The sequence below is a fragment of the Selenomonas sp. WCT3 genome (assembly GCA_900100835.1).
In the GTDB taxonomy this organism is placed as follows: Bacteria; Bacillota; Negativicutes; order Selenomonadales; family Selenomonadaceae; genus Selenomonas_A; species Selenomonas_A ruminantium_E.
This window is the reverse complement of sequence record FNCM01000012.1, coordinates 1-57,671: the sequence shown is the minus strand read 5'-3', so window position 1 is coordinate 57,671 and position 57,671 is coordinate 1. Positions and strand designations below refer to the sequence as shown.

The following is a 57,671-nucleotide window of genomic DNA, read 5'->3' as shown; positions in this document are numbered from 1 at the left end:
ACCGCCCACAAAGCCCAGAACTACTCCTTCCAACACAAAGGGCCAGCGGATAAACCAGTCCGTTGCCCCCACGTATTTCATGATGGCAATTTCCTTCCGGCGGGCAAATACCGTGAGACGGATCGTATTGGAAATGATAAAGAGGGTGGCACCTGCCAACAGCACCATCAGCGCCAAGCCAAACAAGCGGATAAGCCGCGTGATGTCAAAGAGGTGCTGAACCACGTCCTGTCCGTACTTAGCAGACTCAACACCATCCATCTTTTCGATGACCTTGGCCGCAGTCTCAACCATATCGGGATGGGATACCGTAAGCTCAAAGGCATTGGGCAATGGATTTTTATCCCCCAACGCCTCCAGCAGATATTTCTGGTCACCAAGGCGCTCAGACAAGCGCTCCTTGGCCTCTTCCCGGCTCACATATTTCACCGATTCAATGCCTTGCATCTTCTCGATGTCCTGCTTGATTTCCTCACGCTGGCTCGGCATGACCTTGTCTTCGAGATAAACGCTGATTTGTACCTCGGACTCCAAGGTTGCCGCCAGGCGATTCATATTGAGCACCAAGGTCAAAAAGACGCCGAGCACAAACAAGGACACCGCCACGGTACCAATGGAGGCAAAGGACATCCAGTTGTTGCGCTTCAACGAGCGGGCAACCTCTTGGATGTAATATTCCCCGTTTCTAAGCTTCATAGCCATAGCCTCCTCTCAGCTGGTCCCGGACAATTTGGCCGTTTTCGATGGCAATGACGCGCTTTTTCATGGTGTCGACAATGGCGCGGTCATGGGTTGCCATGACAATGGTAGTGCCAGCCTTGTTGATGCGCTTGAAGATATCCATGATATCCCAGCTCGTATCGGGGTCGAGATTGCCTGTCGGCTCATCGGCGATGACAATCGCTGGGTCATTGACGATGGCCCGGGCAATCGCCACCCGCTGCTGCTCACCACCGGAAAGCTGGGAGGGGAAGCATTTATACTTATCCCGCAGGCCTACCACATCCAGCACCGAGTTGACACTTCGCTGCATCAGACGACGCGGTGCCTCGATAACCTGCATGGCAAAGGCCACATTCTCAAACACCGTCTTATCCGGCAGCAGGCGGTAATCCTGAAAGATAACGCCGAGCTCGCGGCGCAGATAGGGCACCTCCCGATGCTCCATATGCACCACATCGTGCCCGTTGACCATCAGCTTGCCGCTGGTGGGCAGTTCCTCCCGGAACAGCATCTTGATAAAGGTGGATTTGCCGGCACCACTGGCACCGACGATAAAGACGAATTCGCCCTTCTTGATATCGACATTGACATGGTCTAAGGCTACCGTGCCGGTGTCGTATTGTTTACAAATATTGCGCATATGTATCATGAAAATTTCATCCTTTACATACTTATACTGCCTAAAAAACACCATCTTTTATTTTACCATACAAATCTTAAAATTAGCAAAAAAGCCCTCCTAATAGAGGAAGGCTTTTTATTATTTATGGGCCAAATTCAACGCAAGTTCCGCGTTGCTTGCCGCTTGGTCGCGGAGCTTCACCAGCAGTTCTGCATTCTGCTGGCGGAAGGTCTGCTTGTCGTTCCACTTCCGGCGAATCTCCGCCATCAGTTCATCGGCTGTCACATCGCGCAAATTGCCAACAGGCTCTTCGCCGATTGACTGCAGGAAGCGGTCAATTTTGGGGTCATAGGATATTCCAATCATCGGGACTCCCATTACACCGGCAAAAATCAACGCATGCAGGCGAATCCCCAGCATGAGATCCATATTGCCCACAATCGACAGAAACTCGCTGGTGGTATATTCATCTTTGAGGACGGTACAAGGTTCCTTCGTCCTGGCCGCAATAGCCTGCGCTGCCCGAACATCATCGGGGAACTGCATCGGGACAAATACTACCCGGGCACCTAGTTCCCGAACCACCCGGTCCGAAACCTCTGCCAGCACCTCTTTGTAGTGGGTCCAGCCCAGCCATTCACGAACGGAGATGCCCACCACCGGCTTGGCCCCATCGGCATGATAGGCCTTAAAAATAGCACGCCCCGCTTCACGGTCCACCGGATGGATGGCTAGCACCGGATCAGCGGTGCAATGAATCGGTGGCTTATGAATCCCAAGCCGGGAAAGTTCCGCTAAGGAGCCCTGGTCACGAACGGTTATAAGGTCCACCCGATTGCCAATCCACTTCATGGCAAAAGCAGCTACCCGGCCTAAAATGGGGCCAATCCCCTGGGCGTAAAGCATCACTTTCGTGCCTAGGAAGCGCGCCAAGAAAATAATAGCCAGATAATAGTAGAGACTGCGCCGGCTGGTGACATTTTGCAGCAAACTGCCACCACCGCTGATCAAAAGATCCGCCTGGCGCAGTTCGCGAACGATGGCGGGAAGCCCCAGCCAGGAAATCGCCTCAACGCCATGACGTCTACGCGTATCTTCGGGATTTGCAGAAATCACCGTAATATGAAGTTTTGGGTCGAGATCTCCGAGGACCTCCAGCATTGCGGCCAGCATTGCCTCGTCACCGGCATTCTTCGAGCCGTAATATCCCGATACGACGATCCTGCTCATGAATCTGCCCTACTCCCCTTTGCTTTTGCCAAAATAACCTGCCAAAGTTCCACCAAAACCATGGCACAAGCACCGATACCAGCGCCCATAACAATACCGCCAATACCGCGCATGAACGACATATAGATTGGCGTGCGCATATGCGCAAACGTCTCAACCATGGACCCCTGACCAATCGTAGCCACGAGAACCAAGGCAAAGAATACCATCGTCGGCCACTTCCGCAGAACAGCCATAGCCGCCAGCATAAAGGCCGGATGTCCAATCAAGAGCTCCTTCGTCCGCGGACGGGCATAGAAGGCCTGCTCCAGGAACGCCCGGAAACGAAGTTCCGACTGTGCCACCGGCATACCAGAAGTATGACCGCTGCGGGCCACAAAAATGACACCAGCCACCAGCACGAAGAACAGCACCAAAAGCGTCTTGACACGAACCGGCATATCGAGAATCTTCTTGAGCTGATTCAGCACGCCATCCGTATCATCCATCTTGCCATCGAAAATGTCAAACCGCTGCAGGAAGGCAATGCCTACCAGAATCAGCGGCATGACAAAGGTCAGCTTGATGCCGCGGAAAATCTGGAATTCCAGCAGATATTCCGTATCCGCCAAGGAACCAGAGAGATAAGCCGCACCGACGTAGGACATAGCCCCCGTGACAAAGAGAGCCAGTGCCGCCGTGACAATCAGACGCGGCATGGCGATTGTCCCCTTGTTCTTGAAGGCACGAATGCGGTCAAGCTGGAAGATAACCGCCAGGGCGGGGAAAACATTGGCACTGGCCAGTGCTGCCAGCACGCGGATTTTCGTACCATTTCCCATTACCATCGGTACTGCTGCCGCCAGTGCAAACAGGGCAAACAGCAGGTACGCGTATTTCGGGCGTCCATTGAGCCAAGGAATAACCAGTGTCAAATACAGGACAACCGCAGCGGCCACCCCTACCATAACCAGGGCACGAAGCACCTTGCTCGGATAGAAGGACGCAAAGGTGGCAGCTGGTCCGATGGTATAACCATGGGCTGTCAATTTGTCATGGGTATCCCGGAAGTATTTCATATTCGTCTCCAGAAGCGTCATATTCGGAGACGGTGTGTCATAGATGCGCATGAGGTCAATGCGGATATTGCGTTCTTCATCCGTATTGGACCAACGCTCGACAATTGCATCAATCTTGAGTTTCGGCTGCTCATCCTTCGGAACCGAATAGAGGCGGGCTACCTTATCATAGCCAAGCCCTTTGGCGACTTCCTCTATACCATTCTGCTTGAAGAACTGCAGCTGGGTCGTTGCCTCGATAAGGCCAAAGGTCAGATTGCGGTCCTTCATCTCATCGATAGTAGTCTGCAACGCCTTCGGGGCACCAAGTACCTGTTTGCCGGAGAATACGACTTCCGAAATCTTATAGCCATCCAGACGGTCAAAGACCGCCTTGACATCCTCTGGCTTGCAGTCATCGTAGTTACTTGGCCGTGCCAAGACATAGAATCCAGCATCATTTACTGCCTTGAGTTCATCGGTGGGCATGCCGATATTCATCTTCAGGAAGGATTCGTAATGGGCCTTTACCGCCATGACTTCTTCATTGCCAACGGTGAACAGCTCCACTCGGTCATTTCCCAAGCGGCGCGGAAGATCCTCTTTGAGTTCCTTCCAAGTCTGTGCATCATGACCGACCACATAGACCTCATTGCCCTTAATCTTGCCAGCAGCAATGAGATTTTGCCAGAGCGGGTCTGCTAAACGGCCACTGTGATAATCGGCAAGAAGCTGGCTGCCGGCAATTGCCGTGGCTTTGCCATTCTCATTGAACTTCTTAAACGTCGTTTCGTATACAGCCAGCGACGTAATGCCGGCTTCCTTGGCCTGACGCAGGACTTCTTCTGCGGGCAGGCCTTCGCGATCAGCCAGCTCCAAGAGCCCCTCATAGTCAATTGCCATATCCACCTGGCGGGTTTGCTGTTCCACGCCATGGCGCTGAAAACCGATAGCGAGCGCAGCCACAAGGCCGATAACTATAAACAGTATCAGCCATCGGTTGTACTTGAATACCTTCATTATTTTTCCACCTTATTCCTTGTTATCCCGGCTGGCAGTAAGGATTACTGCCCCATCGGTCTGCTCCACCTGACGGATTTTCATGCCAAAGGGCAGTTTATTCGGTGCCGTCAGCTGAATATTGCCAAACATGTCGCCGAGCTTGGCTGTACCGATACGGGTATTTTTCATATCAAGCCTCGTCATAAAGAAATACAACGAGCCACTGTCTTCGAGAATCTTTCCCTCCATCTCGATATCGGCCACGCGGCCAAAGACCTTCGCATTTGCCGTCACCAGAATCCGTTCCCGGTTGATATCGACCTGGACATTCTCGATTTTGTCAATCTTGCGCTGGAGGACCTCCCGCAGATTCTCTTCATCCACGATCCCTTTTAAGGTAAGTTCCTCCGCATCGCGCACCTGAATTCCTTCCTCGCGGAATAAGGCCGGCATATCCAGCTGGACATTGCGCCCCTTGAGGGTAAGTTCCTTCAGGTAAACCTGTCCCACCTTGGCCTGATGCAGTACCGCATCCAGATTTTGAATCCGCCCTAAGGCCAATAAGGCCGACGGACTTGAACCAAGGGTAACCTGGACATCTTGAGCAGCCGTCCGCTGTGCAAGCTTTGTCCGGAAGGTTGACTGTGCCAGAAACGGCAGTACCGTTTCGCTTGACACGATTAATATTATGAATAACAAGCCCAGAATAGTCAAGCTTTTTCGCAAATCAAATCCCTCACAATGGAACAAGGAGCCAGGAACTACCATCCTGACTCCTCAAAAATCAAAATTCGTGATTGGCCTTGGCATTTAAGAAGGCGCGGATGAACGGGTCAATTTCACCATCCATAACGGCCTGAACATTGCCGGTTTCATGATTCGTGCGATGGTCCTTAACCATAGTGTACGGCTGGAATACATACGAACGAATCTGGCTGCCCCACTCGATATTCTGCTGGTCGCCTTCGAGTTTGGCCAGCTCTGCTTCCTTCTTCTCGAGTTCGAGTTCGAAGAGTTTCGCACGGAGCATCTTGAGGCACTGCTCGCGGTTCTGGAGCTGCGAGCGTTCATTCTGACACTGAACAACGATGCCCGTCGGCTCATGAGTCATGCGAACTGCCGAAGAAGTCTTGTTGATGTGCTGACCACCGGCACCGGATGCACGGTAGGTATCGACGCGAACATCCGACATGTTGATGTCAACTTCAACGGCATCGTCGATTTCCGGCATGATATCGCAGGCCGAAAAGGACGTATGACGGCGGGCATTGGCATCAAAAGGCGAAATGCGCACGAGACGATGAACACCCTTTTCCGACTTCAAGAAGCCATAGGCATTATGGCCCTTGATGAAGAGCGTTGCGGACTTAACGCCAGCTTCATCGCCTGGCAGCAGGTCGGCCGTCTCCACGGTAAAGCCATGGCGCTCAGCCCAGCGGCCGTACATGCGTAAAAGCATCTGGGTCCAGTCCTGGGCCTCCGTTCCGCCGGCACCAGCGTGCAGCGTAAGGATCGCATTATTGGCATCATAGGGGCCGGAGAGCAATACCTCCAGCTGGAGAGCTTCCAGGCCTTCAGCTACCGCATCGAGCTCCGCCTTGATTTCCTCTTCCATGCTCTGGTCATCTTCTTCCATGCCCATCTCGAACATGGTCTCAGCATCTTCATACTTGCTCAACAGACTCTTATACTTGTCGACACTGATTTTGACATCGTTAAGTTCCTGATTGATTTTCTGTGCCTGTTCGGCATCGTCCCAGAAAGTCGGCTCGCCCATCTTATACTCAAGTTCGGCGATTTTCTCTTCCTTAGCCGGAACTTCCAGGGATACTTCCATCTGGGAAAGCTTTCCCTTGAGCTCCCCCAGTTGTGGTTTTAAATCTTCTAACATGGTTCCACCTTTACTTTAACGCAAATCACTGCTGGCTTATTCGTTTCTGCCGCAGCAGTTCTTATACTTCTTGCCACTGCCACAAGGACACGGGTCATTGCGGCCGACTTTCTGGCCATCATTCGTCACCGGCTTCTTCTTAGCACCGGCAGCGCTGACTTCGTCACCATGGGAAGCCTGCGCATTCTGCAGATGGTCGGAAAGCTGGGAACGCTGCTGCTCAATAGTCTTCTCGAGCTTCTGTTTCTGCGTCTCATTGGCAGTTGGTGCTTCGCCCTCCTGCTGTGCTTCCATTGCCTGCTGCTGATCCGGCGTAATGATGCTTACATGATACATCATCGAAGCAATCTGATCCTGGATAGCTGCTTCCATCTCCTCGAACATGTCGAGGGCTTCGATTTTATACTCAACCAGCGGGTTGCGCTGACCATAGGCCCGGAGGTTGATACCCTCACGCAGCATGTCCATGTGGTCGAGATGCTCCATCCACTTGTTATCAACGACGCGGAGCATAACGACTTTCTCCAGCTCGCGCATGTTCTCTTCCCCGAAGAGGAGTTCACGCTGATGATAGCCCTCTTCGGCGACTTTCTCCAGCTCTTCTTTGAGGTCATCGCGGCTCATAGCGGAAAGTTCTTCCTTCTTGAGGCGTCCCACCGGAGCGTAAATCTTCTCGGCATCCTCGATGAGTCCATCGAGCTGCCACTCCTCCGGATACAACTGCTCATTGGCATACTGGTTCATCTCGTCTTTAATGATGTGCTTGACCATGCCCATGATGTTCTCCCGCAGGTTATCCCCCGTGAGAATCTTGCGGCGCTCGCCATACATAACTTCACGCTGCTGGTTCATGACATCGTCATACTCCAGGACATGTTTACGAATGTCAAAGTTGCGAGCCTCGACCTTCTTCTGGGCATGTTCAATGGAATTGGTGATGAGCTTATGCTCGATTGGCTCATCTTCCTCCATACCCAGCTTATCCATCATGCCGGAGATGCGATCCGAAGCGAAGAGACGCAACAAATCATCTTCCAAAGACAGGAAGAAGCGGGACTCACCCGGGTCACCCTGACGGCCCGAGCGGCCGCGCAGCTGATTATCGATGCGGCGGGACTCGTGGCGCTCCGTACCGACGATAAAAAGGCCGCCGAGTTCGGCTACGCCCTCACCCAATTTGATATCCGTACCACGGCCGGCCATGTTGGTGGCGATGGTAACGGCTCCACGCTGACCTGCATCCGCGATGATTTCTGCCTCTTTCTCATGGAACTTCGCATTGAGCACGTTGTGCGGAATGCCGCGTTTATGAAGCACGGCGCTGAGTTCCTCCGACTGGGTAATGGAAGTGGTACCGATAAGCACCGGCTGTCCCTTCTTATGAAGTTCCTCCACCAGCTTGCCCACGGCCTTGTACTTCGCCTTTTTCGTCTTATAGATGAGATCCGGATGGTCAATTCGCTGTACCGGACGGTTGGTCGGTACCACGATAACCGGCAGATTGTAAATCTTTAAGAACTCGTCTTCCTCAGTCTTGGCCGTACCAGTCATGCCGCCCAGCTTATTATACATGCGGAAGTAGTTCTGGAACGTAATCGTAGCCAGGGTCTGGGATTCGCGCTGGATCTTGACGCCTTCCTTTGCCTCGATGGCCTGATGGAGGCCATCGGAATAACGGCGGCCTTCCATGAGGCGCCCCGTAAACTCATCGACGATGATGACCTCATCCCCGCGAACCACATAGTCGCGATCGCGCTTCATCAAAGCCTTGGCTCGGAGTGCTGCCGTAAAGCAGTGGGACAGCTCGATGTTCTCCGGAGCATAAAGGTTATTGATGCCAAGGATCTTCTCGATTTTCGGCACCACGCTGTCCGCCGGAGCAACGGTCTTCTGCTTCTCATCCACCGTATAATCCGTTCCCTCTTTGAGGCCAGCAACGGCACGGGCCATAACGGCATACATATCCGTGGATTTTGCACCAGGACCGGAAATGATAAGCGGCGTACGCGCCTCATCGATAAGGATGGAGTCAACCTCATCGACGATGGCGAAGTTAAGCTCGCGCTGAACCATCTGGTCCGGATAGATAACCATGTTGTCGCGCAGGTAATCGAAACCAAACTCGTTATTCGTACCGAAGGTAACATCACAGCCGTAGGCGTACTTGCGCTCAGGGAAATCCATGTCATGGACAACCAGACCAACCGTAAGACCAAGATAACGGTAGAGCTTACCCATCTCTTCGCTGTCGCGGCGGGCCAGGTAATCATTGACCGTAATCATGTGAACACCTTTGCCTGCCAGTGCGTTGAGGTAAACCGGCAGCGTTGCCACCAGGGTTTTACCCTCACCAGTGCGCATCTCGGCGATTTTGCCCTCATGCAGACACATACCACCGATGAGCTGAACATCGAAGTGACGCATGCCAAGCACACGGCGGGATGCCTCGCGGACAACCGCAAACGCCTCCGGCAGAAGGTCATCCATCGTTTCGCCAGCAGCCAGACGCTCTTTGAACTTATTCGTATAGCCAGTCAGTTTATCATCCGTCAGATTCTGCATCTGCGGCTCGAGTGCGTTGATTTTCTCGACGACCTCGCGATAACGGGCTATCTCTTTATCGTTATTGTCACCTAAGAATCTTTTGAGAAATCCCAGCAAACAAAATCACTCCACTTCATTAATAGTCTTACCTTACAATATTAACAAACTGCTTGCTATAAGTCAATTAACACGAGATTATTATCCAACTCTTTTCCTATATATAATAAGGAAAGGCATCAAAAAAGACCTTCCCCGCAGGGAAGGTCCGAATTTTCCATATCAGTTACCGGATTCAATCAGGCCATAATTGCCATCCGTACGCTTGTAGACGACGTTGACTTCCTCCGTTTCCGAATCACGAAATACGAAGAAGTTGTGATTCAGGAGATTCATCTGCATGACAGCTTCCTGAACATCCATCGGTTTGACGACGAAGCGTTTCGTCTTCACGACCTTGTACTCCTCATCCTCCTGTTTCTCCGGGATAACCGAAGACTGCAGCGCCTCTGCCTTAAATCCGCCACCACGGAAACGACGAGCCAGTTTCGTTTTCTGTTTGTGAATCTGACGCTCCAGTTTTTCTACGACCAGATCAATCGACGTGTACATGTCCATCGTGGCTTCCTCGCCGCGAAGCAGGATTCCGCCCTGGACCGGCACCGTAACCTCCACAATATGGCGGCCTTTGGATACCGTGAGAAGCACGGAAATGTCACCGACATTTTCAAAGTACTTCGTGACTTTGCCAACGCGTTTCTCTACGTACTCACGCAGGGAAGGAGTGATTTCGATGTTCTTGCCTCTTACAGTGAATGTTGCCATAAGACACATCCCCTTTCTTATGATGGACCACAGCTTTTGCCATGGCTCTAATCGTATTAACCTGCCTCTCGGAAGGTTTATACTCATAGTATTCGCCACAATAGCCACAATCCCTTCTTTTCCTGCCAAGAAAAATCTGAAATTTCTATGAAAGGATTCATGGTTTCGGTCAGCCTATCAAAAAATCCCAGTTCTGCGAACTGGGATTCATCGTCGTTCATTAGGCAGTCTTTACGACATTCGAAGCCTGCGGGCCACGTGCACCTTCTACGATGTCAAACTCTACAGCCTGACCCTCGTTCAGCGTCTTGAACCCTTCGTCCTGAATTGCCGAAAAATGTACAAATACATCATCGCCGTCTTCGCGAGCAATGAAGCCATAGCCTTTTTCTGCACTAAACCATTTAACTTTGCCAACCATTGAGATTCCTCCTAAGTAGAAACTACCTTTTCCACATTTTTCTTGTGGTCACTCTCAATTATAATTGTTAGTAATTAAACTGTCAATATTTCTTATATCTGTTAAGAGACTTTTGAACGATATTTTGTCTTTATACAACACACAAATTCCAATCAAAGTACTTTAGATAAGAACAATTTTGTCCGTTCCTGCTGTGGATTTTCGAATACCTCTTTCGGATCTCCCTGCTCGATGATGCGGCCTTCATCCACAAACAGCAGCCGGTCGCCCACCTCCCGGGCAAAGCCCATCTCGTGGGTGACAATGACCATCGTCATGCCGGCCTTTGCCAGCTTCCGCATAACATCCAGTACCTCGCCGACCATTTCCGGGTCAAGGGCCGAAGTCGGTTCATCAAACAGCATGACCTTTGGCTTCATTGCCAGCGCCCGGGCAATCGCCACGCGCTGCTGCTGACCGCCGGAAAGCTGCGTCGGATAATTGTCAGCCTTATCGGCCACCCCAACCCGGGCCAGCAGCTCTCTCGCTTCCTTCTCAGCGGCCTCCTTGGAAACCTTCCGCACCTTCATCGGTGCCAGCATAATGTTCTCCAGAACCGTCATATGCGGGAACAAGTTGAACCGCTGGAAAACCATCCCCACTTCTTCACGAACCTTGTTGATATTGGCTTCCCCATCCAGCAGAATGCCATCCACCGTGACCTTTCCCTTGGTGGGAACTTCCAAATAGTTCATGCAGCGCAAAAGCGTACTCTTGCCCGAACCGGAAGGTCCGATGATGACAACGACTTCTTTTTCTTTTATGTTCAGGTCAACGCCCTTCAAGACATGGACGTCACCATAGGATTTATACAGGTTCTCAATGTTTATCATCAGTCTTGAACCTCCATTCCAGATAAGCGACAAAACGGGAAATCGACAGCGTCATAATCAAATAGATAATGGCAACGCAGGTCCAGATTTCCACCGAAGCATAGGTCTTCGCAATAATCAGTTGACCGCGGCGGGTGAGCTCCTCAAAGCCGATAACCGATACCAGCGAGGAATCTTTGAGCAGTGCGATAAACTCATTGCCCAGCTGCGGAATAACCCGCTTGAATGCCTGAGGGATAATGATATAACGCATCGTTTGTACCCAGGTCATGCCCAGCGAGCGGCCTGCCTCCATCTGCCCCTTGTCGATGGACTGAATACCCGAACGGAAAATCTCAGCGACATAAGCACCGGAATTTAAACCACAAGCGCTGATGGCAGCTACATACGGGTCACTGCGCTGACCGGTCAAAAGCGGCAAGGCGAAGTAAACGAGGAAAATCTGGATTAAGAGCGGTGTTCCCCGGAAAAAATCCACATAAATTGCCGCTAAAATGCGGAATATGCGAATGCGGACAATGCGGGCAATGCCCATAAACAAACCGATAATGATACCGACAGCCACGGAAAGGGCCGTAATCTTAATGGTAATTCCTGCCCCCAACAACAAGAGAGGGAAGGAATCCTGCACCAGCTGGAAATTAAAATCCATAATACTTCACCTAATTCCTCTAATTTCTCTATTCTTTAATAAATATTCAACCAACTGTAAACCTATAAACTTATTATATTTCAATGTCCTCTGCCTGTCAACATCGAGCTTCTTTGTCTTTTCGGCAAAAAAAATCATCGGTGAAAGCTATCACCGATGATTTTTTATACAACTTTTATGATTATTTTTTCTCGCCGAACCATTTTGCGAAAATCTTGTCGTATTCGCCGTTCTCTTTGAGTTTCTTCAAAGCGGCATTGATTTTCTCCTGCAGTTCTTTGTTATCTTTGCCAATAGCGATACCATAATCCTCAGCCGTCAACTTCTCCTCGAGGGCCTTGACGCCCTGAGCGCCATTCTTCGTGATGAAGTAGTCGTTAACCGGACGGTCATTTACCACCGCATCAACGCCGCCAGCTTTGAGCTCCATGAAGCAGTCAGCCGGCGTATTGAGAACTTTGACCTCAACGCCCTCAATCTTCTTGACTTCAGCCTCGCTGGTCGTGCCAATCTGAACGGCTACTTTCTTGCCCTTGAGGTCAGCAAACTTCGTGATAGCCTTCTCATCACTGCGAACCACCATCGTCAGACCGGACTGATAATACGGGTCAGAGAAGAGTACATTCTGTTTGCGCTCATCGTTGATGGTCATACCGGAGATAATGACATCGATGTTCTTGCCCTGCAAAGCCGGAATCAAACCATCAAAGCCCAGGTTCTGAATATCCACTTCATACCCCATCTCTTTGGCGATTGCCCGGATCAAATCCATATCGAAGCCCTGATATTCCTTCTGGCTCTCATCCTGGAACTCGAACGGAGCAAAGTCGATAGAAGCACCAACTTTGAGCACCTTCGCTCCCGAGCCGCTGCCCGACGACGTATTGCTGCTGCCACCGCATCCAGCCAGAGCAAATACCGCAAATGCGCAGACAGCGATACTTGCCAGTACCTTCTTCATTTTCATGAAAATCCCTACTTTCTCAAATTATTATACATTTACATTGAAACAAATAAAGCCCGAGCGTTTCGCCCGGGCTCCATTGCTCACGCACATTTATTATTATAGCACACACTGAGCAAACTTCAAGAGATTACTCTCTTTCCGCTCTTTTTTTGTTAAAGCAGTCACGGCAGTATACCGGACGGTCATTTTTCGGCTCAAACGGAACTTCCGTCTCTTTGCCACATTCTGCACAAGTTACCTTGAACATCTGGCGCTGCTCGCCACCCTCACGAGTGCGGCGGCGTTTGTCACGGCAGTCACGGCAGCGTGCCGGTTCGTTCTCGAAACCTTTCTCAGCGTAGAATTCCTGCTCACCAGCGGTGAACGTGAACTCCTTACCACAGTCTTTGCATACGAGTGTCTTGTCTTCGAAAGCCATAAGATAATCCCCTTACTAGAAAAAATAAAATAAAACTAAGATGTCCCCACTTCTCAAAGTGTTATAAAACGCTAAGAATCAAGAACGTCCCATACGATATTATACTTGACTACTGTCAAAAATGCAAGTTTTTTTATTATAGTTTAATTTGTGCAAAAATTCTTCCATATCTGACGATAGCCATTTTGCAGCTCATGCATATATTTTTTACTATCCATGAGCGGCGATTTGAGCAAGTTAGCCCGCAAGCCGGAATGATAAGCCCCCACCAATTCGGGGGATTTCCCCAGCTGAACTGCACGGCGTACATAGTTCAAATCGTTTTCCACCACGAGCTCCCGCACCCCGGCATTGGTGAGAATCGACGCGCCAAATCGTGCCCCGTGGCTGCGTCCCCGCAGGCTTACCACCGGCACTCCCATATAAAGTGCCTCACAAGTCGTAAGGCCGCCATTATAGGGCATCGCATCCAGCGCGATATCAATGTCCCGATACTGTTCCAAATAATCGGGGCTGTAGGGGCGAAGTTCAATCCGCGCCATATTCACCCCCAGACGGGCCAGACGTTCCTTCACAATAGCCTGCCCAGAAGGAATGCTGCAGATTTTCCCCTTGATGACCAAGCGGGAATCAGGCACCTGATCCAGGATGCTGCGCCACATGAGCAAGGTTTCATCCGTCACCTTGGCAAAGTTATTGAAGCTGCCAAAGGTAACATACCCATTGCGCAAACATGGCGCCTCAGTACCAGCTGATGGTATCTCCCGGGCAAATCCCGGACGGTAACAAAGATGGGAATCAGGAAGGCGCAGGATCTTCTCGACGAACCCCTCCGCCGTCGCTTCTCCAGTAGGCAGACATACCTCATCGGATAAGAAATAGTCCACCGTCGACAACCCTGTCGTATTCATATAGCCAATCCCTGCCATCTGGACCGGAGCCGGCCGGTAAGCCATAATAGGTAGACAGCTCCCCTGGGTATGCCCGGATAAATCCATCAAGATGTCAATCTGATCCTCGGCAATGAGACGGGCCGCAGTCCGCGGGCTGCGCCCTCGAAGGTCCCGCCAGTGAATATGGCAGGCCCGTATCTTCTTCGTGACATGGTCAGAACGCCCTGTCGAATAGCAATAAACGGAAAAATGTTCCCCATCATAATCTTTTAAGAGCGGTTCCAAAAAGGATGCCACCGCGTGTTCGCGAAAATCTGGCGACAAATAACCGATACGAAGCTTTTTCTCAGGCAGTTTCTTCACATCCTCATGAAGATATGGCGTAATGGAAAGCATCGGTTCATACGCCTCTGCCGCCCCCCGGCTCTCATAAATGGACTGCTCCCGGTAATTGCGCATAAAGAGGTACTTGCTGTACATCTCCGCCTTCTCCAGCGGCTCCTCACAGATTTCACTGCGAGCCAGAAGCTCTTTAGCCGCATTATCCGGGCGTGCTGCCAGATACTCCGCATCGGCCAGCCAGCCACGAGTTTTCTTCAGGATATGCGTCAATACCCCAAAGTAGGCATCATCTGGTTCCAAAGCATTCCGCTTGCGCTGCACTTCCGCCACAATCTCCCGCAGCAGTGGGATTTCCTCATCCAAGCGGAACTCCACTGCAGCCAAACCGGCTTTTACCATACGCCCCCGCAAATGCTTTGGTTTCTTGGCCAGGATTTCCTCCACCAGTGCCTGCGCTTCTTCGCGCTCACCGGAATACAGGGCGGCTTCGGCCATAACAGCCGCACCGTCCATGCTATCCGCATCCATATCCCACAACTCTTTTGCACAGGCACGCATCCCCCGCGGGTCGCCCTCTGCCGCAAACTTGTCTGCCAAGCTAAGCCAATTCAAAGCATCGTGATCCATTCCAAAAGAACTCCTAATTTGTCTCATAGTTTCGCATATTTTCCTATATTCTACAAAGTTGAATGATTTCCTGCTTCTTATTACAAAAAAAGCCCTTCCAATTAGGAAAGGCCCTCTCTTACACTTCCGGATTCAATTCCCCACCGTATTCCTTTACAAATATCTTCTGATATCCTTTATACTCCTTCGCTAGCGGTTTTTCCTTCGGACAATGGATGCACCAGAAATCTTTTTCCTGATTGGGGACAACCACCTTGAGTCCCCGGCGCTGCATTTCCTTGCACAGCGACGTGTCGTAGAGATGGAACCCCGTAAAGAGATCTTCCCGCCAGGGAATATCATACTGGGTTGCAATGAACAGGCCATCGACAGCCTCCACCTCCTGGCAAAGCCCCTCTGGCTCCCGGCACTGGGAATCCACAACGCTCTCGGGCTCGCAGGCATGCAGCACGCGGCCATAAGTCCGCAGGCCATCCCACCAGACACCGCTTCGCGGCAGGCTCCGGCAGCCAATCACCCCCACGGCACCAACCGAATCATCCCGGAACAACTGCCGCAAATCTGCCACCAGATTCTTATTGACCACCAAGGTATCCTGATGGAGATAAACCTTATACTTCGCATCGGACTGATGCATGCCGATGTTGTAGCCTGCACACATCGAAGCTGCGCCTCGCACGGGAATAAACTCGGCGGTCATCCCCGCCGGAATCTTGAGACTCTCCAAGTACAGGCGGCATTCGCTGTACCAATCCTCGCTATTGACGCAGGTAATGAAGGCTACCTTCGTATCATCCAAATCTTTTTTTATCGTCAAATCCATTCTCAACCCTCATTTCATCCCCTGCAGCTCCTGCTCCAATTCCTCAATCCAGCAAAGCTCCTCCCGCGAAGTAGCATTTTCCCTCGTGCATTCCAGCAGCGCCAAAATCTCATCCAGCTCCCGGCGAGAATACTTCATCAACCGCCGATAAAACCGTTCCGGGTGGAACACCGCCTGCCGGATAAAGTTGGCCACATAATCGGAAAAAAGCGCCGTCTGTTCATAAAACGCCCAGAATAAACGGCACTGATTTTCCGCGTCCACATCATACTCAATGCGGTGCAGATAATCCGAAAGCTCCTTGCGCTGCTCTTTCGTATACATCGACTTCAAAAGTGCCATCTCCGGCATGGAACGGTCAGCCCGAACCAGCCAGAACTCCGTATCCAGATCCTCATGGATGTTTTCAAAGCCAGCTGCCACCAGCCGCTCCACGATATCATCTTCAGCCCGGCGAACCTGCGGCCGCACGCGGACATTCTTATAATACGACGCATAAAGCAGCCGCTCAAACTCCGTCTTGGCATATAACCTGGTCACCAAATGATAGAAATGTCCTTCCATCATCTCCTCCAGGACCGACCAATGACGGATGTTGCGGAAACTCGTCAAGAATGCCCCGGTCTGTTTCAGATACAGCGAAAATCCCGCCGCAATATCCTGCGGATTCGCCACTGCCTCCAACGTCAAATCCGAAATGATGTAATCAAAAAACTCTCGTTCATAGGGCAGCCGCTCCGACAGATAGTCCACCACACGGAAATCCACCTGACAATCACCATACGGCTCGATGGCCTCCTCCTCAGCCGCCACCGCAAAAATCTCCGCCTGCGGAAACATCTGCCTAAGCTCCGGCAGATAATAAAGGCTTTCCACCACCAAAATCCGATACGGCAGTCCCCCCGCCTGCAAAAATCCCAAAAGTTCCGGCTTTATCTTCTCCGCCATCACAATCCCCCATCAGTCAAACCGTCTATTCACAACCTGGCCGCTTCGCTTTTTACTGCGGCCAATGCCGTCTCGATAACTTTATCCATATCATAATACTTATACATTGCCAGCCTGCCACCGAGAATCAGCTTATCTTCCTTCGCCGCCAGTTCTGCATACTTTTCATAGAGCTGCTGATTCCGTTCATTATTGACCGGATAGTAGGCCTCCTCGCCCGGTTTCCATTCCTGCGGATACTCACGAGTCACATAGGTCACCGGCTGCGTACCAAATTCAAAATGCTTATGCTCGATGATGCGCGTATACGGTACCTCGGCCGCCGTATAGTTCATGACCGCCACGCCTTGATAATTCTCCTGCTCCAACCGCTCGGTCTCAAACTTCAGCCCACGATACTCCAGCCGCCCGAGCTGATAGGCAAAATATTCATCGAGTGCTCCTGTATAGACCACCTTATGGGCTGCGCCTTCATACTCAGCACGCAAAGCATTATAATCTACACCAGTCCGCACCTCAATACCTTCCAGTAAGCCAGCAACAATCTTATTATAGCCGCCGATAGGAATGCCCTGATAGTGCGCATTGAAGTAGTTGTTATCATACGTATAGCGCACGGGAAGCCGTTTGATGATAAACGCCGGCAGCTCCGTACACTTGCGGCCCCACTGTTTTTCCGTATAGCCCTGAATCAGCTTTTCGTAGATGTCGCGGCCAACCAACGAAATTGCCTGCTCCTCGAGATTCTGGGGCTCGCCCTTTATCTCCGCCCGCTGTGCGGCAATCTTTGCCGTCGCCTCAGCCGGCGTCGTCACGCCCCACATGGCATAAAACGTATTCATATTGAAGGGCAGATTGTAAAGTTCCCCACGGAAATTGGCCACCGGCGAATTCACATACTGATTGAAGTCCGCAAACTGATTCACATACTGCCATACTTCCTTATTATTCGTATGGAAGATATGCGCGCCATATACATGCACATGGATGCCATCACGTTCTTCGCAGCGGATATTGCCACCAACTGCCTCACGCTTCTCCAGCACCAGACACTTCTTCCCCCGCTTCGTCATCTCATGCGCAAATACTGCGCCAAACAGGCCCGAGCCGACAATCAAATAATCGTATTTTGCCACAAACATCTACTCCTATCCTCAATCCTGCCAGCTAAGCCCATGATTATCAAAACTCTTAGTATATTCCCGAATAATCGCAGAAAAAAATGCACGCAATTCTGGTGAGTCTACCTTCTTTTTCTTGTTCCCTCGGCAATAAATTTCATATGTTGCCGTATCCATATTCACTGTCCCATCCGTTGTCAGTACATCTTCTGTCACCAACTGACATTCATAGTCTTTCGTCCGCACTGCCATCTTGAAGGTCTGCCCGGGGTACATAGTATTGCTGATTACATACTCTCGTTCTTGACCGCCCAATGCCGCGGGCAAATTGCCATCAACATAATCGGGAACTTTAAAACCAGCCAGTTTCCCTAACGCCGGATATATATCGAGCGCACTAGTAAGCTCATCCACAATCCCCCGTTCAGGTATCCCTGCACCTCGCATCATATAGGCAGCCCCCACATGATGATCTGACAGCAGATAGGGTTCATCATCATAAACAGAACAGCCATGATCCGAATATAATTGGACGATATACTCATCATCTGCATAATGATCTTCCAAATAACGGAACAACGTGCCCAAAGCTCTGTCCACATTGCGCACCCCGTCAATGTTAGCCTGCTCATAAAGTGGTGTTTTTTGAATATATACACTAGGGCGGCTTTCATCATAGCCTGACACGCGACCAGAAAGTGATAATCCCGTCTGCGTGGTGAGTGGCACTTGAAAAGCCTTCGCCCGCCAAGGGTGGACATCCATAACATGCAGAAGCAGGAACTGATCGCATTCGCCAAATGCCTCCAAATGGCGAATGGTACGCTCAACGCCCTCATAAGCCGGCGTATTATAGGTAGTTGTCAGCAGGCGATCATATCCCCGGGTAGTGCGATTGGTAATACCATCACCACCTCCCATCAAATTGACACAATAATAGCCCAACTGTTTCATCTGCTCAGACATAGTCACATAGCAGGTGTCCAGACTCACTGCTGCCTGCTCATTGAACAACTGCGAATGATGCGGAGTCAAGCCAGACTCAATTGTAGCAAATGACGGATAAGTATACTCTCCCACCGAAAAATGGTTATTGAATATGATACCCCGCTTGAAAAAGCGCATGATATTGGGCACATCCTGGTAATTCCGTTCTTTTTGTGCCGCCCAGCTCATGGCATCCACTAATATATTCAAGACTACTTTTTTGCGCCTAGGACTGTGCCCCAACGGGACAAATTTCCCTACTACCATCTCATCCTTCGAAGAAATCACCGTTGGTTTATCCATACGGAAATACTGGAACATCCATTTCGAAAGCTGGGCTTCCATAACATTATCCCCACAACGAAACTCGATAGCTTGCGCATCTTCTGTCCCCGCTATGGCCAATAAGCCACGCTTGCTTTCCACAGCTATCTCTTTGCTTTTAGTCAGCTCAGCCCGTTGGATATCGAAAACGAAATCCGCTCCGCAGCGCAGAGCAAACTCACTATTATAGCGCATCGTTTCCAATAGCCAATTTTTGCCATTCATGCTTTCCTGTTCCGCATAGGCACCGACCCAATACGAATCCTGCTCTAAACTAGGCAGATACTCCCCAGCAAACACCGCTGCTTGCTGTTCTATCTTGCCATCTTTGATGAACATGCGCTGCGCAGCAAATGGCGCATAATTGCCAACCCCCATCGCTAATGACAATAAATCAAGACTTTGCTCATCCTTGATATCCAACGACAGAGGAACCTGATAAAACTTTCGCCGCAATCCTTGAAAATAAGCCACCGCCCGGGAATCCCCTAGCTTTTCGTAGCAAAGCACCAGCAATTGCAGTACCTTATCATTCAAACGCCGCTTGCCAAAAGCAATCTCCGCCTGTTCTAATGCCACCTCTACATTGCCATGAGCCAATGCATAGAAACCATAACAGATTTCAAAACCTGCTGACTCCGGATATACCTCACGAAACTTTATCGCATACAGTAAAAACTCATCGTCAAACTGCTGACAACGAAGTTTTTCCTTCAACGTTGTAAATAACTCTCGTACTTCCATTTTCCTCAATCCAGCATCCTAAAACACATATGATGATAAATTTTTCTTCAACCTTCGGTAGCGACCATCTGCATATTTCTGCATATACTCGCCCTCATAAGGTACCCGTGTCAATCCCCAAAGAAACCATAAATAATCCACATAAACCTTCCCTGCAACGAAATGCTGCCGCTCCTCTTTTTGAGCTTCACGCAAGTAATACGCTGCTAGAAGTGCTTTTTCTTCTACTTCCGTGTAATTGCATTCCAAAGATACACACGCTAAATCCCATATGTAATCATTCATCCCCGCATATTCCCAATCGATAAGCCAAAGTTTCTCTTGATCATCCAGAATCCAATTTCCCGGCAAAGGATCGTTATGACAAGGTACTATCGCCCCTATTCCTATTTTATCTTCATTCGCTTTCACCGCCATAACCTGTGCTTTGACCTTATCATAATCCGGATAGAGCTTTACTCTGTTTTCCATTATGATGTTTTCATAAATCGCAGCCATAGCAAAAACTTCGAACAAAACTCCTGTATCAACACCACTGGTATGCAACCGACGAAAAACTTCCGCCACCTTATGTATCATCATCGTCTCCCGCATAAGTGCCTCATTCACACTGCGATTACTTTCGATGAATTGCATCACCTTATTTCCTTCGTGATCAAAATAAAACATCGAAGTGTCCAAACCTAACTCACAAGCTAGCTCATTGCTCTTCTTCTCATCACTACGATTTATCATCTGCTCAGTGCCTTCACCAGGAATACGCAATACATAGGCCGTTCCATCCTCTCGCGTTATCTTATAGGAGCGATTAGTCATTCCTGTCAAACGCTTCATATCTACATAAGCTTCATTGCCAAACGTTACTTGCAGCAACGCTTTTATTCTCGGTACATCTTCAGCAACAATCTTACGTACTAATTCCGCCATTTCCTTTGCTCCTTTTCATCTATCCTCAGACAACGACGACGATTGCGGATCAAACAAAGCTAATTCCTGCAGGGAATCAAACTCGTAAATAACGCCCTCCGGATAACGCCGCCTATAAAGTACCAGCTCGTCTAAATGCTTTCGATATAAGTCTTCCCATAACCGTTCACGCACTTGAAGATTTTCATACCTATCCTCTAAAATCTGCACCAATCTTCGACTGAACGCCTCATCAAAATAAACATGCCCCAACATGACCCAAGCATTATTGCCTCCTATTGTCACCGCCGTAATGCGTTCCTGTTCATCAACAGTCAAACAGTATTCTGCCGTTTCCCCTTCTGCATAAACCGCTGCATAATAAGGACGATATACATAAGGCTCAAAAGGATTTTCTGTAAAGTAATTATCCGATGAACAGATATAGCTATTCGCTAGTACATTTCGTACACACATCAGCGATGAGGTATTATTGTAGCGATCATAATCTTCATTTACAACAACATGCACCCCGAATTTTTCAGCCAAATACATAAGCTGTTCTTTCTTATAGCCGACTACCAAATAGATATCTTCTATCCCTGCTGTTTGCAACTGTCGTATCTGCCGCTCTATCAGTATTTCACCACGAACCTCTGCTAACGCCTTTGGTTTTATCAAAGAAAACGGAGCAAACCGTGTACTCTTCCCCGCCGCCAGAATAATAGCATTCTGTACCCGATAAGGCTCCAGACTCGCTAATACCTTTGCCTCAATATGCCCATTTTCCCGCTGAGCATTATACTGTTCCAGACATTGCGAAAATTCCTTATTCGATAACCCCACAAACACTACATCCTTTCAGTCGGTTCTACGTTCATCCTATCACTATTTTTCCCCAACACCTTAGTACACCCATATAAAAAAACTCATAAGTCGAACGACCACCTTACCTATATCGCCTCTACTTGACCAGACAACGCCTTAAAAAACTCTGCCCCCCAAAGCTGCAATTTCTCTTCTGTTTTGATAAAGCTTCTCACATCTAACTTCGCCTGTTCATAATCGATAGAATCAAATCTCTCAATCAGCATATTTCTTAAGTCCTGAATAGTCAAAGTTTCTTTCTTACCCCAATGCCCAGTCTGCTCCAGGCGTTTTTGTAAATGAAACAGGTTGACCTTTGTCCTATTGGTAATATACCAAACAAAGTCATAAAGATCACGCCCCTTCACTCTATTTCGCCAATTTCGGCAAAGTACAGCATGTAATTTACCGGCAAACAAAGATGACTCATCATACAAACGAACCATGTAAGGAACAGGACGCAGACCGTATTTAATGTTATACGTAGCTCCTGCTGGAGGGTTCGTATCAATCTCCATCTTAATCTTTATTACTTCGTGTGGTGAAATCCCTGGAAAGCCACGCTCCTCCTTGTCCCATATCGTAATTAATTGGATTATGGTCTCTCCCTTGATAAAAGCAGATTGAACATCGTTAGGATTAGCCTTGATCTTTTTGGAAACCGACATTTCCAAACCATGACTAGCTAATGCCTCTTCCACATAGGAAAAATATTTTTCCAACGAAAAATCTGCATTGGGTTCAGCCAGTGAAAAATCCATATCTTCAGAAAAACGATCTAACCCATAAAAAATACGTAGTGATGTCCCACCATAAAAAGCCGCTTTCTGGAAAAAATCACTGCGACTCAGCCCATATAACGCTATTTCCTGGACAATCTCCTTTAACGCATTCCGATAGTCATCGGCTGTCTGCGGCTCATAGAATTTCATATAGTCATTCAATAACGTATCCACCAGCTCACCGCCCCTTGCTTAATAATTCCCCTAACAAATTCAAGTTGCGTCGTCTATAACGTGGCACCAGCTGCTGCAGCTCTTGCCGATCCAACTGCGAAAAAACGTCCTCATCAATACGTAAATCCACAAACAACAATTCCCTCAACGCTTTGTGACTATATACCGGTGGCTGAACATACAACATATCGCATAACGCCTTTTCGGGAGACGCTATTGCATAAAACATCTTCTTCTCTTCCTCACACTTGACACCAAGTGGAAAAGCAGCCGCAGGGATATCACGATATGTAAAAACCCCCAAATCATTTTTATATGTCTTGGAACGATTCTTACGAAAAGTAGCCGATGTACAAGCGTAAACACGCTCCGGAATCAAGCCATATCTTGAAAGCGCTGTCTCAAACGAAATATACGACGGACCATATATAGTCCCCGCTACTAGATATGGGGAAATTTTTGTGGTTGTTACATATAATCCTCTTCGCAAACGAAAAAGTTTCTCCTCCTGAACCATCCGCTTGATTTTCATATCAGGATTGGCATATCCAGAAAAAGAATCTAATAAATCATATGTCGTTCTAATCATAGCATTTTCCTCCACTAACTACAATTATATGATAGTTAGTGGAGGAAATCAAGGTATCTTCAAATCTTCTATACGTATTAACCAGAGATCCACGTAGCAAATTACAAATTCCATAAGATGATTTGCCTAAGTAACTGCGCTAAAACATAAAAGTTAATCCTATAAGCCTACACATACAAATCTTATTCAATCAATAACTATTCAGTCGTATCATCTAAAATCAGCCAAATTTTCATACACAATCCTTTTCCTCTTGTCTAGCAATCAATAGCTAAACCACATCAATCTCTCTAGACATGGCCGAAATTAAATTGTATCCATCCCAAATTAACGAAAAGTCCAAAGTTCTCCCCATTGGCACAATCCTATCTCCTCCACGACAGCCACTATCTTTGACAACGCTCAAAATATCTTCCTTAACGACACCATAATAACTAATCGTTTGGCATCGCTCAGTAAGAACGGGCTTAATATCAGTCAATTCATCTGCTTCGTATTCAATAAAGAAACCACTATTACCAGTATATTCTATAAGTTTTCTTGTTAATGATTTCACTTCAACTCTAGTTAGTAAATTATTTGCTGTATCTTGAAGTTTGCATTCACATTCCGCCCCCAAAAGACAGGTCTTTACCAACTTATCTACGGCCTGCACAGGCCCCAGCTCATAATGATTATCCAGTAGGTCTTGCAGCTGCTGCCAAAACTTGACTCTTGCTTGAACTTTGTTTCTTCCCAACCAAATGACAAAGCGAGGAGAGTTGCACGCATTCTGATCGCTTAGATAAGTGTCATTAAAAAAATCTTGAGCAATTCTTTCTGGATTGTCTGATCGTAGATAGTCATCGCCATCAATCACAGCCAGTCCAAATCTATCCGCAAAAACAATTTCATTAGCCCTTATCCCCAAGGGAAAGTTTCTTATTTCTCTAATAGTTTTATCCCCACCCCAGATGACTCTAGTTGAACAAAGAGCTGATAATGCCGTATTTACATCTTCGTCATGACCGTAACGCAGAAAATAAATATAAGGAACCAATTCCGGCATATCAGCCAGAACCTGACGAACCGCCTTGCAAATAATCTCCACTTGCGGAAACGACTTCGACGGCAAGCGTACAACACTAGCATCCCCCGCCAAAAGTGCCGCTACCCAAGAATAAGCAAAATTCATGGCCACATTGGACGGAGCAATATGAAAAACCAAGCCCCGTCCCAGTCTCTCACCAGTTCCTGCAAATTTTTGCGCTAACTGCCTAATATGGCTACGACGACAAAAAAAAGCAAATGTGATCACATCAGGATAACCTTTTGCTAATAAGTCAGTCATAAGGCATGCAGATAATTTTTGCAAAAAAGATTCTACCAAAGACGAAAAGACTGGCAAAGCTGGCAAAACCTGCCCATCATCTTTCTGAAGCATGCATAACCGTTCCATGCTTCCTACCTCAAAAGTCACTTTATTTTCCCACTGCATAGGTATCACTGCACCCTCTCAGCTCGGCATTTGCTAAACGTCCCATAATCTTAAAATATTTTCCCTTGCGTCCACATGGACAATCATCAACGCCCAATAATACGCCTTCATCCTCGGTCAGCAATGAATGTCCCGGATATGACTGTGGCATAGGAGTCAATACCTGCACAATTCCTGGTTCCCCAATATCACACGGAGAAAAATCCCTGCTTCGACGCATAATAATATCGGAACAGTTGCTAACATGTAAATGTCCCGCCTCACATTCCATACATATGGGTCCTGTTTGTTCGACCATACCGTAATAACTATGCACATACTTAAGTCCGCAGATTTTAGCCAACTCCTGTCGAAACTGTTCGTTGGAAACAGATTCCTGAGCTAATTTTTTCCACCCACCGCCATGCAACAAAAAACCGTTACTCAAGTCGAAAAACAAATTCCTATCTTTTACAGCTTGTAGAAAATACTTCCACACCATGAAAGTAAAGCCAAACAATAAGATATCTTCGCCCTTATGTTCTTGTAGAAAATCTCGTACCACCTCATACTGTAAATCCATATTATCATCCAACGCATAAATACTCTTACGACCAAACATGGAAAATCCTAGTATACCAGCTCCTCTAGCTGAAAAACTATGTCTATTTTTCAATACAGATGGACAATCCAAAATAATCATGGGAAGTCTGCTCGTCCCTATAAAAGAAGAAACGATTTTCGCCAATGTTTTTTGTTGCCAAGAAGCAGTTTCCTTGTCAAGATATATCTTAGAAACCTGCTGCCCTGAAGTCCCCGAAGATGTCATCATCTTAAAAATATTTTCTTTTGGAATACTCATTAAATCCAGATGCTTAAATAAGCGGACTGGCAGGAATGGAATATCTTGTACAGTTTGAAATTCTTTCCTATCATAACCTAACGTGCGTATAATATCAGCATAACAGTATGACATTTGCCGATGTTTTTCTGTTAATGCTCCCAACAATTCAACAAACAATTCATTCTTACGAACTTGTGATAAGCTGTAAGGTTCCAACGACAACAACTCTTCATAAGTCATAATATTGCTCCAGTTCTCTATATAAAGTCTTGCCAGCAGCATTTTTAGGTAAATCCGGAATAGACAGGACACGCAGTGCTGATGGATGAATGGCAATTTTTTCAACAAGAAAACTTTTTATTTTCTCATCCATATCGCCCCCTACAAAAAAAATAAACAAGTAATCATCCCGGCCGGTGCAAGCAAATTCAGATTCTTTGAAATGTTGACGCAAGATATGCTCCACTTCCGCTAAATTTATACGTTTGCCAAAAATTTTTAAAAATCTTTTCTTGCGTCCCACTACAGTATAAAATCCATCTTGATCACGCTGGGCAATATCACCTGTCGCCAAACGACCATGTTGTTCATCGCCATTAGCCAATTCTTCCTTGTTTTCTGCATACCCTAGACTAACATTAGGTCCATAATAAATAAGTTCTCCCGGGGTATCCGCTAAATCGATAATATTATCATTATCATCTGATAATTCAAACCGTCCTCCCGGAATAGCAATTCCCATTGCCCCAGCTTTAGCCAAAGAATATTCCGCAGGCAAATACCCCATTCTTGCCGTAGCTTCTGCTGCTCCATACATAACTACAAATTTTTTGCCTCTCTCCATAGCATAACGGGCAAACTTCTCGTGCAATTCCGGATCCAGTTTACCGCCTGCCTGCGTGAGCGTATGCAAAGATGGCAAATTCATGCGAAAGAAACGCAATTTTTCCAACATAGTATATGTATAGGGAACACCACTGAAACTAGTTACTGCCTGTGTTTTTACCATATCCCAAAATTCCCGCTGAAACATAGTCTTTTCTGTAACCACTAAAGAAGCACCTGCATAAAGATGCGTATTGATTACAGACAGTCCATACACATAGTGCATAGGCAGGCTGGTAATCGCCCGTTCCCCAGCGTCAATATTGAGGTAAGATACAATAGACTCCGTATTTGAACGGATATTATCGTAACTAAGACGTACAAGCTTTGGACTTCCCGTGGAGCCAGAGGTAGTCATAAGTAAAGCTAAATCTTCATACAATGAAACTGGTTCTTCATAGCAAGTTTTTAGTAATTCATAACCATCATCCCCAAAAACACATTTCATTCCTGAAAAATGATGCCTACCGCTTTTAGGCAACCACAAGTAATCTGGTTTATAAGTATTCAACAACTCATTCAATAAAGAATTATCTAATTTATAATCCAGCAATAAAGGAACAATATTATTATTTATAGTACCAACATAACCATAAATAGACGCCGGAGTATTAGTGCACAATATGAAGACTAAGCAACGATTACCAATAGCCTTTGCTATTGCATTTGATTTATGAATCAACATTTCATATGTAACACAATGCTCTCCATCGATAAGTGAAACATCACCTTTATACGCGCTTAAATTAAACATCATCAAAGCCCACTCCATGAAGTTATCCATAATAGTTGACAGTTTAAAAATATCTTATACTACTTATGGATAGTTATCAGGCATTAAAATTTTATGCCGTATGCATTTTTAGATAATATTTCTTTTCCTTTTTCAAAACTACTTAATTCGATAATGTCATCTGTATCCAACATTATATCAAACGCTTCTTCCAATGCAGAAATCAAACTCATATGTCCTACGGAATCCCATAATTCTATTCCTTGATATTCTAATTTTTCAACCTCTGACTCGTTTACATCAAATGTTTCTGCAAAAACCTTAGTATATTTTTCTAAATCAGTCATAATAAACACTCCTTAATTATATTAATTGATCAAATGTAATCATTGTGTCTGTTTTTATATCCATTTTAGCTTTTCTCCCAATTATTTTATCAATTTCATTAGGTGGTATACCATTTCCTGGACGTTTAGCATATATATCATTCTCTTTTATTATATCACCCTTTTTTATATCTCTGATTGAAATCAAACTACGACGCATCTTGGTACGTTGCTCAATTTCTTCCGCTACTAAAATTCTTTTCTTATCTCCCATAGCAATTTGAATAGCTCTACACTTATCCACCATCTTAGAAAATTCATCTGGTTCAGTAGCCATCCCATTATCCATGCCAACTATCTTCCTATCCAAGGTAAAATGTTTCTCTATCAAACCAGCCCCTAAAGCTACCGATGCAATAGCTGCCGCATCACCTTCTGTATGATCAGAAAATCCAATTGGGAAATCATGAAATAATTCACGCAAACCAATAATATTATTCAAATTAACGTTATCCAATATTGTAGGGTAAATCGAAACACAATGTAGAATAACCATTTGATTTACGCCTGCTTTTTTTAATACGCCAACAGCTTCAATTATTTCATCTGTTGTTGCCATCCCTGTTGATAAGACTACTGGCACATGTTTATTTCCTATATATTTCAAAAAACTTAAATTATTTATTTCCATAGAAGCTATCTTTACAAACGGAACATTGCATTCATCCACTAAAAAATCAACTTCATCCTCTGAATATGGTGTAGATGAAAAAGCTATCCCAGTCTTCTTACAATACTTTGATAGTTCCTTTATCGCTAACTCATTTAACGAAAATTTTTTTACAAATCTCTCTGCGATAGGATTAGATTCATAATATGTCCTAGAGTAAAGGGATTTAGTAGTCCACGATTGAAACTTAACACAATTACACCCTATCTCTACAGCCTTATCAATCATCTCTCTAGCAACATTTATGTCTCCTCTATGACTACTATTTACTTCAGCTACAATATAAGGTCTGCCATAATCTGATATAACTGTCCCATCAAGGAACCTACATTCAGCCATAACTATTCCTCCATTAGAGGCACCAGCATTTCCGCTTTGATTACAGAACGCGGCAAAAAAGGTGCCATATCTTCTATCGGCCGATGAACAAGCTTCTTTTTTTCATTAAATGCATATGATTCATGAATATATATTTGTTCAGGCACACTGATCACTTCAACAAGCTCAAGCTGGTCTGCAGCCATGTCATTCAAGTATTCAATAAGTTCTGATCTATATTCTATATGCCTATATTTGATGTCAAAGCAGAAAGCTATTCTTGAAAAATCAGCTGTAGGCACACCATCACTAGGGTCATTTCCGATTGTCCTTTGCCTAAATAAATCTTGTTGTCTCTTTCTTATAACAGCATACATATTATTATTGACAACTACGATTTTTGCTGGTATTTTCATTTTTGATATTATTTGCAACTCCTGCATATTCATCAAGATAGATCCATCACCAACAATACATATAATATTTTTGCGGCCAGCAGCATACGCTCCAATAATTGCAGGAATTGCATATCCCATCGCTCCTTGTGCCGCTGGAAATAAGCATCGTTGATTCTCCCTAAATCTACCAGCAGATGGAACAATCAATTCTTCAAACCCAGCATCCGTAATTATAGTAGCATTGGAAGAGACTATCTCAAAAATCGAATCTACTAATGTATATATATCTATTTTATTTTTATCTATCAAATCTTGTACAAACTGCTCTTTATGAATCGCAAATAGCTTTTTCCAATGCAAACATTTATGAAGCCATTCTTCATGACGTTTCTTCAATCCGCATTCCAATAATTTTCTTAAAAATATCTTGGCATCACAAACAATTAATTTATCTACAATTTCCGACTTGGTATGCTCAATTTCATCTACGTCAACAACTACCACCTTAGCATGTCGTCCAAAATTTTCTCTAACGCCTGTAAGCTGCGAAGACAATCTAGAACCTAGCACCAAGATATAATCACTATTTTGCACAGCAAAATTTCCACTTCTCGAACCACCAATACTTCCCACTGTCCCTATAGAAAACTTGTACCCGCTCCCATAAATATCACATCCCGCCGGAGAAGATACACACGGAATATTGTATTGGGTAACCAATTTCTCCAATTCTCTCTTTGCATTCCTCGCACCTCCACCTATAAGCAATATAGGATGATTTGCTTTATTTAGCTCGCCTGTTACTTCATTAATTGATGCATCTATACTACAGCAATTATCATTATCACATACATTGCGATATTTTACCTGATAGCAATTTTCATTCATATGCATATTTTGCACATCAAGAGGGACATCTATCCACACTGGACCTTTTCGACCTTCTCTAGCTAAATAAAGCGCTTTCTCTACCTCATAAACCACCGTATTAACATCTTCCAACATTACAGCATATTTGGTAATTGGTCGGACGATATTAATAATATCCGCTTCTTGCGAGCCATATGTTCTTATCTTTATTCCTGTATAACGTACGTTTTCTTTTAGCGGATTATTCCCCGATATAAAAATCATAGGAATACTATCTTGATACGCACATAGACAAGCAGTAACAGCATTTGTTGCCGCACAACCTGTTGAAACTAAGCACGCACCTAGATTGTTATTAGAACTCGAATAAGCCATCGCTGCATAAGAAGCTCCCTGTTCATGATAAGTTGCAATCGGAATAACATTCTTATTTTTAGCCAAAGCATCTGTTAAATACAATATTCCTCTACCTGCTATAAAAAAAACATGATTGATTCCAGCTTCATTTATTTTTCTTATAATGTAATCTGACACACGTTCCATTTTACTACTTTCCTCTTTTTGGAATATAACGTTTCATCACTTCAGGTACTGCTATTTCCAATTGTATCGAACAAACTTCATGCTCATTTACATATCCTATTGCCCTTCCTTTTGCAAATCCTCTTGAAAAAGCCTCTAATACAGCTTCAATATCTAAGCGTTCACCTGGAAGTATCGGCTTTTTAAATCTTGCATTTTTTACAGATACAAAACCTGTTTTTTTTCCCTTATATTCAGGTATCGTTAAAAATGTCATTAAAAATACCTGGGTCAAGGATTCTATTTGTATAAATCCAGGAACATTGGGTTCATCTTTGAAATGTGCGGGAAAAAACCATTCATTATATGTAAAGTTTTTAAACCCATTTGCGTATTGTCCTGGACAAGCTTCCGTTATCATATCTACAAATAATAAAGGATATCTATTTTGTTGGTATTCCTGTATATCAATTGCATTTAAATTATACAATTTATCCATAAACTGCCCCCCCTACTGTGATTCCCAAGCAAACAACATCAACATTCACTCACATTACAAAAATGCGTATTGCTAAAATCTGCAGTCATAACAGCTCCAGACATACCAGTCCCAAAGCTGCCTATAACTGTCTTCCCCCACGAATTACGATTTTTCCGCTCCAAACACATAGCTAAAAGCACTGATGCGCCACCTATATTGCCATAACCATCCACATTTATGATCACTTTTTTTATATCTAGCTGCATAGACCTTACAAGACTTTTTATCATAAACTCATTTGCTTGATGAAAAACATATGTATCAACGTCCTCCTTACTCCAAGCTCTTTTTTGCAAAGCTTCCTCTAATTGCTGTGGAATCTCATCCAATACAAAACGCATAACTTCAAGCCCATTCATATATTCATCTTGTAAGCTGCGAACATTTCCCTCGGCATCAGTCGATTCTATATCCGTCACCCCCGGCTTTATGGGCATTCGCTCTCCGCCGGCAGGAGTGTAAAGGTACTTGAGACCACTGCCGTCATGGACAAAAGAATATTTCATGGGAAGTTTGCCACCACCTGTAACCAGCAGTGCCGAGCCTCCATCTCCCGCCACCATTTTCAAGGCCCTGTCCCTGGGATTCATATGCTTGGTAGCTGTATCACCGCAACAAACCAATACCTTCTGGCACTGACCGCTTTCCACCAGCAAAGAAGCTACAAAGATGCCATAAATCACCCCGGTACAAGAATGATTTATATCCATGGCGATGCATTTGGTAGGAATACCCAAAGCAGTCTGTATCAGCCCACTATCCCCCGGATAAATATAATTAGGATGAGGTGTAAGCATTACAATCCCATCAATGCTACTGGCCTCTACAGAAAGTTCCCTGAAAAGCACCTTTGCCGCATCTATGCAATAATCAGCAGCTGACATATCTGGTGGTGCCTGTCTTATTTTGTGTATACCTGTCAGCTTCATGGTTCTCTTCAATGTGTATTCATCAATATCCATATCCATCAAGTCAAATTGCTTATTGGGAACAGAGACAGCTACACCTACAATTTGCGCTACTATATCTTTATTCATCGTTTATCACCTTTTTATTTTTTCAGCGCCAAGCTCCACGCAGTTGACCACCATCTACCACAAAATCTTCACCGGTAATCCACCTTGCTCTGTCGCTCAAAAGAAAAAGTACCATGCCACTGACATCACCGGGTTCTCCTATTCCCAGAAGATGACGCTCTTTTACCCCACCTGGTTCACCCATTTCTTCAACAGAAGACTGTGTCATGTGTGTTTTTACATAGCCCGGGCTTATTGTATTTACACGATGCTTTTCACGAGACAAATCATGAGTCATCGAACGCACCGCTACCATAAGAGCCGCTTTTGTGGCTGAGTATACAGAAAGTCCCTTTTCTCCTGTATGACCTGCGGTAGAGGAAAAAAGTACAAACGATGAACCTGGATTGATAAATTTCTTTTTGGAGATAATCTTCATAAGATTCATCGCTCCCCAAAATCCTGTTTCCATGATTGCTCTTGCTGTTTTTTCATCGTAATACTTCAGAGAAGTAGTACCTGTAACTCCAGCAGTGTATACCATTCCATCAAATTTACCATTCTGAATAGTACAAGCACCCAAAACATCAGACCAAGTCTCACCAGTAGCATTTGTTACATCAACCGATGCTATATCAATTTTGTCCGATCTTTCTTTCTTTAACTCCTCAAGTCTTTTTTTATTTCTTGCAACCGCCAATACCCTTGCTCCAGACTCAACAAGTTCCAGTGCCACCTGTCGTCCCATGCCAGAGGATGCTCCTACCACTACAAAATTCTTACCAGAAAAATCAAATGTTACATCCTTCATACTTCATCCGTCTCCATCACTTTTGTGGTGCTTAGATCCATCAGGACAGAAGCAATAGACATCCCTACACCAAAGCCCGACAGCAAGGATCGTTGATAAGTACCGAACTCACTTCTACGCTGCATCTCCGACATAAGGACAGGTATGGATGCCGAGCTGGTGTTTCCTATATTCTCAGATCGAAAAGGCATTTTCTCCCTGTCAATCCCCATTTTGTCTGCCAAAGAAGCCACAATCATGCTATTAGCCTGATGCACCAGGGCAATATCTAAAGCCTCAATTCCAACAGAAGCATACTCTAAAAGCCTTTCAATATTCCTGGGCACATCATCAAGAGAAAAATCCATTACACCTAAACCATCCATATTACAATAGTTCTCCTGAATATTGGCAAGTTTTTCACCCTCGGTAATTCTTAGGGCACGATACCCTCCCCTTTGCACCAAAAGCATATCTGCTCTTTCGCCATAACTCTCGATATGAAAAAATGCTTTGGCTTCCTGGCTTTGACCTAAGATGGCCGCTGCGCCGGCATCCCCGGCTATGGAAAATAACCCTGTATCCTGAGGAAAAGCATTCCTACTGGAAGTATCCCCTACCAGCAAAAGGACCTTCCTGCCACCAATAAAATCCAGCATAGATGCTGCCTGAAAAATACCATAAACAAATCCAGAGCATCCCAGATTTACATCATAGGCAATTATGTCCTTAGGCAAATGCAAGCGCTCCTGTAGATAATAGCTGGTAGCCGGAGTTAAGTAGTCTGCCGTCTGAGTAATAAAGATAAGCGCACCTATGTCCTCTCTTTTCCATCCAGCAGAAAAAAGTTTCTCCGCTGCCTGATAGCATAAATCTGATGTACACACATCCGGCTCTGCTATGCTAAGGCGGTGAACCCCCGTTCCCTTGGCTAGTCGTGCTGCTTTTTTTGCAGGCAGCAAGTCCTTGCATCTTTCCTCGATGGAAACGCGCTTACTGCTGACTGTCGCAGTGACGGCTTCCAGACAAAAGCCGGATATTTGCCCCAGCATCACTTATCCCCCATCAGCAGACTATACAAATCCCTCAACGTTTTAGCAGCCTTCACGTCCGCAGGCCAAATTTTCTCCTTAGCAACGGTAGCACCAAAAGCCAAGAAAGCCACATAACTGAGAGAATCCCATTCTTCAATATCCTTCAGCACCGAATCCATAGACAGTTCTACCTCCGTATCCATGATTTCAGTCATTTTTTCCAAAAATTCCTTTTCCTCCATGATGATTGCTCCTTTCAAATGTCAATTCTCATACTTCATAAAACAGCCACATTCGTAGGTGAGTGAGCCACGCAGACAAGGCTCGCCATGCCCCGGCATCATCATTAAATCATCACTCATGCCCAGCAGAACAGGCAATGTTTTCTTCCTGTATATCTCTTTATCTCCACCGGGAAACCGAAGTATAACCGGCGTATTAGGAATCACATAATCCCCGGTAAAGACATGGATGTTGTCAAAATTTATAAGCGTACTTCCAGGAGAATGTCCCGGACAGGACACAAGTTTTATTTCATGGCCTTGCCATGTAAAATCATACTCCTCAGCAAAAGTAATATCAGCTTTGATTGCATCAGCTGGCAAAGCATCAAAGAATGATATGATTTCTCTCTTCTCTTGTTCTGTTTTATCCTCCACCATCGGAAAAAAGACAAATGGACGATTATTCTTTGCTACTGCTATGCTCTCTGCACATTTCTTCTGGCATATCACGGTTGTATTGAATTGTTCTTTCAGCCAATTTACTCCTGTAACATGATCAAAATGTTCATGTGTAAGCAAAATATGAATATGCTTTACCCCTTTTTCCCTCAGTACAGCCAGTGCCTCCATTGACTTATGGGGATCTATAATTAAGGCCTCATGATTCTCAACCAGCAAATACATATTCGACTCAGAATACCTTAAAACAAATCTAGAAAAACTATTCATATTGCTACCATCCCCATATCTCGTTATATCGGCATGGCAGGATTACCAAAAACCTTTTGTCCCTTGCCAACGCGTTTAAAAACTACACTGGCCACACCTACATAGGCATCATCCTCAATCGTGCTATAAGGCATTGCGACAGAATTAGTTCCCCAAAAGGTTCCTTTTCCTACAGTAGCATAACCATTGATGCTGACTACCCCCATAATACTGGAGAAATCTCCGACCTGTGCATCATGCCCTACGCCATCTCTGCCATTGAGAATAACAAAATTCCCCACCACAGAATTATCATGTATAGTCGTGAAATGCCCGATAATATTGCCTATGCCAATTTTCGCTGTACCATGTATTATGGCTGTCTTATGTATAAGATTTATAAAATCAGCTCCAGAAGCAAGCATGGTTTCCACTAGTTTTTTCCTCCCAGCAGGTGAAGCTATGGCACATATAAACAAATCATCTTTTTCCACCTGATAAGAACCTACCTCCCCCAGCAAAGGCAAAGGCAGTTTCTTATACTCTTCCTCAGTAAGCTTAATATCCCCATCCAAAAAACCTTTGATATCCCATTTCTCACCATATCCTATCGAGCCCTGCGCATGCCAGAAAACCTCCCGGGCATAGCCACCCACTCCGATAATAACTAAGTGTTTCATCGCTTCATCCCCTAAAACCAATCATCAAGATTCACTCGCCTACACACTTAAAAATTCACCATATGTGCAACTTTGAAAACCTTTCATTAATTAATTTGACGCATATACCACAAATTCCTTCCTAGTCACCCTTTCACATACTTATCCATTAACTATGTTACCAACAAATATTAGCTTCCATTCGATCTTTAAAGTAGTCCCTGCAATATACAAGGAACTTCTGCACGTTTGCAGCATTTTCCTTCTTGTAGGCTTCTATTTCCTCCACCAAATTGGGGGTCGTATTACGCGCAAACTCTACTTCCTCCGGCTCAATACCAAAGGCCACCCCCCAGCCTTTTTCACCTGAACTCAAATAGTCCGCTCGTGTCTTTCCTGGTTCTGGAATGACTATCGATACGCAACCACAGATAGCTGCTATATTGGAGTAAAAGGTCTGTGTATCAAAGGAGTAGCAATAGCGGCACTTATTCATGACCTCTACTTTTTTCTCTTCGGGTAAGTAATCTAATACTTCTCCCGGTACAGTAGGCGGTAAATCTGGACGATTCCACCCTTTTCGTATAATAAAGCAACTGCCCTCCCGATAACCATAATTCCATCTTTTATATAAATCATAATTAAAATGACGCAACGTAACCTGGCGACAGGTTGGATTTAGCTGGTAATCATTAAACACATCCCGATAGCAAATAAACATATCATCTTCGCCATACGGCTGTCCCTCTTCATATTCTTCTGTAAACCGATTCTTGTTAAGGAACCATCTGACCACATGTTTAGCACCTAGTGGATTACCAAAAACAACTTCAGGATATACCACGATAGTATCATCATCCACATAAGGCCAATCAGTCATTACACATCCCTTGACGGGCCCTTCCTGACTGGCAAAGTCCGGTTTGCCCCTGCCATTTATAAACGGCAGATATTTTCGCAGGAGTTCCTGCCGGGTTCGCGGAATCCTTTCATCCGTATGCAGCAGAAAGATCTTAGCATCATAGCCTAAATCAGCCAACATGCGGCATAAAAGGTGCAATACAATGGTTCCTCCCCATAATTGTGGGAGAGATGCTATCAAAAAACGTGGTCTGCACATCTTTTCTTTCATTTTGGTAACTCCTCTATTTGTATATCTCATTCACTAATATTTCTGTTAATTTCCTCGCACCTCTATCATTTAAATGATCCGGATCATTAAAGCATTCATCGCCAAACTCCAAATCTTCAAAATCAAGTAATACGGCTGGAAACTCCAATACCTTCATTACATCGTAATAGATTTCCTTAAAAGCTCTATTTTCTACTTCATGATATAATTTAGAAACAGGAAAATTCAATATATAAAATTCTATGCCATTATCCAAACACCATTTCCCCATTTCGCTAAGGATACTCATATTTTCTTCTAGACTTTGCGTATAGCGGATACTTTTGTTGTGCATTTCGGCTCGATATTTTGCCGCTTTCACTTTTTCTTCTGCACAGGCCTCCTCCCAAGTAACATCATCTCCCTGCCACAGTCTGCACCTACAAGAAAATCTGGTCCTTTGCGCATTCCAATAATTATTTCCGTTACGCTTAAAATAATCACTTATAAATAATTGCACCGATTTATCTATATCGTATATACCGCTGACTACTTTTTCTTCTAGAACATTAGGTATAAGCAAGGCATTATGCAAGCCTAGTCCATGAGGAAAAATCCTGCTATATATCTGCGTTATATTTGCTAACTCCTTCACATTTTTTGTCCGCGATAAGTCACTATAAATCGTATAGTAATGTGCCCCCCACACCAAGCGCTTATATGGACACTGCTCATACATTTTTCGTGCCAAATGATATGAGTAGTAAATATCCTGTGAGCCTAAGGCTAAATTTCTCCAACTTGGTAAAAGTTCCATATCAAGATCAAACAAAGCATAGGATGAACCAACAACCACTGTATCAAAATCCTGTTCCCTATTTAATTGATAATTTAACGCATAATAATCATAGTTATTCGATAGTTTTTTTTGCGCTAACTGTCTAATCGAATCTAAATCCTTATCATAATATACGATTATTCCCGCTTGCGGCATCTGCGACAGATCATCATCACTTCTTATCAGGATGACGCCGGCACCGCGTATCTGTTCTTCTTCGATGTATCGGACATCCGTATCTGGCTGCAAATATTTACGTAAAAAATCATCATTCTTGTGAATCCATATTTTCATATCCTTATCCTTCCACCTTTGAGTTCACAAATTCCCAGCCAATCTCGATGTACCTTCTGCTGTGTTCAAACAGGACAGCCATCCGCTCAAGCAGCGCCAGTATATCCATTTGCTTTAGACTTTCTTTTTTTTTCACAGCTATTGCTAACAAATACAGTTTTGTCAACTGCATAAACAGCGAAAACATCCTATAATTATTACCAATATCCTCTTCAATCTTCATAGGATAACACCCAGCGAACCAGGTATTCACCACAAAATTCTCAATCATTTGGGCATATGGTTTTTCCACGTATTCCTGATAGAATCGCTCTTGTTCCAAATATTTATCCAACAACTGAGAAACACGCAATTCCCCATCTTGCAGATCTAAGGCATCGATTACATCCGCCACGTAATTATGCCCATCAAGGCTGATTTTTTCCAATCCTTCTTCCACCAGTCGATTAAAGAGACTTAGAACTTGCCCTAGGTCATTGACCGATTTCAACCCTTCATAATCGCAAGCAGCTATTGCCGCTTCAATATCTGCCACAGGAATATCCTGGCCTTTTTTCACGTATGATTCCACGATCTCAATAACCAAACCCAATAATTGCAAGCGTTGTCCTATCGTAATGACTCGCTGCTGTAGTATAGGTATCGTCAAAAGTTGCAAATCAACGATGTAACGATTCATAGCGTCACTACCACAACGATCTATAATATGCATGTTCCCTGGAGCAAGCAGTATCTGCTCTAACCCTAATGGTCTATCATTACGCATCGCCAATTTCAACGCTAGCGGACAGCTCATCGTCAATGACCGCTCCATGAATTTTCGAAAACGGTAGGTCTGACGCGGATATGACGCACAAACTTGCGAAAGATATTCTTCGCCCAAATTTCTCTGAATGACACATAATAAATCATCCCCTAAGAACGGACACTTTTCCGCCTCATCTAGAGCGATTTCCCATCTACCCGTTTTTTTACTCCTATGAATATTCTCACAGATACGTTTGCGCCATTTGGGATCTTTTATTTTCTTATACTTTTTATATGTATCTCTATCTATTTCTATCCGCCATTTCTGACAGCACTGTGCATCACAAAACTTGCCATCACAATGAAAATCACGTACATAATCCAATTGGACACATATAATTGCTTCTTTTGACATGTATTTTCCCTCTATACACTATTGAAACTCTATATCTGCCACCAATATGTCTTCCGTTTTCACTTCGTATTGATACAGACGTTCTAAGGACTGCGCGTCACTAGCGTCCACAACAAATTTATTGATTCGCTTTTCCCGATATAAGAATATGCTTTCCTGCTCATTCAAATACTCGAAATCATCTTCGCGTCTCCAAACTTCCTGCTCCACCATATTTTTGTCACATAAGTAATAATGGCGATATGGTTCCGGCTGGAAGATATTTTTCATCTCTTTGCCAATACGTACATCCCCCCACCAAGCGACCCCCAACGTTGGCTGTATTACAGAAAGACAAAACGCCTTCTCGACCGCTGTTATAAATTCCTTTGGTTCCGCCTGTATCTTATTTCTATACGGTTCATAGTCACCGATATACTTTGGATAGTCTTTTAGCAAGCTGCGAATGGCTGCTATAATATTAGGAATATTTTCCTCTGTATCTGCAAACTTATACTTTGCAGGAATAGCGACATCCACTGCGTTTCTAGCTGCGCCCTTTTTACCAGTAATAATACAGCAGCCACATGCGGCTGCCTCTCTGGGAATACGGTCTTTACCAGGATGATTGCCAAAATCAATGTAGACTTTACTCTTTTTCATCAAATCACGCACTTCTGCCGGCGTCATATTCTGAATAGGAACCCACTGAATTTCCGGCGCCTGCTCCATAAGCAGTTGTGTGAAATCTGCTCCTTTTTCGGGGTTATATAGCACAATATCCTCGCGAGCAGTATTTCCCCCATCGTGTATGCTATTAATATAGACTGGCTCTAAATAATCGCTGACAAAATCAATTCTTTTCGCATCCACACCATTTTTCAGCAAAAAATCATATGCATATTGGGATTGAACCCAATGTGCCAGATTCTCTTGTTCATTGTTCTTTTTATCGAGAAATCCCCATACAGCTCGCAATGATGCTTCAGCACAAAGACTTCTTTGCAACATAATCAATACATAATTATAGACCCTTATGATATAGTTATCTACACTCATCCACCACATAATCTGGTGCAGCTTCCGCTTTTCATTGTAAAATTTGGGACGAGTCTCTGGAATCACCAACACATTATCCGGATTATCCTCCAGCTCCTCCACGTAAGGCAACAAGTATTTCTTGTACTCAGCAGCTACCGGATCTTCGCTCATGTCTTCACTGCCACCATCATAATATACCATATAGGCATTAACCCTATGCGCCAGCAAACAGGAACATAATTGATGTGCTAACGTAGGACCGCCAGTTACAATGTTTCTGGGAGCCAATATATATACCTTGGCATTTTCTTTTAGCTTCATAAATCCATCCCCTTCAAGCAGCGGATATTCCTATTCAATAAGCATACAACCATAACTGTGTGGGCATAAGCAGGCGATATCTAAGGGCTAATTGATACTCTGGATTTGTTCTCTGTACCCACTTTATCGTGTCCAGCAAATCATTCCCTGTCCCCCAAGCAATGCTAATTATTAACCGCGGCTTTACCTTGCGAATCAACTTTTCCGCGCCCTGCAATATATCCAAAGTCAGTCGCGGTACACCAATTTTCAATAATGTCGGTGGCAATAATTCACCAACTATATCATCTAGACGTTCTACGGGAATACTCCCTTTATCGGTGCTTTCCATAAAGGCCGATTGAGTACCACTGCCTTGTATTTGCATTTTTCCTGCTGTACTTGCCAATCCCATCTGTTGACAATGAATATTTTTTAAATCCCGAACAGACTGCCTTAACACCTTACTGGCATCCGGGTCTGGTTCAAAGGCTTCTATTGCCTTATAATTCCCCTTGCTTGCGGCTAAAAATTCCCGCACCGTATCGCCATTCCAGGCCCCGACATCGTAGTAGACTTCTGCTTCTCTAAGCTGCCAAACATCAGGATAAAACATCCCCTCCAGTTTTCGCACCTTCTGATAAAACTCCTGGTACCTGTCGCTATGAACCGCAAAATAGGCCCACAGATTATCCCGTGATTCTTGATCAGCCAAATAAGGATAGACTTCCTCTAATCCTCCAGCCAAGGCCTGACTGACCACTTCCCTATCGGGAAGGTAATAATCATAGGGATTCGGAATAACATATACGGACTTTACCAGCGCTTCCTGCTGGATTTTTGCCATAAGTTCGATATGTCCATGTCCCATAACCACTGCAAAAGGTCTTTCCTGTTCCCGCAGTTGCTGGAGCGTCAAGCATGGCAGCAGGTCGTCATGTTGTTCTTGCCATTGCGCATTAACATTAACAAAATAGCCTGCCACGGAAATTCCTTCATCCTGCAATTTTTTATATACGACATGTGCCATCGAGCCATTCCCCCATATATATATGGGATACTCGCAATTACACAATTCTTTATATATTTGCTTAAACATCCGTGGCAACTCCTTCTAACAGCATTATTTCCCTGCCGATCCTATCAATAATCATATTTTCATCGTTGCCATCCAATACCTGTAACACACGATATAACTCATCGCAAAACTCTCGCAGCTCTGCCTGAGGCAAATAAACCAGTAGTTCAAAAATCCGTTGCTGTATATCACCAGATTTTGGTATCACATCTCCACATTTACAGCGTTCATCAATCGATAAGATTCTCTCATCCTGCCGAAGTTTTTTCAGCCCTGCAATTTTCGCAATTACGCCTGGACGGCTGATAACACTTAAAATCAAGCACATCTTATCCTTATAACAACTAGCCATTTCTGGATTGCCGTAACTGCCTGTCATTTCTCCTGTCAGGGCAAAATCAATCATGGCCTTTAGCGGATTGAAGCCTGTTTCCTTTATCATAGCCAAATCAAAATCAGAACCTGGGAAACGCAGACCAGGGTCGTAAACATAAAGCTCTCCCTTGCACCAAAAGGCCTGCAAGAACACAGGCCCCCATTGGATTCCCAATGCCTGGATGAACTTCTTTACCAAAGGTTCCCCTGTCTTACGATAATTTCCCAGCAAGTGCGAAGGCAGCACCGTAACCGCCTGCTGACGGTCCATACCATCTTCCGGCAGCCCTACATAGCGATCTCCGCATTTCATCAGATATGGCACGCCCTTGATAACCAGATAGGCCAGTGACATATCCTGCCCATCATCCATATACTTTTCAATAAGATACTTCCCATTTTGACTTTCAGCTGATGCTAACGCCACCGCCTCTGGCAGCTCTTCTGCACGATAACAAACACGCTGGCCACGAGACCCCCGAGATTCTGCTGGCTTTACCAATACAGGAAAGATATCTTTTTGCTGCATCGCTTCCTCTAACGTATAGGATGGTATTATTTTTAATCCATGATGACTGGCAAATTCCCGAAACTTGACCTTATCCGTCATGATTGAAAATTGCTCACGTGTCCCATAACAGGGCAGTGCTAATTTCTCACATAAATTTTGATAAGGAAGCTGGGCCGGATCGATACAATAATTCAAGACCCCATCGACATGATGCTTGCGGCATGCTTCGACCAGTGCCTTCACATCATTAATATCAATATCCCAATATTCATCTGCCACCTGCTTGCCCGGCGAATCCAAAACATCCAGATAATCGGTTACAATCGTATAGATTCCTAGCTGTTTTGCCTGTTCAACGACCTTCACATGCGTGGAGGCTCCCGCTAAAATCAATAACTTTTTCATATAAATCTTCCAAATCCTTCATATATGTTCCTACATCCATCAACGGCGATTTTTCCATCATACCGCGCAGATTCCTATGCAAGAGTCCTAACAGCTCCGTATCGTTAGCCAACTGCACGGCGATATCGCAATAAGCGCGTTCTGTCTTTGCCGCCAGTTCTGACAGACCTATATTTGCCAAAAAACTGTACCCAAAGCGCGCACCATGACGATTTCCCACCAGCGATACCACGGGTACTCCCATGTAGAGTGCCTCACACGTCGTAAGACCGCCTGGATACGGACTCGTATCCAAGGCAATATCCATATCCCGATACTGCTCCAAATATTCCTTAGAAAAGCCACGTAGTTCAATGCGGGAAAGCGGCATTCCTAAAGCACGCAACCGATTTAACGTATATTCTCTACCTTCTGGCTCTCCTAACAGCATATGTTTCAGTAAAAGCCTTGCCGTCGGTACAGCTTCTAATATTTGTTTCCAAATAAGCAGCATCGCGTCCGTCACCTTGGCAAAATTATTAAAACAGCCAAAGGTTATATAGCCATTGCGTACAAAAGCCGGCTTTCCCACCTCAGGAAATTCAGCGAAGGGCTGATAACAAAAATGACTGTGCGGCAAGCGCAACAATGGTTCCGTAAAATAAGGAGAATGCATCTCGGATGCACAGTAGACATCCGACAGGAACCCCGTTGTATCATAAATCCCCGTACTATTAAAATAGCCGATTCCCGAAAGCTGAACTGTCGCTGCGTGGAAGGCAAATACTGGTAAGGCGTTTCTCGCCGTATGCCCCGCCAAATCGACCAAAATATCGATTTCGTCCTGCCTTACCTGCGCTGCAATCTCACTCCAGCTGGCACCCTCCATAGTCCGCCAAGTTGTGGCACCATTCTTTAAGACTTGTGTAACCTCATCCTCAACAGCATGCAGCGAATAAGCATAAATCGCAAACCGCGTACGATCATACTGGCAAAATAAGGAACGGATAAATTGTCCTACCGCGTGATTGCGAAAATCTGCCGACAGGTAACCTACCCGTATCCGCGAATGCTTCCAACTGCACCAAGAATACGGTTCTATGTTAAGCTCTGCCAGTAGATTACGATAAAGTGCATAAAGTTCCTGCATATACGCCGGCGAGACGTCCGCAATCGCATTAGCGGAAAAGATAGCGTTACTGCCTTCAATAACCTTCTGCACTGAATTGGGCTCTAACTCAATCGACTTCCGGAAAGCCGCTACCGAAAGCTCACTTTCGCCCAGCATACGCAAAGCCGCTCCTAACACACTCCACGCATCTGCTAAAAGGTCTCTTTCCGGAGTCTCGGGGAATTGCTGCAGGAGTTCCTCTAGCACCTTTACCTCCGAAACATATTCTTTTTTATCCCGCAAAATATAAGCCAGCAACAACATTCCTCGCAGCGAACGATTCCCCGTTTCCCGCCAGAAATCCTGTAAAATCTTTTCAGCCTGCTCTAGTTTCCCCTGTTTCCAACATGTGAGTGCCTGCTGATAAACCACGAGGATTTCCTGCGTATTCGTCATGCCAGCATTCCCTTCCTAAAAACCATTACACCCATCCTATCGTTATTTCCTGCAAGAAAGTACAATATCACAAATCTGCTTGACATCTTCCAGCGGCAAATCAGCATATAATGGCAGCGTCAAAATATTCTTGCTGACATGCAAAGCTACCGGCGTTTCTTCTACATCATAAGCGTTATGGAAACAGTCAAACGTGTTCGTTAACGGATAAAAATACTTTCTCGCACTGATTCCTGCTTTGGCCAGGGCCTCAAAGACTTCGTTTCTAGTCGCACCAAAATCCCGCGCTTCAAATAAAACAGGGAAATACGCGTAATTCGGGACAACATCTTGTTGGATTGGCGAAAGCTGCAAGCCGTCTACGCCGGAAAGAAGTTTACGATACTGCTCAACCACGGCTTTACGTTTAGCCATTTCCATATCCAAATGGCGCAAATTGCAAAGTCCCATTGCTGCACAAAACTCATTCATTTTCGCATTTGCACCGACACCATCAACATGCTCCGAATCTCTTATGCCAAAATTTTTCAATTGATAGAGCCTCCGCCCTAGCTCTGAATCCTTAAAGCAAGCAGCACCGCCTTCAATCGTATGGAAAACCTTCGTTGCATGAAAACTGAAACAAGATACATCACCAAAAGCTGCGGTACTTTTTCCTTTATACGTGACCCCAAAGGTATGGGCTGCATCATATATCACTTTTAACCCATATTTCTTAGCAATCTGCTCAATTTTCTCGACATTGCAGACATGTCCATATACATGTACTGGCATGATAGCACAAGTCCGATCGGTAATCAGTGCTTCGAGTTTTTCCGTATCCATGGTATAATCCACCGGATTAATATCGCAAAACACAGGTATCAAACCATTCCGTACTATGGCATGAGTCGTCGAAGCAAAAGTAAAGGGAGTCGTGATAACCTCCCCCTGCAAATTAAGTGCCTGCAAAGACAATTCCAAGGCCATATGTCCATTCGTGAATAATTCCACCTGCTCCACACCAAAATATTGCTGCAGCGCCTGTTGTAATTTCTGATGCTTTACCCCCATATTGGTCAGCCAATGGGAATCCCAGATATCTGCAATTTCAGCTATATATTCTTCCTTTAGCGGCAAAGATGACCTCGTCACTAGAATTCGATTTGTCATTTTTTCCTCTTTTCTTTTTACCTGGACTATTTCCTCTATTCATCGCAAAAATTCATGCTGGTATTCTTGCACAAATTTGAGCCGTTCCTCTTCGTATCCAGTTTCATTTACCATATCCATATCCCTGAACTGGGGATATCATGCGAGCCTACCACACCAGCAATACCACATTCAGGATGACTACGGAACTCATGCACCATTGTTTCCAAACAATTCGTATACGCCAGCATTTCATTATATTGTGCTTCGTCATTGACCGCCGTAATTATACATCTCTTATGCTCATTCAGCACAGTCATTCGTTTTCCGTTCTGTTTTGCGCTACTACCAGCCATTGGTAAGCCATAAATTGTTCATCATCCGCCATAGAAATACCACTCAATCTAAAAGCCTTTAATATCTCTATCACATAGTTCTTATCGGATTCACTCATTGTTAATCCTAACGCTTGGATATTTTCAACGGCAAATCCTGCTTCTAATAGCATTCTATCGATACTTTTCCTTGTAAAAAAGCGCAGATGTGTCCGATCAAGAATGCCTGCATCTTCATATTTCCATTCGCCACTAAGCAAATTAAAAACATTCCCAAAGAACATTACATTGGGCAGGCTGGCAATCAGTCTGCCCTCAGGCCGCAAAAGCTTCCGCAGTTTTGCCACCATTTCCCACGGATTTTTCAAGTGTTCCAAAACATCCCCTGCTAAAATATAATCAAATTTTCCCTTCCAAGCCGGTACATCCAGCTCTTCCACATCCATAGAATGAATATCGCCAAAATTTCGTGCCACGTCTGCCGCTATAGGATTCAGCTCTATCCCAACACATTTTATTGATGGATCGTGTTCTTTCAGCCAAAGGAAGTTTGCTCCCATCGCACAGCCAATTTCCAGCACGTTCAGCCCATGTTTTTCTTTCTCCATGAGCCCTAACATATCCTGATGCGTCTGGCTGTAGTAGTCAGGATTTAACTCCCACTTCGCCATAAAGTCTTTTTTCTGCTGATTGTAAGCAACTTCTGCCGACAAACCATTTTCTTGAAAACTTCCCGTACCGTGATGGACAAAAGTTCCCACCTTGTATAGCAATAAGCCAGCCTTTTGCAGGCGGATACTATAATCCCAATCTTCCCATCCTGGCAAGTGAAACTGCTCATCAAAATGCCCTACCTGTTGATAGATTTCGCGTTTCATCATCAGGCAAACGCTCTCCAGCATCAAACTGCCTTCCCAGGGTTCCAACGACTGTTCCAAAAGCTCCGCGTTTTGCTGCAGTTCCGCATAAATCCGATAGGCTTTATAACGCGGCGCTTTTTGGAAATAGCGGCTATGGCTGAAATACGGTCCCACCGCCCCTGCCTGCTGATGGATAAGGACATCAAGCATCCGCTCCACACAGTGTTCACTAAGAATCGCATCACTGTGCAAAAACAGCAACACATCCCCCTGCGCTGCTTGCGCACCTTGATTCCAAGCAGCTGCCATCCCCAGGTTTTGCTCATTGCGAATTACAGTCAGCTCCGCCTGTGCTATAAGCCACTGGGAGGTCTTAAGCTCCGATCCATTATCAATAACGATAATTTCATGCGGATAGGGTGCCAATAAACAATGCAGGATTTGCAGACAATCCTGGGTTTCCTCCAGATTATTATACACCGCGATAATCGCACTGATACGTGTTTTCTTATGCGCAAGATCCCATAGTTCCCGGCATGAGACCACCTCTCTGCCCTGCCAACCGGGGAAAACTGCTTTTAAGCCCAATTCCTGATAATTTGCCGGCACCTGCCATTTAGCCAAAAACTTTTCCTTATTGCGAGCGGCCAGCTTTTTAAATCTTTCACGTTTTTCCCTGGCAATAGCTGGATTTTCATCCTTTTGAAAGGATGCACTGCCAAAATGATGAATGAAGGTATCCCGGCATAAGAGCAATTCATAACCCGCCTGCCAAATTCGCAGGGAGTAATCATCATCCTCATAATTCCCCGGACTAAAGCGCTCATCCAAACCACCAATTTTATGATAGACCTCACGCTTGAACAGAAAACAAAAACCAATAAGGCGTAAGCGCGGTTCCCAGAGCCGCGGATTGCTCTGATTAAAAGCGGCGGCAAAATCCAGCATTTCATCGATATTTTTATAAGGCACCGCTATGGACTGTAAATTACTGCAAGCATTCGTTACACAGCTTACTGCACCTACTTGTTCACGGCTATACAAAGCCCGTTTTAGATTTTCCAGCCAATTAGGCGCTACGATGGTATCACTATTCAGCAATAGAATATCATCCCCCTGCGCCACTTCCATGCCCTGATTGCAGCCTTTGGGGAAGCCGACATTTTCTGCATTGAAAATCGTATGGATATCCGCCTGCTGGCGCAGCCACTCTGCCGATCCATCCTTAGAGGCATTTTCGACCACAATCAATTCATAGCTGCCTGCGGCAGTAAACCGGCGAACACTTTCAATGCAATACTGCAAATACGAAAGTGTATTATAGGACAGTATCACAATACTGGTCATCTTCCCCATTAAAAATCCTCCCTTATCGTATGGCCTTAAGCAAGGCAAAATCTACATACGACATGTTTGTTGCAAACTGCATAGCTTTCTCTTTCTCGCCCATATCCGCATACAGAATGGCCAGATTATACAGCGTTCTGTCATCTTTCGCATCCAGCTGTAAGGCTTCTGCCAAAAAAATCTTAGTTGCAGCATAATCCTGCTGATAATAATACCCTGCAGCAAAAGTGTGGAGGAGCTTGATTTTTTCCGCAATGCTTACCTCTTTCCCCCGTATCTGCTGCAATTCCTCTTCTGCCTGGAGCACATTCGCCGCAGCGGCTACCGTCTCATTTACAACCTGCTCCTGGGGTAAATCCCCAGAAGCGGCCGGAGCGGCCTGTTCTGGGGATAAATCTACCGGAGCGGCCGAAGCAACTTGTTCCCGTTCAGGCTCTGCTTGCGCAGCTTCTAAGCCGAGGAACTTGGCAATCACGGGATAATGCTGCAAAATTTTCTCGGGTTCTCCCGTACCATAGAAATCCAAGATATCACGGACATCTTCGCGCTGATTAGCATCGAGATTTGCCGAAAAATTCTTTAGAAGGAACTCAAAAATGGCCAGCGCTTCATCCGGACGATCCTCTAAAATACAGATACGAGCCAGCAACAACCGAGCAGCCACATTTTGCCCATCATATTGCAGGGTGTTTTCTACCCATTGAGTTGCCCGCTGATAATCCCCCAGCATGAAATAAGCATATGCTCCCTGATATAGGCAATCCGCATCGAAAGACTTTGCCTGAACCATCGTTGCTAAAGTCATGATTGCCTCATTGTATGATTCTTTTTCTATTTGCTCGATAAGCTGCGCTTTCCATTCTGAAAATCTATTATCCATTTTTCCTCCGCTTTGCGCCTGTTTCTTCACTTTAGTATTTTTTTGCTTTTTCTTTGCCATTGCCATAAACCTCCCACTTTTCTATAAATTAATTTTCTTCACTTGCTACCAAAATCCTTTATTCTTTTGCCTGAAGCATCCATTTATGCCAAACTTGTTCATACACAGATTCTATCTGCTGAACATATCCTTTGACATCCATAATTGGAGATTTTATCATAATCTGAGGAAGATTTTCATGAATCCATTTTATGCGTTCTGGATTATTCGCTAACGCTACCGCCTTTTCGATATATTCTTCATCACTAGCTGCTGCCAAATCCTCCAGCCCTACATTTGCCAAGAGACTGTAACTAAAACGTGTCCCGTGCCGTTTTCCATAGCGAGAAATCACAGGCATCCCTCGCAGCAATGCATCACAAGTTGAAGCACCACCTGTATACGGATAAGTATCCAGAATAATATCCACATCGAGATAACGGTCCAGATAATCCCCCGAACTTTCTTCTACTACATAGCGGTCTTCAGGAAAACCGAGACGGCGCATTTTCTGTCGCAACGCCGTAACATTCCAAACTGTATTACTAGCATTCTTTATCAGAAGTTTTGCCTGAGGAACACGCCGGAGTATCTCCATCCAGCAATGAAGTACTGGTTCTGTAATCTTAGCAATATTATTAAAGCTGCCAAACCAAATGGGATCATGCAATTCATAGACACCCTTGCATTGCAAAATACGTTCCGGCGGCATATAGCAGAAATGCGATTGCGGCAGGCGAATGAGTGCCTCCGAAAAATCTTCATCATTTTGTCCTGGGGGATCACAATAACGGTCCGTTAAGAAATAATCTACCGTATCCAGCCCTGACGTGCTCATATACCCGATACCAGCTATTTGCACTGGAGCAGGCCGATACCCCATAATCTGCAGAGTCTTTCCCCCAAAGGTATGTACTCCTAAATCCACTAAGATATCAATCTCATCCTGATAAATTTTCTCCGCCATCTCGCGTTTTTTCTGATCTGCTGGAAACACATGCCATCCATCGGTTTGCGCCTTCAGTTGGGTCGTCAAATCATCCTTTCCCTCTTGCAAGCTGTAGCAATATACCTCAAACCGTGAACGATCGTACATAGTCATTAAATGCACCGAAAAAAAACTAACGACATTCTTGCAGTGCATAGGCGCCAAATATCCAATACGCAGCTTTTTATGATGACGTTTCCGGTGCTTGAATAATATATTGTTCCGCATCAGTTGATTATAAATAAAATGCTTTTCCCGCAACTCTTCATCCGAAATTTGCGCACTATAATGAGAAATGAATAGATAATTACTGTAACTTTCTTGCTGCTTGCGCAGTGGCATACCTTCCGGATGCATCAGGCACGACCAAAGCATTTCTCTCGCCTTATCTATATCCAATAAGGCAAAATAACAATTTCCCAGCCGCTGATATACGCGCCACATTTCCTCCGGCAAAAAAACGCCCTGATGGAGCATGAATTGCAAGCGCTCCAATGCCATTTTCGGCTTCTTGGCTAATAACAGCTGCGCCACTGGCTCTAATTTTTTATCCATTGCGACGTAATCCAATCGCGTTCTCCTCCTTGCCTGTATAACGAGTCCATATATTACGATAGGCTGCCTCTACCTCTGCCACATAGTGCACCGTATCCATAAGACGTGACTGCAGCATGATATTACGTAAATTTTTATGCAGTGCATCTAACAATACTTCATCATTTGCCAATGCAATTGCCTTCTCACAATACGCCTCTATCGTTTCTACCGCCAAATCCTCCAAACCAGCAGCTGCTAACACAGATAATGCAAAACGAGACCCTTGCGATTCTCCATATCGTACTACGACAGGTACGCCCATATACAAGGCATCACAGGTTGTCCCACCACCAGTGTAAGGATAGGTATCCAACGCAATATCTATATCCAGATACCTCTCCATATAATCCGCACTTGCGTTTTCAAAGATAATCCGGCCCATATCAAAACCAATAGTTTGCAAGCGATGATATATCTTATCCGTCAATGAAGCATCGCCAAAGGCTTCCCCTTTAAATAACAAACGCGACCGGGGAACATTCTGCAAAATATAAGACCAAGCCTGAAGCATCTCATCTGTCACTTTTTGATAGCGATTAAACACGCCAAAGGTAATATAACCCTTTTTACAGCACGGTGCTCCTTGAGGCTCCGGCACATCACTGCGACCTGTATAACAAAACATCGAGGATAGATATAAGGGATGTTCTACGAGCTGCGAGGGCGCATCCATGGGAATACAACTCTCATCAGTTATAAGATAATCTACCGTTCGCAATCCTGTGGTCCCCATATATCCCAATCCAGAAATTTGGATTGGTGCCGGCTTCCAGGCCATGACCGGTAACCCCGAATGAGCTGAGTAGCCTGCCAAATCCACCAAAATATCGATTTCATCCTGATAGATCTGTTTGGCAACTTCCTCGTAAGGCCAGTCCGCTACCTGCCGCCACTCATCAACGGCTCGCCGGATATTCTCTGTAAAACCATCCTGGATATACCCGCAATAATATGCATAAATGGTAAATTCATCTCGTGTATGTCCTGCTAACAGCTGATACGCAAAATAGAACATCACATTATTGCGAAAATCCGGGGATATATAACCAATACGCAATTTCTTATGACAAGGGTGCTTCTCATGAGTATAAGGTATAGCGTCCTTCAATATATTATTTATTTCCACCGAATCTCTAACCTGGTCCTGCCACGGTTCATCCCAATTGTGACGCGTCATCAGCCAGGAAGAAAACATCTGGCACTTATCGCGCAAGGTAACCGCACACTCTGCCGCCCTGTGATAATTCATAGCCGCCTCTTGGCACTCTCCACAGACAAGCTGGGCCGCTGCATGCTGTGTCCAAAGATCAGCTAAAAACGCCTGCCGTAGCTCTCCCGTATAACTTTCCTGATACTTTTCCGCCAATGTAAAAAACTCACAGGCTTTCACATAGTGATTCTGTTTGCTTTCTGCCATTCCCAAAAGCCAGTAGTAATTGGCTGGCTCTTTCTTTTTACGCTTATCTGTCAACTGCAGCCAATATGAAGCCTTCTTCCAGTTCAATAGATTTAGATACGCCATGCCAGCCATATCTGCCACCTCTGGCAAATAATCTTCATGCACCGCCAAAGTTTCAGCTAACTGTACGGCTTGTTCCCATTTGCGATTTTTAAATACTTGTTGCAGCTTTTGAAACTGCTTCGCCAATAATTTTCGCTGTTTCTCATGCTGATTTTTCTTGAGTTGCGGAAAAGCATACTGCCCGCCAACCTCTTTATTCATTCCGTCCTACCTCTTCTTGCCATTTCTGCCGATAACTATCAGGCAACAACACCCGCAAAGTACTATCCTGTGGCAAATCCAATGCTATCGCGGCGTCTATTCCTTTCTTATATAACCAATCCAGACGATCTGATGCGGCTAATGCCGCCGCATCAAAGCGTCGAGCCGCTAAAAAACTATTGATTTCATCTTCAAAAGTTTTCTCCCCACATTGATGACTATAGTACAAATAAATCGTATTCCCTAGCTGACCACGAAACGTATCGGCTAAGAAACGCGCATCTTTCTTCTTATCATAAAGATGGTTCAAAACGACGATAATGTCATCATCCGGCAGTTCATCGGCCCGCAAAGCCTGCACTAATTCACGTAACAATCGCGGCTGATATCGCTGAACCTCAAGTCCACGGATGAAAAACTTCTCAGCTTCTGCACGCTTTCCCCTCATAGCCAGGATGCGTCCTAATACCATATAGGCATTGGGCAAAAAACGCTCCAGATTATCCGCCACACCATCAGGCGTCAGTTTGTACTGTTCGTGCTGCTGCAATCCCTTCCAGATACATTGCTCTGCCTCTAGATAATTCTTCTGATCATGCAGGTAAAGTCCCTTCATAACCCAAAAATCTGCCACCTGCGGACATGCCGCAATCGCCTCGTCAAAGGCCGCCGTAACCGTTTGATAATCCTTTCCCCCAAATAAGCAAGAGCTTACCTTTATCATATAGATATGGTCTTTGGCATCTTGAATCACCTCAGCCTGCTCGAGCGCCTTCTCCGCATATCCCAGCGACTGTTCGTATTCTCCCAGCCCATAATAGCAATCCATCAAATAACGGTAATCCCGTGGGGTTATCTTGCCACCATTGTCTTGAATCTTTTCTTGCAAAAGCTTCAAATTCCGCTCAATCTTCTTACGAATAATACCAGCCGTGTAGCCGGTATGGATAATCTCAAGTTCTTTGACCAGTTCTACCGATTTATCCGAAGGAATCGTCAGAGCCTCATGGACTCTGCCATAATATCGGAGCTTAGCCGTATTACGGAAAATCCTTACCTGTACTGTTGCCCCAATAAATTTATTATTCTGCTCGGTATCAATATTCACCAACCGGCACATAACCCCGCAAATCCCCATTTGCGGATGCAGGCCGGTCAATATTCTACGAATATTTTTCACCGATGCAGGCGAAAAATATTCATCTGCATCAAGAAAAACAATCCAATTGCCAGTAGCCTGCTCCAAAGCATAATTTTTGGCCGCTGAAAAATCCCCCGTCCAGGCAAAACTATACAACTGTGCCTTATGAGCTTTTACCATCTCAACAGTCCGATCAGTAGAGCCTGTATCGACTACAATGATCTCATCTGCATAGTCTTCAACACTTTCCAGCCATCTGCCGATGCATTTTTCTTCATTTTTTACTATCACACAAGCGGTAATCTTAATCATCGGCAGCCTCCTTCAACCAGGTCAAATAAGCAGGAATATCACGTTCGCGGCAGCCATTTGCTTGAGCCCGTTCAAAGCACTCAACTGCCGCTGCGGGCTGCAATCGATACAAACAGCAACCCACTTCATACCAAAAATCACCGGCATCGGTAATAGCCTCGACAGGCACCTGCTGATAGAGTTCAAACGCAATCTCCCATTCCTGCATCGCTGTAAACTTTTTTGCCGTCTCTAAAACCACGGGCCACGAAAATTCCATAGCTATTGCTGCATATTCCCGCCTGGCCATATGCTCGCCAAAACTTTCCATCGCATTCAATCCAGCTTGGTAACCATCCAAATCCTCCAGACCGAGCGAATCGCGTTCTTTCGCCGCATATTCTAACACGTGACGCATGGATTCTGGCAAACATTCGCGCCCAGCATCACTTTTCCCTTGAAAAAGTGATGCAAACAAAAAGGGAATAACCTGCCCACATTGTGTTAAAACCGTATCATATTGTTCTTGCGGCGATTTCGCTTGCCACGAAAGCTCCCATTGCCATTCCTTCAGGATTCTGTGGATTGGTGCCAGCAGAGAATGTGCCGTCGTTGCCTTCTGAGAAGATCCACGCTTAAACTGTTCCAAAAATGCCTGGGCATACTGTATGGCTTCTTCACGTCGCTGCGCACGCCATAAAAGAATTGCCAACCGCCCCTTTAAGTCAACCATATCCGGATTATCTTGAACCAATCTGTGAGCCACAGTCACTTGCTCGGTCAAATCACGCTGCTGAGCTTGCAGAATATCCAGCAAACACAAATATAAAGGTTGTCTGCCATCCACCGTCGCCGGTTCCTTTTCCATCGCCATCCGAATGTATTTTTCGGCCTCGTCATAACGCTGCAAACCATATAGCGCATCCGCTAAATAGCGGTATACCAAAGGGTTCTCCTGATTTCTTTCCTGCTCGAGAAGCAAGGGCAGATTACGTTCCAGCTTAGCCTTAACCCGCTTAGACGAATACCCCGTATGCCAGATTTTAAGTTTGCTGGCATAATGAACCGCGACAGGGACTGCCCCCTCATAAAGCGCCTCATGTATTTTTCCCCGATAGCGCCGTTTAGGGCTGTTCTGCCAAATCCGCACTGCATAAAACCGCTGGATTTCCTGATTCTTATCATCTTCATCAATGTTAATGATGGGCACAGCGATTACTTCCGCGGCCTGCCATTCCTCCAAACAGTCACGAACCAGCTCCCCCTCACAAAAAGTCTCATCCGCATCCAAAAAAGTTACCCAGTCGCCGGTGGCCTGAGCTAAAGCGGTATTCCGAGCAGCAGCAAAATCGTTGCACCACGGGAAATCATAAACTTTTGCACCAAAAGCCTGAGCAATCGTCCTGGTATCATCAGTTGACCCTGTATCTACTACCACGATTTCATCGGCATATTTTTGGGCCTGCTCCAGCCACTCTTGCATCCGCGCTGCTTCATTTTTCACAATGCAACATGCGGATATCCGAAATTTTTTTTTCATACCCTACCTCTTCATTCCCAGTAACAGTCTTGCCTTATGGATGGCCACTTCGTAACGATGCCACATTTCCGCTGACGATTCCATCTGCCAATTATAATACGGAATCACTCTTTGTTCATACTCATTTACCAAAATACGCATGCTTGACTCATATTCTTTACGCGTATGTACGAACATGTTCCGCCGATAATATTCTGTACTCAAAGACAACCATTCCAAACGGCTTAACAGCACCACATCCACAGACTGCCCTTCCTGACCTTCATGCCGCCGATAATAACTTAACGGCTCTTTATAGAGAATGAGATTCCCTTTCTCCATCAACTCCAACCACATTGCCACATCTGAGATTGTCTTATACCCGTTGCAATCAGCCAACCAATAGTGATGCTGTAAATCCTTCCTCCGGAACAATACCACCGATGGTTCACCAATCAGATTCGCCATATTCAACAGGAGTGCCCGTCCAATATCTTCTCCACAGTATTCCATTTTTTCACCGGTCAAATCCTTTACATTGGTTTGGAGACGGCTCTCACGTTTCATCCCATGTTCATCGATGATCTGCCGCTGTGACGCCACCAGCGTCACCTGTGGATTATGGTAAAGATCACTGGCCATTTTTTCGATTTTCGTCGGGCAAAGTATGTCATCATGCATAAGCCATTGCAAATACTCTCCACGAGCCAGTTGTTCAAAGGGACGGAAATTCTCCTCTTTTGTTTTGGCACTAACATTGCGGACATAGCGAACGCGAGGATCAGCAACATAATCAGCCATGATCATGGCCGTGTCCTCATTCGTACTGTTATCACAAACGATTATTTCAACATTGGGATAGGTCTGTAAGGCCGCACTGCGCATAGTACGCTGGAAATACTCCGGCATGTTATACGTAGGAATCATAATACTGACCAGAGGCGCACGTGAATACACTCCTACCGTTGTCTCTGCATCTGTTTTTTTTCCTCTTTTCTTTAGTACCTGCCAAAGGAATTTCACCGCATCAGGTAATACCTGTTCTTCGTGAGAAAGCAGACGCTGGTCATTATCCAAGGATAAACAAATAAGCCACCAAAGTTCCCAAGGACTATACGAATGGTCCCGTACGCGTTGCCACAAGAGTAACCAATGGCGGTAATCCTTATTCTCGATTGACTCCACCAAAAAAGGAAGCATTTTTGCCTTTTCTATTTTGTTTCGGCATTTATCTTGGAATGCCTGATAACAACTCCAAGTATCCTGCCGCTGGGGATCATGCCGCTGACTTACCCGGTAAGCAAGTTCCGCCGCCGCTGGGTTTCCCCGCAATTCTTCTACCTGTGCCAGCCGGCAATATACTATCGCCAGCGATTTATCCGAAAAATAACCAAACCGTATCTTTTTACGCTCTGGTGACTCATAGAGACGGATGCATTGCCACAAGACTTCAGCGGACTCATCTATTCTGCCCAAACTGCTCAAAATGATTCCCAATTCGCCATAGAATTCCGACTGCTGGGGAAACTGTTTGACAGCCTCTGACGCTGTGGCCAATTGCCTCTCCCCTGCTAACCCACATTGCCGTTGTGACTCAATCAGGATATGCCAAGGCCAGGCATCACTTTCCGCATAATGAACCGGACTATTGATAGCTAGGCGGGCATATTTTCTGGCCTTCTCAAAATTCTCCAATCCAAAGTATGTAATCGCTAAATAAAAATAATGCTCATCCTGCAACCCTCGCTTTTCGATATCCTGCAACAAAACACGAAGATTTCGCTCAAATTTTCCCGTAAGGATGTCCTCCGCATACCCCGTATGGGAAAACCAATACCCTTCGTTCGCTAGATAATAGCGCATGGGGGCACTATCATTTATAAGCTTTTCATGGATTCGTCCCTCAAAATAAAGATTCTCTGCTCGGCGAAAGGCTCTTACCACTCTGGCAGGAATCTCTCGTACCTTCTGCATCGCTTCATTTACCTCATAGCGAAAAAACACAATAGCATCATAACCTTGTTCCGATGCTGCGATAGTTTCAATCAATTCACGCAGCGATTCTGCCCCTTGATAGGCCTCGTCGGCATCAAGAAATACAATCCATTCCCCCGAAACATGCTTCAACACTTCGTTGCGCGCAACTGCAAAATCATCCTGCCAACAATAGTCATATACCTGCGCTCCCATGGAAATTGCCACCTCTTTGGTGGAATCACTCGATCCTGTATCCAATATCACCAATTCATCATAAACGCCCTGTATACTCCGAATCGACTGCACGATATTTTTTTCTTCATTCTTGACTATATAGCAAGCTGAAATTTTCATTTCTTTCCTCCTACACGCTACTATGTATATATTTATTTTCGTCAACATATACAAAAAACCCTCTCCCAAAGGAGAGGGTTTTGCGTAACTGTGTAGTTAAAGCCTCCGTTGCCGGAACTCCTATTACTGGAGCAGGCTGAGAACCGAGCTGCTGCTCTGGTTTGCCTGTGCGAGCATGGACTGAGCGGCCTGCATAAGAACGTTGTTCTTCGTGTATTCCGTCATCTCTTTTGCCATGTTTGCATCGCGGATCGTCGACTCTGCACTCTGGACGTTCTCGGAAGAAGTCGTCAAGTTAGCGCTGGTGTACTCGAGACGGGACTCAATGGAGCCAATCGTCGTCTGCTGGTCAAGTGCTTTTGCTACAGCGTTGTCGAGAACGTTGATAGCGGCATTTGCCTGTACCTGGGTACCAATCTGGATCGTCTTGCCATCTTTCGAAGCAAGGCCCAGTGCCTCAGCACGCA

Annotated in this window: 51 protein-coding genes (1 of these 51 running past the window's edge); all 51 read right to left on the bottom strand. The window is 45.2% G+C overall.

Annotation, left to right across the window (positions count from 1 at the left end; all coding sequences use genetic code 11):
• Window positions 1-696 carry the 5' portion of a permease-like cell division protein FtsX gene (gene ftsX, locus BLQ36_RS10400; protein WP_074515531.1) on the bottom strand. 192 nt of this gene lie to the left of the window's left edge, so the window shows 696 of its 888 coding nt (coding positions 1-696); the start codon lies at window positions 694-696; its stop codon lies off the left edge, out of view.
• On the bottom strand, window positions 686-1,372 hold the full coding sequence (gene ftsE / locus BLQ36_RS10395; protein ID WP_033171395.1) for a cell division ATP-binding protein FtsE: 687 nt from the start codon (window positions 1,370-1,372) through the stop codon (window positions 686-688). The genes ftsX and ftsE overlap by 11 nt, the downstream gene beginning before the upstream one ends.
• A 111-nt stretch (window positions 1,373-1,483) precedes the next feature.
• Window positions 1,484-2,575 carry a polysaccharide pyruvyl transferase CsaB gene (gene csaB, locus BLQ36_RS10390; protein ID WP_074515530.1) on the bottom strand — a complete coding sequence of 364 codons (1,092 nt, stop codon included), beginning with the start codon at window positions 2,573-2,575 and terminating at the stop codon, window positions 1,484-1,486.
• A complete protein-coding gene (locus BLQ36_RS10385) occupies window positions 2,572-4,632 on the bottom strand; it encodes a DUF5693 family protein (RefSeq protein ID WP_074515529.1) in 2,061 nt (686 codons plus the stop codon). The genes csaB and BLQ36_RS10385 overlap by 4 nt, the downstream gene beginning before the upstream one ends.
• Window positions 4,633-4,644: 12 nt before the next feature.
• Entirely contained in the window at window positions 4,645-5,340 is a 696-nt protein-coding gene (locus tag BLQ36_RS10380; protein WP_180364870.1) for an LmeA family phospholipid-binding protein, read from the bottom strand.
• Between the two features lie 58 nt (window positions 5,341-5,398).
• On the bottom strand, window positions 5,399-6,505 hold the full coding sequence (gene prfB, locus BLQ36_RS10375) for a peptide chain release factor 2 (RefSeq protein ID WP_074515528.1): 1,107 nt from the start codon (window positions 6,503-6,505) through the stop codon (window positions 5,399-5,401).
• A 36-nt stretch (window positions 6,506-6,541) separates the two neighbouring features.
• The gene (secA, locus tag BLQ36_RS10370) at window positions 6,542-9,166 is read right to left on the bottom strand and encodes a preprotein translocase subunit SecA (protein ID WP_074515527.1); all 2,625 of its coding nucleotides are present in this window, start codon (window positions 9,164-9,166) and stop codon (window positions 6,542-6,544) included.
• Window positions 9,167-9,328: 162 nt separating this feature from the next.
• Window positions 9,329-9,871 (bottom strand): ribosome hibernation-promoting factor, HPF/YfiA family, encoded by a 543-nt coding sequence (gene hpf, locus BLQ36_RS10365; protein ID WP_074515526.1) that lies wholly within the window; start codon window positions 9,869-9,871, stop codon window positions 9,329-9,331.
• Between the two features lie 220 nt (window positions 9,872-10,091).
• Window positions 10,092-10,292 carry a cold shock domain-containing protein gene (locus tag BLQ36_RS10360; protein ID WP_074515525.1) on the bottom strand — a complete coding sequence of 67 codons (201 nt, stop codon included), beginning with the start codon at window positions 10,290-10,292 and terminating at the stop codon, window positions 10,092-10,094.
• A gap of 152 nt (window positions 10,293-10,444) precedes the next feature.
• Window positions 10,445-11,164 (bottom strand): amino acid ABC transporter ATP-binding protein, encoded by a 720-nt coding sequence (locus BLQ36_RS10355; protein ID WP_074515524.1) that lies wholly within the window; start codon window positions 11,162-11,164, stop codon window positions 10,445-10,447.
• Window positions 11,151-11,816, bottom strand: coding sequence for an amino acid ABC transporter permease (locus BLQ36_RS10350; RefSeq protein WP_074515523.1), 666 nt, complete (start codon window positions 11,814-11,816; stop codon window positions 11,151-11,153). Before BLQ36_RS10350 ends, BLQ36_RS10355 begins: the two co-directional genes overlap by 14 nt.
• A gap of 181 nt (window positions 11,817-11,997) precedes the next feature.
• The gene (locus BLQ36_RS10345; RefSeq protein WP_074515522.1) at window positions 11,998-12,783 is read right to left on the bottom strand and encodes a basic amino acid ABC transporter substrate-binding protein; all 786 of its coding nucleotides are present in this window, start codon (window positions 12,781-12,783) and stop codon (window positions 11,998-12,000) included.
• Between the two features lie 127 nt (window positions 12,784-12,910).
• Entirely contained in the window at window positions 12,911-13,201 is a 291-nt protein-coding gene (locus tag BLQ36_RS10340; RefSeq protein WP_033171385.1) for a zinc-ribbon domain containing protein, read from the bottom strand.
• A 143-nt stretch (window positions 13,202-13,344) separates the two neighbouring features.
• The gene (locus BLQ36_RS10335; RefSeq protein ID WP_081342319.1) at window positions 13,345-15,063 is read right to left on the bottom strand and encodes a hypothetical protein; all 1,719 of its coding nucleotides are present in this window, start codon (window positions 15,061-15,063) and stop codon (window positions 13,345-13,347) included.
• Window positions 15,064-15,181: 118 nt separating this feature from the next.
• A complete protein-coding gene (locus BLQ36_RS10330; protein ID WP_180364869.1) occupies window positions 15,182-15,886 on the bottom strand; it encodes a glycosyltransferase family protein in 705 nt (234 codons plus the stop codon).
• 9 nt (window positions 15,887-15,895) lie between these two features.
• Complete coding sequence (locus BLQ36_RS10325) at window positions 15,896-16,834, bottom strand: hypothetical protein (protein ID WP_074515519.1); 939 nt, start codon at window positions 16,832-16,834, stop codon at window positions 15,896-15,898.
• A 29-nt stretch (window positions 16,835-16,863) separates the two neighbouring features.
• Window positions 16,864-17,976 carry a UDP-galactopyranose mutase gene (gene glf, locus BLQ36_RS10320; RefSeq protein ID WP_074515518.1) on the bottom strand — a complete coding sequence of 371 codons (1,113 nt, stop codon included), beginning with the start codon at window positions 17,974-17,976 and terminating at the stop codon, window positions 16,864-16,866.
• Between the two features lie 12 nt (window positions 17,977-17,988).
• The gene (locus BLQ36_RS10315; protein ID WP_074515517.1) at window positions 17,989-20,010 is read right to left on the bottom strand and encodes a sulfatase-like hydrolase/transferase; all 2,022 of its coding nucleotides are present in this window, start codon (window positions 20,008-20,010) and stop codon (window positions 17,989-17,991) included.
• A gap of 18 nt (window positions 20,011-20,028) precedes the next feature.
• Window positions 20,029-20,937 carry a choline/ethanolamine kinase family protein gene (locus tag BLQ36_RS10310; protein WP_074515516.1) on the bottom strand — a complete coding sequence of 303 codons (909 nt, stop codon included), beginning with the start codon at window positions 20,935-20,937 and terminating at the stop codon, window positions 20,029-20,031.
• Window positions 20,938-20,952: 15 nt separating this feature from the next.
• Window positions 20,953-21,762 (bottom strand): NTP transferase domain-containing protein, encoded by an 810-nt coding sequence (locus BLQ36_RS10305; protein WP_074515515.1) that lies wholly within the window; start codon window positions 21,760-21,762, stop codon window positions 20,953-20,955.
• Window positions 21,763-21,869: 107 nt separating this feature from the next.
• Window positions 21,870-22,739 carry a nucleotidyl transferase AbiEii/AbiGii toxin family protein gene (locus BLQ36_RS10300; RefSeq protein WP_218970080.1) on the bottom strand — a complete coding sequence of 290 codons (870 nt, stop codon included), beginning with the start codon at window positions 22,737-22,739 and terminating at the stop codon, window positions 21,870-21,872.
• Window positions 22,740-22,743: 4 nt separating this feature from the next.
• The gene (locus BLQ36_RS10295) at window positions 22,744-23,328 is read right to left on the bottom strand and encodes a type IV toxin-antitoxin system AbiEi family antitoxin domain-containing protein (RefSeq protein WP_074515514.1); all 585 of its coding nucleotides are present in this window, start codon (window positions 23,326-23,328) and stop codon (window positions 22,744-22,746) included.
• A gap of 271 nt (window positions 23,329-23,599) precedes the next feature.
• A complete protein-coding gene (locus tag BLQ36_RS10290; protein ID WP_074515513.1) occupies window positions 23,600-24,805 on the bottom strand; it encodes an acyl-CoA reductase in 1,206 nt (401 codons plus the stop codon).
• Window positions 24,789-25,868 (bottom strand): acyl-protein synthetase, encoded by a 1,080-nt coding sequence (locus BLQ36_RS10285; protein ID WP_074515512.1) that lies wholly within the window; start codon window positions 25,866-25,868, stop codon window positions 24,789-24,791. Before BLQ36_RS10285 ends, BLQ36_RS10290 begins: the two co-directional genes overlap by 17 nt.
• Window positions 25,858-27,270, bottom strand: coding sequence for an AMP-binding protein (locus BLQ36_RS10280; RefSeq protein ID WP_074515511.1), 1,413 nt, complete (start codon window positions 27,268-27,270; stop codon window positions 25,858-25,860). Before BLQ36_RS10280 ends, BLQ36_RS10285 begins: the two co-directional genes overlap by 11 nt.
• A gap of 80 nt (window positions 27,271-27,350) precedes the next feature.
• Window positions 27,351-27,593, bottom strand: coding sequence for an acyl carrier protein (locus BLQ36_RS10275; protein WP_074515510.1), 243 nt, complete (start codon window positions 27,591-27,593; stop codon window positions 27,351-27,353).
• Window positions 27,594-27,609: 16 nt separating this feature from the next.
• The gene (locus BLQ36_RS10270; protein WP_074515509.1) at window positions 27,610-28,641 is read right to left on the bottom strand and encodes an N-acetylneuraminate synthase family protein; all 1,032 of its coding nucleotides are present in this window, start codon (window positions 28,639-28,641) and stop codon (window positions 27,610-27,612) included.
• Between the two features lie 2 nt (window positions 28,642-28,643).
• Window positions 28,644-30,431 carry a thiamine pyrophosphate-binding protein gene (locus tag BLQ36_RS10265; RefSeq protein WP_074515508.1) on the bottom strand — a complete coding sequence of 596 codons (1,788 nt, stop codon included), beginning with the start codon at window positions 30,429-30,431 and terminating at the stop codon, window positions 28,644-28,646.
• 4 nt (window positions 30,432-30,435) lie between these two features.
• The gene (locus BLQ36_RS10260) at window positions 30,436-30,909 is read right to left on the bottom strand and encodes a 3-hydroxyacyl-ACP dehydratase FabZ family protein (protein ID WP_074515507.1); all 474 of its coding nucleotides are present in this window, start codon (window positions 30,907-30,909) and stop codon (window positions 30,436-30,438) included.
• Window positions 30,910-30,947: 38 nt separating this feature from the next.
• On the bottom strand, window positions 30,948-31,988 hold the full coding sequence (locus BLQ36_RS10255) for a ketoacyl-ACP synthase III (RefSeq protein WP_074515506.1): 1,041 nt from the start codon (window positions 31,986-31,988) through the stop codon (window positions 30,948-30,950).
• 22 nt (window positions 31,989-32,010) lie between these two features.
• Complete coding sequence (locus BLQ36_RS10250; RefSeq protein WP_074515505.1) at window positions 32,011-32,778, bottom strand: SDR family oxidoreductase; 768 nt, start codon at window positions 32,776-32,778, stop codon at window positions 32,011-32,013.
• Window positions 32,775-33,809 (bottom strand): 3-oxoacyl-[acyl-carrier-protein] synthase III C-terminal domain-containing protein, encoded by a 1,035-nt coding sequence (locus BLQ36_RS10245; protein WP_074515504.1) that lies wholly within the window; start codon window positions 33,807-33,809, stop codon window positions 32,775-32,777. The genes BLQ36_RS10250 and BLQ36_RS10245 overlap by 4 nt, the downstream gene beginning before the upstream one ends.
• Window positions 33,809-34,033, bottom strand: coding sequence for a hypothetical protein (locus BLQ36_RS10240; protein WP_074515503.1), 225 nt, complete (start codon window positions 34,031-34,033; stop codon window positions 33,809-33,811). Before BLQ36_RS10240 ends, BLQ36_RS10245 begins: the two co-directional genes overlap by 1 nt.
• 21 nt (window positions 34,034-34,054) lie before the next feature.
• Window positions 34,055-34,744, bottom strand: coding sequence for an MBL fold metallo-hydrolase (locus tag BLQ36_RS10235; RefSeq protein WP_074515502.1), 690 nt, complete (start codon window positions 34,742-34,744; stop codon window positions 34,055-34,057).
• 23 nt (window positions 34,745-34,767) lie between these two features.
• Entirely contained in the window at window positions 34,768-35,403 is a 636-nt protein-coding gene (locus BLQ36_RS10230) for an acetyltransferase (RefSeq protein ID WP_074515501.1), read from the bottom strand.
• 157 nt (window positions 35,404-35,560) lie between these two features.
• A complete protein-coding gene (locus BLQ36_RS10225; protein WP_143558746.1) occupies window positions 35,561-36,514 on the bottom strand; it encodes a hypothetical protein in 954 nt (317 codons plus the stop codon).
• Between the two features lie 13 nt (window positions 36,515-36,527).
• Window positions 36,528-37,625 (bottom strand): hypothetical protein, encoded by a 1,098-nt coding sequence (locus tag BLQ36_RS10220; RefSeq protein ID WP_074515499.1) that lies wholly within the window; start codon window positions 37,623-37,625, stop codon window positions 36,528-36,530.
• 4 nt (window positions 37,626-37,629) lie between these two features.
• A complete protein-coding gene (gene fliB / locus BLQ36_RS10215) occupies window positions 37,630-38,787 on the bottom strand; it encodes a flagellin lysine-N-methylase (RefSeq protein WP_074515498.1) in 1,158 nt (385 codons plus the stop codon).
• 18 nt (window positions 38,788-38,805) lie between these two features.
• Complete coding sequence (locus BLQ36_RS10210; protein WP_074515497.1) at window positions 38,806-40,128, bottom strand: hypothetical protein; 1,323 nt, start codon at window positions 40,126-40,128, stop codon at window positions 38,806-38,808.
• Between the two features lie 34 nt (window positions 40,129-40,162).
• Window positions 40,163-41,137, bottom strand: coding sequence for an FkbM family methyltransferase (locus BLQ36_RS10205; protein WP_180364868.1), 975 nt, complete (start codon window positions 41,135-41,137; stop codon window positions 40,163-40,165).
• A gap of 61 nt (window positions 41,138-41,198) precedes the next feature.
• Window positions 41,199-42,476, bottom strand: coding sequence for an ATP-grasp domain-containing protein (locus BLQ36_RS10200; protein ID WP_074515495.1), 1,278 nt, complete (start codon window positions 42,474-42,476; stop codon window positions 41,199-41,201).
• Window positions 42,424-44,022, bottom strand: a complete 1,599-nt coding sequence (locus BLQ36_RS10195; RefSeq protein WP_074515494.1) for a hypothetical protein — start codon at window positions 44,020-44,022, stop codon at window positions 42,424-42,426. The genes BLQ36_RS10200 and BLQ36_RS10195 overlap by 53 nt, the downstream gene beginning before the upstream one ends.
• Before the next feature lie 42 nt (window positions 44,023-44,064).
• The gene (locus tag BLQ36_RS10190; RefSeq protein ID WP_074515493.1) at window positions 44,065-45,174 is read right to left on the bottom strand and encodes a DegT/DnrJ/EryC1/StrS family aminotransferase; all 1,110 of its coding nucleotides are present in this window, start codon (window positions 45,172-45,174) and stop codon (window positions 44,065-44,067) included.
• A gap of 295 nt (window positions 45,175-45,469) precedes the next feature.
• Window positions 45,470-47,704: a glycosyltransferase gene (locus BLQ36_RS10185; protein ID WP_074515492.1), complete on the bottom strand. Its 2,235-nt coding sequence runs from the start codon at window positions 47,702-47,704 to the stop codon at window positions 45,470-45,472.
• Window positions 47,705-47,717: 13 nt separating this feature from the next.
• Window positions 47,718-48,635, bottom strand: coding sequence for a tetratricopeptide repeat protein (locus BLQ36_RS10180; RefSeq protein ID WP_180364867.1), 918 nt, complete (start codon window positions 48,633-48,635; stop codon window positions 47,718-47,720).
• 58 nt (window positions 48,636-48,693) lie between these two features.
• A complete protein-coding gene (locus tag BLQ36_RS10175; protein ID WP_081342317.1) occupies window positions 48,694-50,172 on the bottom strand; it encodes a hypothetical protein in 1,479 nt (492 codons plus the stop codon).
• Window positions 50,150-51,922, bottom strand: coding sequence for a hypothetical protein (locus tag BLQ36_RS10170; protein ID WP_074515491.1), 1,773 nt, complete (start codon window positions 51,920-51,922; stop codon window positions 50,150-50,152). The genes BLQ36_RS10175 and BLQ36_RS10170 overlap by 23 nt, the downstream gene beginning before the upstream one ends.
• Window positions 51,915-53,375 carry a glycosyltransferase gene (locus BLQ36_RS10165; protein ID WP_074515490.1) on the bottom strand — a complete coding sequence of 487 codons (1,461 nt, stop codon included), beginning with the start codon at window positions 53,373-53,375 and terminating at the stop codon, window positions 51,915-51,917. The genes BLQ36_RS10170 and BLQ36_RS10165 overlap by 8 nt, the downstream gene beginning before the upstream one ends.
• The gene (locus BLQ36_RS10160) at window positions 53,368-54,894 is read right to left on the bottom strand and encodes a glycosyltransferase (RefSeq protein WP_074515489.1); all 1,527 of its coding nucleotides are present in this window, start codon (window positions 54,892-54,894) and stop codon (window positions 53,368-53,370) included. Before BLQ36_RS10160 ends, BLQ36_RS10165 begins: the two co-directional genes overlap by 8 nt.
• A 3-nt stretch (window positions 54,895-54,897) precedes the next feature.
• Window positions 54,898-57,204 (bottom strand): glycosyltransferase, encoded by a 2,307-nt coding sequence (locus BLQ36_RS10155; RefSeq protein WP_074515488.1) that lies wholly within the window; start codon window positions 57,202-57,204, stop codon window positions 54,898-54,900.
• Between the two features lie 123 nt (window positions 57,205-57,327).
• Window positions 57,328-57,671, bottom strand: a 344-nt coding sequence (locus BLQ36_RS10150; protein ID WP_318260972.1) for a flagellin, incomplete at its 5' end; no start/stop codon positions are given.

Excerpts from the sequence above, each read along its gene's own strand:
- ftsE (WP_033171395.1), bottom strand. The coding sequence starts at position 1,372 with ATGATACATATGCGCAATATTTGTAAACAATACGACACCGGCACGGTA.
- csaB (WP_074515530.1), bottom strand. The coding sequence starts at position 2,575 with ATGAGCAGGATCGTCGTATCGGGATATTACGGCTCGAAGAATGCCGGT.
- BLQ36_RS10385 (WP_074515529.1), bottom strand. The coding sequence starts at position 4,632 with ATGAAGGTATTCAAGTACAACCGATGGCTGATACTGTTTATAGTTATC.
- prfB (WP_074515528.1), bottom strand. The coding sequence starts at position 6,505 with ATGTTAGAAGATTTAAAACCACAACTGGGGGAGCTCAAGGGAAAGCTT.
- hpf (WP_074515526.1), bottom strand. The coding sequence starts at position 9,871 with ATGGCAACATTCACTGTAAGAGGCAAGAACATCGAAATCACTCCTTCC.
- BLQ36_RS10360 (WP_074515525.1), bottom strand. The coding sequence starts at position 10,292 with ATGGTTGGCAAAGTTAAATGGTTTAGTGCAGAAAAAGGCTATGGCTTC.
- BLQ36_RS10355 (WP_074515524.1), bottom strand. The coding sequence starts at position 11,164 with ATGATAAACATTGAGAACCTGTATAAATCCTATGGTGACGTCCATGTC.
- BLQ36_RS10350 (WP_074515523.1), bottom strand. The coding sequence starts at position 11,816 with ATGGATTTTAATTTCCAGCTGGTGCAGGATTCCTTCCCTCTCTTGTTG.
- BLQ36_RS10345 (WP_074515522.1), bottom strand. The coding sequence starts at position 12,783 with ATGAAAATGAAGAAGGTACTGGCAAGTATCGCTGTCTGCGCATTTGCG.
- BLQ36_RS10340 (WP_033171385.1), bottom strand. The coding sequence starts at position 13,201 with ATGGCTTTCGAAGACAAGACACTCGTATGCAAAGACTGTGGTAAGGAG.
- BLQ36_RS10335 (WP_081342319.1), bottom strand. The coding sequence starts at position 15,063 with ATGGATCACGATGCTTTGAATTGGCTTAGCTTGGCAGACAAGTTTGCG.
- BLQ36_RS10330 (WP_180364869.1), bottom strand. The coding sequence starts at position 15,886 with ATGGATTTGACGATAAAAAAAGATTTGGATGATACGAAGGTAGCCTTC.
- BLQ36_RS10325 (WP_074515519.1), bottom strand. The coding sequence starts at position 16,834 with ATGGCGGAGAAGATAAAGCCGGAACTTTTGGGATTTTTGCAGGCGGGG.
- glf (WP_074515518.1), bottom strand. The coding sequence starts at position 17,976 with ATGTTTGTGGCAAAATACGATTATTTGATTGTCGGCTCGGGCCTGTTT.
- BLQ36_RS10315 (WP_074515517.1), bottom strand. The coding sequence starts at position 20,010 with ATGGAAGTACGAGAGTTATTTACAACGTTGAAGGAAAAACTTCGTTGT.
- BLQ36_RS10310 (WP_074515516.1), bottom strand. The coding sequence starts at position 20,937 with ATGGCGGAATTAGTACGTAAGATTGTTGCTGAAGATGTACCGAGAATA.
- BLQ36_RS10295 (WP_074515514.1), bottom strand. The coding sequence starts at position 23,328 with ATGATTAGAACGACATATGATTTATTAGATTCTTTTTCTGGATATGCC.
- BLQ36_RS10290 (WP_074515513.1), bottom strand. The coding sequence starts at position 24,805 with ATGCAGTGGGAAAATAAAGTGACTTTTGAGGTAGGAAGCATGGAACGG.
- BLQ36_RS10285 (WP_074515512.1), bottom strand. The coding sequence starts at position 25,868 with ATGACTTATGAAGAGTTGTTGTCGTTGGAACCTTACAGCTTATCACAA.
- BLQ36_RS10280 (WP_074515511.1), bottom strand. The coding sequence starts at position 27,270 with ATGATGTTTAATTTAAGCGCGTATAAAGGTGATGTTTCACTTATCGAT.
- BLQ36_RS10275 (WP_074515510.1), bottom strand. The coding sequence starts at position 27,593 with ATGACTGATTTAGAAAAATATACTAAGGTTTTTGCAGAAACATTTGAT.
- BLQ36_RS10270 (WP_074515509.1), bottom strand. The coding sequence starts at position 28,641 with ATGGCTGAATGTAGGTTCCTTGATGGGACAGTTATATCAGATTATGGC.
- BLQ36_RS10265 (WP_074515508.1), bottom strand. The coding sequence starts at position 30,431 with ATGGAACGTGTGTCAGATTACATTATAAGAAAAATAAATGAAGCTGGA.
- BLQ36_RS10260 (WP_074515507.1), bottom strand. The coding sequence starts at position 30,909 with ATGGATAAATTGTATAATTTAAATGCAATTGATATACAGGAATACCAA.
- BLQ36_RS10255 (WP_074515506.1), bottom strand. The coding sequence starts at position 31,988 with ATGAATAAAGATATAGTAGCGCAAATTGTAGGTGTAGCTGTCTCTGTT.
- BLQ36_RS10250 (WP_074515505.1), bottom strand. The coding sequence starts at position 32,778 with ATGAAGGATGTAACATTTGATTTTTCTGGTAAGAATTTTGTAGTGGTA.
- BLQ36_RS10245 (WP_074515504.1), bottom strand. The coding sequence starts at position 33,809 with ATGCTGGGGCAAATATCCGGCTTTTGTCTGGAAGCCGTCACTGCGACA.
- BLQ36_RS10240 (WP_074515503.1), bottom strand. The coding sequence starts at position 34,033 with ATGGAGGAAAAGGAATTTTTGGAAAAAATGACTGAAATCATGGATACG.
- BLQ36_RS10235 (WP_074515502.1), bottom strand. The coding sequence starts at position 34,744 with ATGAATAGTTTTTCTAGATTTGTTTTAAGGTATTCTGAGTCGAATATG.
- BLQ36_RS10230 (WP_074515501.1), bottom strand. The coding sequence starts at position 35,403 with ATGAAACACTTAGTTATTATCGGAGTGGGTGGCTATGCCCGGGAGGTT.
- BLQ36_RS10225 (WP_143558746.1), bottom strand. The coding sequence starts at position 36,514 with ATGAAAGAAAAGATGTGCAGACCACGTTTTTTGATAGCATCTCTCCCA.
- BLQ36_RS10220 (WP_074515499.1), bottom strand. The coding sequence starts at position 37,625 with ATGAAAATATGGATTCACAAGAATGATGATTTTTTACGTAAATATTTG.
- fliB (WP_074515498.1), bottom strand. The coding sequence starts at position 38,787 with ATGTCAAAAGAAGCAATTATATGTGTCCAATTGGATTATGTACGTGAT.
- BLQ36_RS10210 (WP_074515497.1), bottom strand. The coding sequence starts at position 40,128 with ATGAAGCTAAAAGAAAATGCCAAGGTATATATATTGGCTCCCAGAAAC.
- BLQ36_RS10205 (WP_180364868.1), bottom strand. The coding sequence starts at position 41,137 with ATGGCACATGTCGTATATAAAAAATTGCAGGATGAAGGAATTTCCGTG.
- BLQ36_RS10200 (WP_074515495.1), bottom strand. The coding sequence starts at position 42,476 with ATGAAAAAGTTATTGATTTTAGCGGGAGCCTCCACGCATGTGAAGGTC.
- BLQ36_RS10195 (WP_074515494.1), bottom strand. The coding sequence starts at position 44,022 with ATGACGAATACGCAGGAAATCCTCGTGGTTTATCAGCAGGCACTCACA.
- BLQ36_RS10190 (WP_074515493.1), bottom strand. The coding sequence starts at position 45,174 with ATGACAAATCGAATTCTAGTGACGAGGTCATCTTTGCCGCTAAAGGAA.
- BLQ36_RS10185 (WP_074515492.1), bottom strand. The coding sequence starts at position 47,704 with ATGGGGAAGATGACCAGTATTGTGATACTGTCCTATAATACACTTTCG.
- BLQ36_RS10180 (WP_180364867.1), bottom strand. The coding sequence starts at position 48,635 with ATGGCAAAGAAAAAGCAAAAAAATACTAAAGTGAAGAAACAGGCGCAA.
- BLQ36_RS10170 (WP_074515491.1), bottom strand. The coding sequence starts at position 51,922 with ATGAATAAAGAGGTTGGCGGGCAGTATGCTTTTCCGCAACTCAAGAAA.
- BLQ36_RS10165 (WP_074515490.1), bottom strand. The coding sequence starts at position 53,375 with ATGATTAAGATTACCGCTTGTGTGATAGTAAAAAATGAAGAAAAATGC.
- BLQ36_RS10160 (WP_074515489.1), bottom strand. The coding sequence starts at position 54,894 with ATGAAAAAAAAATTTCGGATATCCGCATGTTGCATTGTGAAAAATGAA.
- BLQ36_RS10155 (WP_074515488.1), bottom strand. The coding sequence starts at position 57,204 with ATGAAAATTTCAGCTTGCTATATAGTCAAGAATGAAGAAAAAAATATC.